The sequence below is a fragment of the Streptomyces sp. SLBN-118 genome, from assembly GCF_006715635.1.
GTDB lineage: Bacteria > Actinomycetota > Actinomycetes > Streptomycetales > Streptomycetaceae > Streptomyces.
Genome location: NZ_VFNP01000002.1, coordinates 2,101,239 through 2,157,845 on the forward strand (window position 1 = coordinate 2,101,239; position 56,607 = coordinate 2,157,845).

A 56,607-nucleotide genomic window follows, 5' to 3' on the forward strand; every position below is an offset into this window, starting at 1 on the left:
GACGGCCGAGCCCGAGGGCTCATACGCACCGCCGACCGCGGCCGGGGCCGAAGCTGCCACAGACGAGGTGGCCAGGGGGGTGACGATCGGCGGAACACGTCGGCCGGTCCCCGTGGTGCGCTGCGCTACCGGCAGCGTCGGGGCCGGAGGGTACGCCTCGCGCAGCGCCGTGTGATCCGGTTCCGCCGGCCGCAGCAGCCCATGGGCGAGGCCGGCGGGTGACTCCGCACTGACGAGGTGCCCCAGCGGAGCGAGGAAGGAGGGGTTTTGCCAGGACGACAAAGCGGACGGGAACTCCGCCGGGCCGCTGGTGAGTTCCACTCCGGTGACGATGCGCTGTATCGGCGGCAGATCACGCCAGGCCGCCCCCCGGCCCGGACCGGACACGCCGGGCGTCGGGGCACCGCGCCGGGCGCCGGCCCCCGTACCGGGCGGGGCCGAGCCACGGCCCCGCAACCTGTCCCACAGGCTCATTGAGGTTCACCCCCTTCCCACGGCTCGTGTGTTGATGCGCGCGATCTGCTGGACGTAGCGCAGCCGCTCGGTGTGCTCGAGGCCGAGGATGTCGTCCAGCGGCCAGTGGAAGTGGTAGGCGACGTACGCGACTTCCTCGTAGAGGCGGTCGACCGCGTACGTCACGATTCCCCCAGGCGGCTGCCCGCGAGCTCGACGGCGAACGTCTCCTGGCACGACGGGCAGGTGACCGAGGCCTTGGTGTGCCCTTCAGCATTGATCCGCCGATAGAAATCCTGGAGAAACGCCAGGTCGCAAGCGAACAGGTTCTCGACGATTCCGGCGTGAATGTCCTCGATCGTGCCAAGCCGGGTCACCACCCGGCCGAGCAGGACGACCGAGAGGTAGGCCGGATTCTCCCGGACCCGGTCGTCGCGAAGCGGCACCAGCTCGTCCCGGGCGGTGGCCAGCCGCATGACGCCGGACCGGTGGACCGTACCCGAGGCGTCGGCATAGCCGTGCGGCAACTCGAAGGCGAACTCGGTACGCAGGGCAACCCGCTCCTGGGCGTCCCCAGCCGTCGCCGGCGTATCGTCGTCAGCTGGGGCCTTGAGACGCCGCATTACTCGGCATCCATCGATTCGTAGGTGACGACGAGCTTCTCCGTGAGCACGCTGGTGTCACCGGCTTTGAGCGAGCCGATCTCCAGGCTCTTCGCCCAGGCGTTGGTGAGCTTGTAGCGCTTGATCGCCTGACCTTCGTAGTCGTAGACGATGATCGCGCCGCCCTTGCGCGCCTCCGTCATCTTGCCGAACCGGGACGCCTTCATCCACTTCTGGAAGCCGTCGTCACCGGTAAGGCCTCGGGTCAGTGTGACCTCCCCGGCCTTCGGACGGCCGGGCAGCTTCTTGATGACGTACTTTCCGTCCGGGGTGTTCTGCTTCAGCTCAATGACGTCCTGCTCCATCTTCAGACCTGAGACCTCATTGATGTGCTTAATCTGGACGCCGTCGACCTCGAGGCCGAAGGAGTGGCCGACCGAACTGTCGGACTCGGGAAGTGGCATGGCTGGCTACCGCCTTTCGATGAATGGGGATCACTCGCTGACGAGGCTGGTGCCGCTGGAGAGCTGCGCCAGCCGGAAGATGACGAACTCGGCCGGCTTGACCGGCGCGACGCCGACCTCGCAGACGACCTGCCCGGAGTCGATGCCCTCGGCTGGATTCGTCTCCCGGTCACACTTGACGTAGAAGGCCTCGTCCGGAGTCAGCCCGAACAGTGCGCCCTTACGCCACTCATTGACCAGGAACGCGGCGATGGTGCGGCGGACGCGCGCCCACAACGCGTCGTCGTTGGGCTCGAACACCACCCACTGGGTGCCACTGAGGATCGACTCCTCCAGGTAGTTGAAGAGCCGCCGCACGTTGAGGTACCGCCAGGCCGGGTCCGAAGAGAGCGTCCGCGCCCCCCAGACCCGGATCCCCCGCCCCGGAAAAGCGCGGATGCAGTTGATGCCCAGCGGGTTGAGCAGGTCGTGTTCGGCCTTGGTGAGCTGTGTGTCCAGGGAGACGGCACCGCGCACCACCTCGTTGGCCGGAGCCTTGTGTACCCCGCGCGCCTCATCGTTGCGTGCCCACATACCGGCTACGTGGCCGCTGGGCGGCACCGAGCGGGCCTTGCCGGCCACCGGGTCGAAGACCTTGACCCACGGGTAGTACAGGGCGGCGTACTTCGAGTCGTAGCCGGCCTCATCCACCCGCCATTCCTTGACCGCCTGCGGTGAGAGATTGGGAGGCGCGTCGAGGACCGCCACGCGATCACCCATCAGTTCGCAGTGGGCGATCATCGCGAGCTGGACCGCCTTGACACCCTCCATGTCGATCACGCCCTGCTGGTAGGCGCTCATCAGGTCCGGAACGGCGATCATGGTGACCTCGTCCACCGCCTCCAGCCCGGAGAAGCCGCTGCGGTCCGCGACGCTGCCCACGTAGTCATCCGGCGACATGTGCTCAGGAGTCACACCCGGCGGGTCTGAGGGAGCCAGCGCCACGGTCTGCTTCTCCGGCCGGACCAGCGCCCCGGTGGTGGCGGGCTCCTCGACGGTGATCAGCTTGGAGCGCTCTCGTACCACGGTGGCGACGTAGTTGCGCTGGCTCTTCTTCGCCGACACGTCGAAGCTCTCCTCGACCTTGCCAGCCTTGCGCACCACCAGCTTGAACGCCTGCTCGGGCGGGGAATCCCCCTCAGGGTCCGCCACTTCGACGGTGACCTCGCCGTCCTGGCTGCTGTCGAGCGCAGAGACCTTGAACCGCCCGAGCGCAATCGCCGGGCCTGCCTGCAACGTCTTGAGCGTCTTGCCGGCGATCCTCTTGCCCGCAATGCCGCTGCCGCTGGATCCGATCACCTTGCCGCCGGAGGCGTCGGTTGCGGGATCGGTCTCGACAACAGCACCGATCCGGACGACGTAGCAGCTGCCACCGCCGTTCATGAAGTATCCGTAGACGGCGTGCGCGAGATACGAGCCCTCGGTGAAGTCCCCGAAGATCTGCGTGAACTGGCTCCAATTCGTCACCAGCGTCGGGACGTTGACAGGCCCCTCGGCTGCCAGCCCGACGAATGCAGCCACGGCCGTGCCCACGCCTTCGATGGGGCGCGAACTCGCCTCCATTTCCTCGACGTAGACGCCTGGGGAAAGGTAAGTCGGCATCCTGTCTCCTCCTCTGAGCCCCGCTTGGTGACGCCAATGGTTCCGGCAATGGGCTGCCGTCGATATGGCCGAGCGGACGGCAGTGAGGGAGATGGAAACCGCCTGATAGTGCGGACACGACACCCAAGCCCCGGCGCGACTGCCCATGCACTGCACCGAGGTCCTGAGCTGAGGCCCATGCCTCGCCCCTCCCCGCTTCGCGAGCACCGGGGAGCGGGGGGACGCCAGGAGAGTCGACCGGTCCACGGAGAGACCTGCGTCTGGCCCGGGGCAGAAGTGGTCGACGTAGTTGGTCCACGGCCCACCGCAGGAAGTCTGCTGTCCGCAGAATGGGGGGCTTAGCGCTCCAAGGTTTGCGCGACGGCGCCGACCACACGCCAAGCCCAGGGCCACCTCGTCGGCTTCGACCCTCAGCCGCACAGCCGCACGCCACCTTGGCCGCGGTGAGACACGGTCAAAGAGGAAGGCGAAAAGAAGACGAATCCTTCGAGACATTGGAGGAAGCGCAACTGAAGCCATCAAGGACGGCCTCGGCGACGAGGCCGGACTGTACCTGGCGAGTTGCGCAGCACACCGTACTGTCACGTCCTCGCAATCACGGGAGCGAATAGCGGCGTGAGCTGACCTCGCATATTTGCGAATTTCCGAGGCAGATCAGATGAGTCAGCGGTAATATCAGTTACGGATGGCGCGCAGGCGAATGCATGTTTGCCTATCACACGGCCTATGGCGAAGGTGGGGACTGGTCGCGGATGACTGCTGAGCAGACAGAGCAAGGAGTATCAGGTGACCGTCTGGAGCCTCGACCAAGTCATAGACCTCAAACGCCTGCTGATGTCGATTTGATCGAGCAGGCTCGGGCCGGAGATGACGCCGCCGTTGCCGTACTCTATGAGCGCCACGTCGCCTCCGCCCGTCGATTTGCGAAGTACTGCGCCACCGCTCCGGCCGACGTGGACGACATCGTCTCAGAAGCGTTCACTCTGGTACTGAGCGCCATCCGCAATGGCGGCGGTCCGCGCCGCTGCTTCAGGGCGTACCTGCTCACGATTGTGCGCAGGACCGCTGACCGTGCGGCTGCCCAGGCCAAGCGGGCCGAGGCGACACCGGAGCTTGAGGACCTCACGGCCCCGATCCCGTTCGAGGACCCGGTCCTGGCAGGGCTCGAAACCTCGATGGCTGCCCGGGCGTTCGCCGCCCTGCCGGAACGCTGGCAGACCGTTCTGTGGCACACCGAAGTCGAAGGGGAGACGCCGGCACAGGTCGCACCTCTGCTCGGTTTGTCGGCCAATGGGGCAGCAGCGCTGGCCTACCGCGCCCGGGAGGGACTGCGTACCGCCTACGTGCAAGAGCACCTGTCAGCCGCGGAGGTCGAGCGCAACTGCCAGGCCTGCGCATCGAAGCTGGCTGCGTATCTCCGCGGTACCGTTACTCCGCGCGCCCGCAAACGCATCGAAAAGCACCTCGCCGAATGCGACCGTTGCCCTTTGCTGCTCGCGGAGCTCCGCGAGGTCTCCAGCAGTCTCCGCGGCTTGATCGGCCCGGTCGTGCTGGGACCGGTTGCAGCTATGTACGCGGGATCGCGGACCCACTCACCCGCCGGACCGGAGACAGGTACCGACGGCTCGCCTGCACCTACCCAGCCCAAGGGCCGTGTTGCTCGGATGAGGAGGAGCGCCCTTCACGGGGCAGGCCGGCCGATGGTCATCACCTCGCTGTGCGCAAGTGCGGCTGCGATCGCGCTCGTTGCATCCTTAGTTCTGCGGCAAGAACCGGCCAACCCCTCCGCCACTGATGCTGAACCGACGCCGACGGCACACTCTCCTTGGCCGTCCCACGTACACCCCACCTTTCAGTCCACGCCGCCCAGCCCCAGATCGCCCAGTGCCAAATCGCCCGCTCCGAGGACGCCCAAGTCGGCAAGCTCGACCGGCTCCTCGCACGGACCGGTTAAGGCCCCTCCCCTGATAACTGTGCCGAAGGCCTCCTCAAGCGCGACCGCCTCCCAGCGCCCGTCGGGCGGACCGACGCCCATTCCCAAGTCGGTCGTAAACAACGCGGGCTTCGAAACACCGTCAGCCGGTTCCACCTACACGACCTACCGCGTCGGCCAATCCGATCTTGCAGGGTGGAAGATCATCGAGAACTCCGTCGATGTGGTCAGCTCCAACCTCTGGCGAGCGGCGGAGGGGAGCCAGTCGCTGGACCTGAACGGCAGCCCCAGCGGCCCGACCGCCGGAGCCATCGCCCAGACATTCGACACCGTGCCCGGGCACCGGTACACGATCACTTTCTCATTTGCCGGCAATCCGGAGTGTGGGCCCCCGGTGAAGTCTCTTGCCGTCCGGGTCGATGATGCCACCCGGGATTTCACATTCGATACCAGCGGACATTCCGCGTCGGACATGGGCTGGCGGTCGGAGGCTGTACGGTTCACCGGCAAGCGCGACCGAACCACTCTTCAGTTCGCCAGCACCACCGATACAAGCAGCACGTGTGGCCCGGTCATCGACGGTATTCACCTCAAGGCCGGATAGGCATGGTGGCCGGGTCGAGGGCGTTCTGCCTCCGATTGGCGCTGATCGGCGTCCACGGGATTGGGGTTGTGCATCCGGGGTCCGGAGAGGCGGAGCCGCCGCTGCTTGTCCCCTGGGCGGGATCGATGCCAAGTGAAGTGAGTACCTCCGCGTAGCGGCGGCGGGCTCGCTCGGCCGCCGCCGGGGCGCCTGCCTGCTGGTATGCCGTGTGCAGCACGTGCCAGCAGGCATCGTGAAAGGGGTCGATGACAAGACACTCTTCGGCCACTGCAGCTGCCTCGGCGAACTTGCCGGCGTCGAGTTCATCCTTGGCCAGGGCCGCTGCAGCGTTGGCGGCTTGGCGCCGATACATCTCCCGGTCGTGTTGCAGCCATTCGGCAGGACCATCCTCTGGCAGCAGTTCTCCGCGATACTCCGCCAATGCCTCGTACAGCGCGGCCTTGGCGGCCACGGCATCATGAACGGCTCTGGCTTGTCGCCAACGGGCCAGCGCGGACTGGAAGGCGAGCAGGTCGAGGTGGGCGCCTGTCGGCAGGGCCAGGAGGTATGCCTCACCGGTCCGTACCACCATGCGCGACTCGCCGCGTTGCCGGCCGGGTTCCAGACACCTGCGCACACTCGAGACAGCGGCGTGCAGGTTGGCCATGGCAGCTTCGGGCGGCATGTTCGGCCAGAGTGCTTCGAGCAGCGTCTCGCGGTGCACCGGCCGGCCTGCGCACAAGGTGAGCAGTCGCATCGCAGTCCGGGCCCGGGGCCGTACTCGACTCCAGTCGACGATCATGTCGCCGATGGCCACCCAGAAGCCGCCGAAGCACCGAATGGATACAGACCGTTCGCGGTCAATGACGCGCGGCGAGGCCGGCTGGGCAGCGAGCCCCGGCCGAGCGGCGTCCTCACAGGGAAGGGCGGCGCCGACGGAGGGGTAACACACCTGCTGGGGCGTGTGGCACTGCTTCACTGTTCCGCACTGCGGAGGAGACGTGGTGGTCTTCATACCTGTGTAGTGCCGGTTGCCCTCGCACCATGACGGCAGAACCGCGCGGATTTCCATTCAGGGGCCGTGTCGCCTTCAACGTCCAACCAAGACCCCGCCCAGGTACATCGCCTCATGGCAGGCACTCGGCTTCTGGTTGACCGGGTTGCCCACACGTCGGCAAGTGATCGTGATTGACATGTCGCTCTCCCCGGGAACATGGATGGGCGTCACCCAGTGGTGGTCCTGATCACGGAAATTCTCCAAGGCGAGTTTGAGCAGCGGCTCGCCGCCGCGTGCGACAACGAGTGTCCCCGCGTCGCCCTGAGGATTCTCCAGAACCATGTCGGTGAGCTGGAGCGTCTTGCCTTTGGGCACGGTGTATCCCTCGGTGTCCGTGCCATCTGCTGCGGACGCCGACACAGGCAGGCGCAAGGAGAACGGCACACGCTTGACCGGCGACAGGGAGTCCTTCGATTGTCCCTGTCCACCCCCTTTACCCCCCTTGCCCCCTCCCTTGCCCATCGCCTGGCCCGCCTTGTCGTCGGCAGCGGCCGCCTGCTCCCGGGCAGCAGCCGCTTCCTCGCGAGCTGCCAGGACAACAGGGTCGGCCGCCACCGCCTCCCGGGCAGCCGCCTTTACCGTCGGCTTGAGAAGGCCGAACCAGATCGCCGCCAGCACCAGGAGGAGCGCAAGCAGGATAAGCAGCACCTTGAAGATCCACTTCGGGAGCAGCGGCTTCTGCAGGTACGTCCCGTCCACGACGACGGGCGCGGCGTCCTCCTGACTCAGCGCGAGCTGAAAGGGATGGACCAGCGGTTCACCGCGCCACAGCAAGCGGTTGGGCCGGACCGACGCAGAGACGAATGCCGCATGTCCCGGCTCCACTGCCACCGTGGCCGGACGGAACGCCAAGCGCAGCCGTTCGGCCGGATCCGCGCCGGTCAACGTCAGGATGACCGGCACGTTGCCGCGGTTGTCGACGGCCAGTTGGTGGCGTGCGGCCCAGCGGCCGTGGGATGTCTGCGGCAGGAGCTCGGCGGAGGTGTCGTGGAACGGCTCAATCCGCACGACACCTTCGGGGATCACGGCATTTTGGGGGAATTCGGCGGGTTGAACGCGAACGCCGAATGGCACTTCACCCGCGGGTACGTCCCATGACCGCGGTGGGTGCAGTTTCACCGTCGCGGTGGTCGAGTTGCCCGGGTAGAGGGAAACCGAAGCCGGTTCGACGTCCATCCAGTCCGCGGCTTCTCCCAGCACGTCGAACGAGTAGGCCTCCACGATGTCGCTGGTGTTGCGTACCTGCAGAAGGACGGTGACCTCACTGCCGGGCTCGATCGAAATATCAGTCATGTCCAGGCTGGCCGATGCAGTCATGCGGCCGACTGTACGAACGTGGGCATCCGTGGGCAGCGGCCGCGCGGGAGCACTTTCGTGCGGCAGTCGGCGCCCGAAGGACCGCCCGCGCCGGAGCTGTATCGCGCGGCGCTCACCAGCATCATCTGGACGGATGGCTTGGACAACTGGCCGGGCGGCCGGGGCTGCTGAAGGAGCGGGAATCGTGGGACGACGCAGACTGCCCGCAAAACTCGGCGTCGCCGTGGGGCTTTTGGTGATCACATGGGCCGCCATCGCCTGGCAGTCGGCCACGGAGGATCCGGCGGCAACGGCAGGTTGCCGGGTGGGGTCCCTTGCCGTCGGCCATGTGGAGGGCATTTCGCAAGCGTCGGCCCCTCTCGGCCGGCAGGATTCCATCACTGAGGTCTCACCGCAGGCCTTCGTACCGGACGCGGGATGGGTGAAGAGCCGGTCCGCCGCCCGGTCGCCGTGTTCGCCTGCCCTCGTGGCGACCGCCGCCGCTCCGACAACGACCCACGTCGGCAGCACAGCCGTCGTCACGTTCACCGTACGCAACCGGGGCGGGCAGCTGGCCAGGGGCGTACGTCTGACACTACGCGGCCCCCACTCTCTGCCCACAGCCGTCACCTCGTCCAACTGCTTGTTGAGCAAGAAAGGTTGTGAACTCGATCCGGGAGCGGCTCTGGCGGTACGAGTGGCCCTGACCCCCAAGACCGCCCAAACAGCAGAGCTGGTCGGTCTGGCCAGTACGACCAGTCGGGACGCCGACCTCTCCCATGCGTCCGCCAAGGTTCGGATCACGGTGAAGCGGCCACGGGCCAGTCTCAATTCGTACACCGGGCCACCTGGGTTCGTCGCCTCGGTCCACGGTGTCGACTTCCCTCCTGGTGCAAAGGTCGGTCTGACTTGGCTTCCCGGACTAACCGCGCAGCAGGAGCCGGTAACGGTAAGGGCTGACGGCACGTTCGACACTCACATGCTCGTCCTGCGCTCGGATCGGCCCGGCCCCCGGGACCTCGCAGTCTCTCCCGTCGCCGGACCGGCATTCTCGCGAGCGATAGCGGCATTCCTGGTCGTACCTCACGCACTCGAGGCGCCAAAGTTCCTCGACCGCTAGCGCCCCACGCACGTGATCCGACCACGGCACCACCGCGGGGCGGGGTCCTGCCATGCACGCTCAGACGTGGCCGTGGCCACGTACCGTCCCCGCGCAGGTGAAGGAGAGAAATCCATGATTCATGAGATCGACGAGGCGCTGCGCTCCCTGATCAGCGCCGAGATGCTCAGCGGGGCTGATGTCAGCATGGTCTTCGACGCCCCTACCCGCGACTGGGCGGCGCGGCGCAGCGGGCCGGTGATCGACCTCTACCTGTACGACATTCGGGAGGACCTCAAGCGGCGCGAGCGGGGTTTGGTCAACGAGTACGACGACCGCGGGATCGTCGTCGCGCGCCGCCTGCCGCCGCGCTACTTCGCGCTCTCGTATCTCGTCAGCGCCTGGACCCAGCGCCCGGAGGACGAGCATCGTCTCCTTTCGACACTGCTCACCGGTTTCCTACGGCACGAGTCCCTGCCGTCCGAGCTGTTGTCCGGATTGATTGCGGAGAGCCAACTGCCCGTGCCGATGAGCATCGCGCTGCCCCCGCCGGAAGACCGGGCGTTCTCCGATGTGTGGTCCGCCCTGGGCGGAGAACTCAAACCCTCGCTGGACCTTGTCGTCAGCGTGCCGCTCATCCCAGCCCGGGCATTCGAAGCCGGCCCGCCGAGCGAGTCCGGCCTGCGGGCCACGGTCGGTGACATGGCGGGAGAGTTCACGGATGCTCCCGTACAGACGAAGAGGGGCAACCGTGACTGATACGGCGGAGGAGACAACCGCTCTGCACACAGGTCACGGCACTGTCGGGCTGGTACACCTGATCGAACGGATACGACTGCTCGAAGGTCGGATTCGACGGACCATCGATGCCCGGCGGCAAGGCGACCCGGACCCGGGTGACCCGTTCCGCGGCACGTACCTGTCCGACGACGTGGTTCAACGGCTGCTTGACCATGCCGATCGCGCAGCCTTCCCTGACGCGGCCGAGGCCGCGGAGTTGTCTGCGATCGAGACTCGGGCCGCCGCAGCAGAGCGGGACGGCGCCGATGTGCGGCTGCGGCGGCTGCAACGGGATTTCGGTCTGGATCCGCTCGACGTGGAGGTGCTGCTGTTCGCACTCGCCCCCGATCTGGACAATCGGCTAGAGCATGCGTACGCCTACCTCAACGACGACGTGACCCGACGCCGAGCCTCCATCGCTGTGGCGCTGGAACTGTGCGGAGTGCCGGCGGCATCCGCCGCGGCACGGGCGCGACTGGGCCTGAACGCCCCCTTGATATCCGGTGGACTGCTCCGGATCGATGACGCCGAGCGGCCCTTTCTCAGCCGGACGCTGCGGGTGCCGGACCGGGTCACGGCTCACCTGCTGGGAGACGACGGACCGGATGCCCGCCTCGCCGACGTCATACAGCCGCTCGAGTCCGGCGTGGGGATCGTCGACCCCACTCGGCTTGCCGCCGCGCTCGCCTCCGGGATGCGCCTGGCCTACCTGCGTGAGTGCCCGGGCGGCGCGGCACGCTTGCTCGCCGCCTCGGCACTTGCCGCATGCGGCAGCCATGCACTCGGTCTCGATCTGGGGCGCGCCGTCCGTGACACCGATCCGGGCGAGCTGATGGCGATAGCGGCCCGCGAGGCGCGGCTCACCGACGCTGCCCTCGTCGCCGGCCCGGTGGAAGCGACCGCCGACCACCCGCAGGTAGTGCGGCGACTGGCGGGATCGCCGGTGCCTGTCCTGCTCGTGGGCTCGATGACCTGGGACCCCGCCTGGGCCGCAGCCCCCGCGCTCCTGATCGATGTCCCCCCGCTCGTGCCGGAAGAACGGATCACCTTGTGGCGAGCGGCCCTGGGCACGCCCGAGACCCTGGATCTCGACCTGGACCTGCCCCGCGTGACCGCTCCTTTCCTGCTGGCTCCTGACCAGGTGGCACGAGCGGCACAGTCGGCCCGTCAGCAGGCGGCGCTCGTCGGCGGCCCCGTCACCCAGGAGCATCTGCGTAACGGCGCACGCACGCAGAGCGCCGCCGGTCTGGAGAAGCTGGCACGCCGGATCGAACCAGCGGTGGGATGGGAAGACCTGGTGCTGCCGCCCACGGTGCTCGACCAACTGTCCGAGCTGGCGTCGCGAGCCCGGCACCGCGAACAGGTGCTCGGCAGTTGGGGCATGCGTCCGGGCGGGGGGCGGGGCCGCGGCGTAATGGCTCTGTTCGCCGGCGACTCCGGGACGGGCAAGACCATGTCCGCCGAAGTGATCGCAGCCCATCTCGGTCTCGACCTCTACACGGTCGATCTCGCCATGGTCGTGGACAAGTACGTGGGTGAGACCGAGAAGAATTTGGAACGCATCTTCACCGAGGCGGCCGGGGTCAACGGAGTACTCCTCTTTGATGAGGCAGACGCCATCTTCGGCAAGCGTTCGGAAGTCAAGGACGCCCACGACCGGTACGCCAACGTGGAGAGCGCCTATCTGCTGCAACGTATGGAGAGTTTCGACGGATTGGCCATCCTGGCGACCAACCTGCGAGCAAATCTGGACGAGGCGTTCACCCGCCGACTCGATCTGGTCGTCGACTTCCCGACGCCCGATCAATTCCAACGGCGAGCACTGTGGGACCGATGTCTGGGCACCGCGCTGCCACGGGAGCCCAACCTTGACCTCGATTTCTGCGCGAGTGCCTTCGAACTGGCGGGCGGCAACATCCGATCGATCGCCGTCACCGCCGCATACCTCGCCGCAGACGTGAACCGCCCGGTGTGCATGACCGACCTCGTGACAGCCGTTCAGCGCGAGTACCGCAAACTCGGCCGATTGTGCCTGGAGTCAGAGTTCGGCCCCTACTTTGAGCTGATTCGCTGACTCACGAGCTCGTGCATGGTTGGCGGTGGCGGGGTGAAGCCGTGATCGTTGATCATGCGCGAGCGGGCAGACCGGGATCATCGATGGCACCGAGATCCGGTTACGCCGCCCGGCCGCGGGACGCAAGGACCGGGACACGTTCATCTCCGGCAAGAACAAGCAGAACGCCGTCAATCAGCGCAAAGCCCACTCCTCTCGGCGCATCCGGGTCGAGCACGGCATTGCGCACCTGAAGAACTGGCGAGCCCTCGCGCGCCATCAGGGCCGCCGTGAGCACACGACCGCCACCATCCAGGTCGTCGCCGGACTGCTCTCACACCGGCACACCGCCACCGAGCCCAGCGATCCGCACTCGTGAACCCTGACGGCAAACCGCGGCACTCGACGGGCCACCGCCGACCATGCACGAGCTCGTTAGCCCCGCTTCAGGCCCAGAACCTCCGCCGCAGCGAACGTCTCGCCGCCCGGCCGTTCCGCGTAATACGCGCCCAGCACCCCCTCCAGCTCCTCGAAGCTGAACACCTCCTTCGAGGTGTCGAACTTCGCCGCCACCTTCGGGCGTTCCACGATCGCCACCATCCCGCCGTGCACGACGAGCAGTTGCCCGTTGACCCTTTCCGCCGCCGGGGAGGCGAGGTAGCCGACCAGCGGGGCGACATGCTCGGGTGCCAGCGCGTCGAGTTCGCCCGGGGCCGGTTCGGCGAAGCCCTCGAAGACGTCCTGCGTCATGCGCGTACGGGCCCTCGGGCAGATCACATTGGCCCTCACCCCGTACTTGGACAGCGCCAGGGCCGTCGACGTCGTCAGACCGACGATGCCGCCCTTGGCCGCCGCGTAGTTCGGCTGGCCCGCCGAGCCCGCGAGGAACGCCTCCGAGGACGTGTTGACGATCCGGCCGTAGACCGGGCCGCCCGCCGACTTGGAGCGCTCGCGCCAGTGGACGGATGCGAAGTGGGTAGTGTTGAAGTGGCCCTTGAGGTGGACGCGGATCACCGAGTCCCATTCGCTCTCGGTCATCGAGAAGATCATCCGGTCACGCAGGATGCCCGCGTTGTTGACCAGGATGTCGAGCTTGCCGTACGTCGTGACGGCCAGGTCGACGAGGGCGCGCGCGGACTCGAAGTCGGACACGTCGCCCAGGTGCGCGACGGCCCGGCCGCCCGCCGCGCGGATCTCTTCGGCGACGTTCTCCGCGGGGGCGGCGGACGCCTCGCCCGAGCCGTCGCGGCCCGGGCGGCCGTAGTCGTTGACGACGACCGCCGCGCCGAGCCGGGCGAGTTCCAGGGCTTCCGCCCGGCCCAGGCCCCGGCCCGCGCCGGTGACGATCGCGCTCAGGCCCTCAAGGGGGAGAGACATGAAGGTCCTTTCAGATCTCGATGCAGGTGCGCAGGGCCTCGCCCGTACGCATCTGGGCCAGCGCCTCGTTGATCTCCGCGAGCTTCACCCGGTGGGTGATGAGGCTTTCGAGGTCGATACGGCCCGCGCGCCACAGGGCGATGGTCCTCTCGTACGAGGTGAGCACGTCCCCGCCCCCGTACATGGACGGCAGGATCCGCTTCTCGTCGAAGAACAGCTCGAACATGTTGAGCTGGAGGTGGTCGTCCATGGCGCCCGCGCCGACGATGCACAGGGTGCCGCCGCGCCGGGTCGTCTCGTACGCGGTGCGCGCGGTGGCCGATTTGCCGACGACCTCGAAGACGTTGTCGAAGCCCTCGCCCGCGGTGACGCGCTGCTTGGCGTCGACGAGTTCGTCCGGCGAGACGGCTTCCGTGGCGCCGAACCTCAAGGCCGCCTCGCGCCGGGCGGCGACCGGGTCGACGGCGATGATCTGGGCCGCGCCCCTGAGCCGGGCGCCCTGGATCGCGGAGATACCGACGCCGCCGCAGCCGATGACGGCGACTGACGAACCGGCCGCCACGTCCGCGGTGTTGATGGCAGCGCCGAGACCCGTGGTCACTCCGCAGCCGATGAGCGCGGCGATGTCGAAGGGCACGTCGGCGGGGATGGGCACGGCGCAGCCCGCGGGGACGACGACTTCCTCGGTGAAGGTTCCGGTGCCCGCGAAGCCGAAGACGTCGCCGCCGGGGCGCTTGAAGTTGGGGGTGCCGGCGTTCATGAATCCGGCGAGGCACAGTTGGCTCTGGCCGCGCTTGCAGGAGGGACAGACACCGCACGCGGGCAGCCAGCACAGCAGCACCCGGTCGCCCTGCGAGAGGCCGTTCACGCCGTCGCCGACGTCGATGATCTCGCCGGCTCCCTCGTGTCCGGGCACGAAGGGCGCGGGCTGCGGCAGGACGCCGTTCATGGCCGAGAGGTCGGAGTGGCACAGTCCGGTGGCCCGGACGCGGATCTTGACCTTGCCGGGGCCGAAGCCCACCGCCTCGATGTCGTCGAGGACTTCGAGCTTGTCCTGCCCTGTCTCGTGCAGTACGGCTGCGCGCATGGCGCGGCTCCCTTCAGGACGTTTCCACGATGGTGTCGGCGAGGACCGGGGCGTCGTCCCGTTCCACTGCTGTCACCGACACCAGGACCTTGCTGTCTTGCTGCCACATCCGGATACGCAGGGTCTCGCCGGGGAAGACAACGCCCGCGAAGCGCGTGGTGTACGAGCGGACGCGGCCGACGTCCCCGCCGAGGAGGGTGTCGACGACCGCCTTGAGGGTCATTCCGTACGTGCAGAGCCCGTGCAGGATGGGCCGGTCGAAACCCGCGCGGGCGGCGAACTCGGGATCGGCGTGAAGGGGGTTGAAGTCGCCGGAGAGCCGGTAGAGCAGCGCCTGGTCCTCGCGGATCCTGCGTTCGACGGTCTTGTCGGGCTCGCGTTCCGGCTGCTCCGCGCGTACGGACGGTCCGCGCTCGCCGCCGAAACCGCCTTCTCCGCGTACGAAGATCTGGGAGTCGCTCGTCCACAGCGGCCCGTCGCCGTCGGCGGCCTCGGTGCGCAGGACGATGACGGCGGCCTTGCCCTTGTCGTAGACGGCGGCGACGCGTGAGGTCGAGACGACCTTCCCTTCGACCGGGAGGGGCCGGTGCAGCCGGATGGTCTGTCCGCCGTGGAGTACGGATGCGAGGTCGATGTCGAGCCAGGGGCCGCCGAGTCCGCCGACGACGCCGAGGCCCGCGCCCGCCACGGTGGCGAAGCTGGGCAGTACGTGCAGCTTCGATTCGAGGGTGTAGCGCAGTTCGCCGGGGTCGGTGGCGGGCAGGCCCGCGCCGAGGCCGAGGTGGTAGAGCAGGACGTCCTTGCGGTCCCAGCGGATTTCGGCGCTGCGGGGTTCGGCTGCGACGGCCTTGGCGGCATCAATGGGCATGGGGTTGCTGCTCCTTGACGAGGGGAAGACCCCGGCGCGGCCGTCCGCACCGTCGGCCGCACCGAGGTCGTACGGGACCGGCCCGGACGCCGGTTCTAGAACGCGTTCTAGGGTCGGTGGCCCCTATGTATAACGCAGCCCCCAGTACTTGTGAAGACCGCTGACTGCATGTCAGATCCCGTGTCGCACCCAGGACATTTGTCACCGCCGAGTCCGTACAAGCGCATCTGCCGGGACCCTCCGACCCCTCCGTAGCGTGATCCGTATGACGCAGACACACGACACCGCCGTGGCGGTGAGCTTCGCCGGGGCGGCCAAGGTCTTCGGCGAGGTGCGCGCCGTCGACGGCATCGACCTCGGCATCCGGCGCGGCGAGACGGTCGCCCTGCTCGGCCGCAACGGCGCGGGCAAGTCCACCGCCATCAGCCTGATGCTCGGCCTGAACGAGCCCGACGCCGGCCGGGTCGAGGTCTACGGCCGCGCCCCCGGGCACGCCGTCGCGGCGGGCCGGGTCGGCGCGATGCTCCAGGACGGCCGCCCGATCCCCCGCGTGACCGTGCGCGAGGTGGTCACCTTCGTGGCCCGCACCTACCCGCGCCCGCTGCCGGTCGCCGAGGCGCTGGAGCTGGCCGGGCTCACCGAACTCGCGGACCGCCGCGCCGACCGGCTCTCGGGCGGCCAGGTCCAGCGCGTCCGCTTCGCCGTCGCGCTGGCGGGCAATCCGGAGCTGATCGTCCTCGACGAGCCGACCGCGGCGCTCGATGTCGAGGCGCGGCACGCCTTCTGGACGTCCATGCGCGGCTTTGCCGCCCGCGGCAACACCGTGCTCTTCTCCACCCACTATCTGGAGGAGGCCGACGCCAATGCCGACCGCATCGTCGTCGTCGACCGCGGCCGGATCGTCGCCGACGGCAGCAGCGATCAGCTCAAGCGCGCGAACGGCGGCAATCTGGTCTCGTTCGACCTGGCGGGCCGGGGCACCGAAGGGCTCACCCGGCTCCCCGGCGTCGTCTCCGTGGAGGTCCGGGGCGACCGTGCCCGGCTGCGTACACAGGACTCCGACGCGACGGTCGCCGCACTCGCCCGGCTGGACGCGATCCGCGGCCTCGAAGTCGCCCCCGTCTCACTCGAAGACGCCTACCTGGCCCTCACCTCCGCCCCGGCCGCACTGGAGACAGCACGATGATCATCGCCTACGTGTCCCTGGAAGTCCGCCGCACGCTGCGCGACACCGGTTTCGTCGTCTTCGGCGTCGCGATGCCGGTGATGATGTACCTGCTCTTCACCAACCTCGGCGAGAACGACCCCCAGTGGAAGACCGCCTCCATGGTCGGCATGGCGGCGTACGGAGCGCTCGGCGCGGCCCTGTCCACCGGGACGGGGGTGGCCGAGGACAAGGCCCTCGGCTGGCTGCGGCAGTTGCGGATCACGCCGATGAGCCCGCGCCAGGTCGTCACCGGGCGCGCGGCCACCGGCTCGGTGACCGTACTGCCCGCGATCGTCGCCGTCCTGGCGGCCGGCGGTCTGGTCAACGGCGTACGGCTGGATGCCTGGCAGTGGGCCGCGCTCGCCCTGCTGCTCTGGCTCGGTGCCCTTCCCTTCACACTGCTCGGGCTCGGCAACGGCTACCGGCTCTCCGCGCAGACGACGGGGGTGGTGAACATGGCCTGCAATCTGGGGCTCTCGGTCGTCGGCGGACTGTGGTTCCCCTCTGCCCTGTTCCCCGGCTGGCTGCAATCGGTGTCGCGGTACACCCCGGCCAACCGCTTCGCGGATCTGGGCTGGTCCACGACGCACGGCAGCGCACCGGGGCCGATGACGGTGGCCGTGCTGGGTGTCTGGCTGCTGGTGTTCGGGTCGTACGCGGTGATCTCATACCGTCGGGCCGCGAGGACGGCGTGACGAGGCCAGCGGCACAGGGGGGAGCGATCATGCGCTGGAGGAACAGGCGGTACTCCGGGCAGCGGGGCGCCGAGGAGATGGGTCCGCCGGGCGGCTTCGCGATGCTGCCCTGGCTGCTGATGGGGATGGGCGCCTTCTCCAACCTCCTCCAGGGCAAGACTCCCAACCCCTGGATCGGCGGCATCGGCCTGCTGGTCTTCAACTCCCTCTATATCTCCGTGGTGTTCCGCGCCTTCAGGAAGGAGGCACGTGAAGCACCCGCCACCCGGTGGCTGCTCGTCGCGATGACCGCGGTCACCTGCGGCCTCGCCATCGGGTACGGCGGCAGCTGGCTGCTCTTCTTCCCCCTCCTCGGCCTGGCCGTCGGCTCGGTCGTACGGGGGCGGCGGCTCGGCCCCACCGTGCTGGGGCTCAGCGCCCTGGCCGGGGTGATCGCCGGGGTGCGGGACGGCTGGGGCGCGGTCAATGTCGCGTACGGGACGTTCATCTCCGGCATGGTGACCGCCGCGATCCTCGCGCTGTCCGAGACCGTGCGGGAACTGCGGGAGACCCGGCAGGAACTGGCACGCGCCGCGGTCGAGAAGGAACGGCTGCGCTTCTCGCGCGACCTGCACGACCTGCTCGGCCACACCCTCTCGGTGATCGTGGTCAAGTCGGAGGCCGCACGCCGCCTGGCTCCTCGCGACATGGACGCCGCGCTCGTCCAGATCAGCGACATCGAGTCGGTGGGCCGCCAGGCCCTCACCGAGATCCGTGAGGCAGTCACCGGCTACCGCGAGGGCAGCCTCGCGACGGAACTCGACCGGGCACGCTCGGCGCTCACGGCCGCCGGCATCGAACCGGTGGTCCGCCAGTCGGGCCCGCCGCCGGCGCCCCAGACGGCGGCGCTGCTGGGCTGGGTGGTGCGCGAGGCGGTGACCAACGCGGTACGCCACAGTAACGCTGCCCACTGCGAGATCACCCTGGAGGGCACCCCGGAGCGGGTGCGGCTCACCGTCGCCGACAACGGGCGGGGCGCCAAGGCGCCTGCCTCGCCCGGCGGCACCGGTCTGAAGGGGCTGAGCGAACGCCTCTCCGCCTCGGGCGGCTCCCTGGAGGCGGGCCCGTCTCCCAAGGGCGGCTTCCTGGTGCGGGCCCAACTCCCCGTGGATGCACTCCAGTCGGCGCCGAGCTGCTGATCGTCCCCGCCCCGCGACCGCTTTGACCTGCTACGCATGACCGCCGAAGTCCTTGATCCGCCCTACCCTTACGTCGTGGAAGAGATGCCTCAGGATCACCGGCCCGCCAAGTCCGTACGCGTACTCCTCGCCGAGGACCAGGGCATGATGCGCGGCGCACTCGCGCTGCTCCTCGGGCTCGAACCGGACATCGAGGTCGTCGCACAGGTCGCCCGGGGCGACGCCATCGTCGACACCGCGCTCACCACGCGCCCGGACGTGGCCCTCCTCGACATCGAACTACCCGGCCGCAGCGGCCTCGACGCGGCCGCCGACCTGCGGGACGAGGTCCCCGACTGCCGGGTACTGATCCTCACGACCTTCGGCCGCCCCGGCTATCTGCGCCGCGCGATGGAAGCCGGAGCCGCGGGCTTCCTGGTCAAGGACGGCCCCGTGGAGGAACTGGCCGCGGCGATCCGCAAGGTCCTGACCGGCGAGACGGTCATCGACCCGGCCCTGGCCGCGGCGGCCCTGAGCGCGGGCCCGAGCCCGCTCACGGCGCGCGAGCGGGACGTCCTGAACGCGTCGGTGGACGGGACGACGGTCTCCGACATCGCGGGGACGCTGCATCTGTCCGAGTCGACAGTACGGAACTATCTGTCGTCGGCGATCGGCAAGACGGGCACCCGCAACCGCATGGAGGCGGTTCGGGCCGCACGGCAGCAGGGCTGGCTGTAGGGCAGACTGCGCGGCTGGGCCGCACGCTCGGCCCGTCCGGCGTTCGAGGACATACCGCCGCTCCCCTACGGCGATCCGGGGGTTGCCCCCGGGTTCAGGGCCCGGGGCTTGCCCCCGGTTCAGGGCCCGGTTCAGGGCACGATCGTTCTCTCGTGCAGCCCGAGGGTGAACCAGGTCGTCTTGCCCTCGTCGGTGGGACGCACTCCCCAGCTGTCGGCAAGAGCACGGACGAGGATCAGTCCCCTGCCGGACTCCTCGTCCTCGGCCGCGACCCGGGGCTGGGGCAGATGGGGGCTGCGGTCGCTGACCTCGACGGTGAGATCGGCCGTCGTGCGGCGCAGGTGCAGGCCGATGGGTCCCTGGGCGTGCTGGACGGCATTGGTCAGGACCTCGGAGAGCAGGAGCCGTGCCTCGTCCTCGGCCTCGGTGCAGTCCCAGGAGGTGACGGCCTTGCTGAGGAAGGCGCGGCCCTCGGGCACGGACTCCGGGATGGCGGGCAGGTCGATGGTGACGGAGGCCAGGGGCGCCTCGGGCAGCCGGGTCAGCAGCAGGGTGACGTCGTCGTTGTGGCCCTCGGCGTCGGGCAGCAGGGCGGCCAGGACGTGATCGGCGGCGCCCTCCAGATCGGGGGTGGCGGCGAAGAGGTCGCTCAGGGTGGCGGTGAGCTGGGCGAGTTGGTCCTCGATGTCGCTGCCGGGGGTTTCGATCAGGCCGTCGGTGTAGAGGACGAGGGTGGCGCCGGGCGGGATGACGGCGCTGGACTGCTGGTAGAGGACGCCGCCGACGCCAAGGGGCGCGTTCACGGGTGCCGGGAGCGCCTGGGCGCCCTCGCCCGGAGTCGCTATCAGGGTGGGCAGATGGCCGGCCGAGCAGACCGTGACCTCGCCTGCGTCGGCGGCGATGACCAGATAGCAGCAGGTGACCAGTTGGTCGGGGACGTCCAGGTCGGCGACGCAGGTGTCCAGGGCCTGCATGAGCTGGCGGGGCTGCATGCCGGTCTTGGCCAGGGCGTGCGCGGCGGAGCGCAACTGGCCCATGACGGCGGCGGCTTCCAGGCCACGGCCCATCACGTCGCCGATCAGGACGCCTACCCGGCCGGCCCCGAGCGGGATGAGGTCGAACCAGTCGCCGCCGACCCCTGCGCCCTGGGTGGCGGGCCGGTAGCGGCTGGCGGTGGCCAGGCCCGGGATGGCGGGCGGGGTACCCATCAGGCTGCGCTGAAGGGTGAGGGCAATGTGTCGCTGCTGCTCGTAGAGGACGGTCAGTTCGGCCTCGGCCTGCTTGCGGTCGCTGATGTCGCGGACGATGGCGCATGCGCCGGTGACGGTGCCGTTGGCCGCGCGGGTGGGCCAGAGGGTGATGTCGACGTCCAGCAGGCTGCCGGAGCGGGTGAGGCGCAGGGTCTCGAAGTGCTCGACCCTCTCTCCGTTGCGCAGCTCCTCCATGAGTGCGGTGATCTCGTCCCGGCGTTCGGGCGGGGCGAGCAGGGACACGTGCTGGCCCAGGACCTCGGCCGGGGTGTAGCCGTACAGCCGCTGGGCTGCGGCGTTCCAGTAGGTGATGTGGCCGTCGAGGGTCGTGGCGAGGATCGCGTCCTGGGAGGACTCGACGAGCGCGGCGAGTTCGGCGATGCGTTCCTCGGCGGCTTTGCGGTCGCTGACGTCGCGGACGGCGGCGGACACAAGGAGTCCGTCCGTGGTCTCCAGCGGGCTGAGGCTGATCTCGACAGGGAACTCAGTACCGTCCTTGCGCAGCCCGTGCAGCTCCAACCCCGCACCCATGGGACGCACTTGACGATTGTTGGCATAGCCGTCCCGATGCTCCGCGTGATGCGCACGAAAACGCCCCGGGACAAGCAACTCCACAGGCTGACCCAGCAGCTCCTCACGCTGATACCCGAACAGAGCCTCGGTCTGCGCATTGACCAGCTTGATGACCCCGCTGTCGTCAACGATGACCATGGCGTCCGGCGCCGCCTCCAGCAGCCCGCGGAACCGATCCTCGGCGGCTTTGCGGTCGCTGACGTCACGGACGGCGGCGGACACAAGAAGCCCGCCGTTGGTCTCCAGCGGGCTGAGGCTGATCTCGACAGGGAACTCAGTACCGTCCTTGCGCAGCCCGTGCAGCTCCAACCCCGCACCCATGGGACGCACTTGACGGTTGTCGGCATAACTGTCCCGATGCTCCGCGTGATGCGCACGAAAACGCCCCGGGACAAGCAACTCCACAGGCTGACCCAGCAGCTCCTCACGCTGATACCCGAACAGAGCTTCAGTCTGCGCATTGACCAGCTTGATGACCCCGCTGTCGTCAACGATGACCATGGCGTCCGGCGCCGCCTCCAGCAGGCCCCGGAACCGATCCTCGGCACCTCCCGGCTCGCCCTCGTGAGCCTCGGCACGACACGGGCAAAGCTTCCGGGCCGCCGCGTCCCCGGACCGCGCCGATGCTGCTGCTCCAACAAAGTCACTCATGTCCGCCCCAGACGTGCCGACTACCGTGAATCGGCTCATCCCAGTACACCTGGACCGCGTCTGCTGCGACATGTCACTTAATGGCTTCACAACGGCCGAACCTGTCCGACAACAGCACCCCGGTGACCGTCCGCCGACCTGGTCACTCCACTGACGAGGTGCTCCAGCAGCGGGGCGGGCAGGGGCCGGCAGACCCTAGGGCCTGTCGTTTGGATCAGGCCGGATCAGTGAGCGGGGTCTGGCGCGTGCAGATGCAAGGCGGAGGATGGGGGTCCCCCCGCCGAAGGCAGGGGGAGAGCCCACGCGGAGCGTAGGCGACTGACGACAACGCAGCAGATGTGCGTGCCAGGGCACGCGAGCCCGGCAAGATCCGAACGACAGACCCTAGCTCTTCCGCAGCAGCGTCACCACCGCCGCCCCGCCCAGCCCGATGTTGTGCGCGAGCCCCACCCGCGCGTTCGCCACCTGCCGCGGGCCCGCCTCTCCTCTCACCTGCCGGACCACTTCGGCCGCCTGGGCCAGTCCGGTCGCGCCGAGCGGATGCCCCTTGGAGATCAGGCCGCCGGAGGGGTTGACCACCCACCGGCCGCCGTACGTCGTCGCCCCGCTCTCCACGAGCTTGCCGGACTCGCCGTCCGCGCACATGCCGAGCGCCTCGTACGTCAGCAGCTCGTTGATGGAGAAGCAGTCGTGCAGCTCGATGACGTCGACGTCCTCGATGCCGAGCCCGGATTTCTCGTACACGCTCCGCGCCGCCTGACGCGACATCGGCTTGCCCACGACGTCGATACAGGAGCCGGAGGCGAAGGACTCCTCGGTGTCGGTGGTCATGGCCTGGGCGACGATCTCCACGGCCTGGTCGTGCAGCCCGTGCCGGACGACGAAGCGCTCGGACACGACGACGGCCGCGGCAGCGCCGTCCGACGTGGGCGAGCACTGGAGTTTGGTCAGCGGCCGGTGGATCGTCTTCGCGGCGAGAATCTCGTCGACCGAGTACACGTCCTGGAACTGGGCGTCGGGGTTGTTCGCCGAGTGCCGGTGGTTCTTGGCGCCGACGGCGGCGAGCTGCGCCTCTGTGGTGCCGTACCGCTCCATGTGCTCACGGGCGGCGTTGCCGAAGATCTGCGCGGTGGGCGGAGACATCTCGAAGCCGTGGGCGGCAGCCATGACACCGTAGTGCCGGGCGACGGGCGAGGCGCTGAAGTCTCCCCCGCCGGAACCGGCGCCCAGCGCGCCGCGGGTCATCTTCTCGAAGCCGAGCGCCAGTACGCAGTCGCTGATACCGCCCTCGACGAACTGCCGCGCCATCATCAGCGCCGTCGAGCCGGTCGCGCAGTTGTTGTTGACGTTGTAGACGGGCACGCCGGTCAGGCCGAGTTCGTACACCGCCCGCTGGCCCGCCGTAGACGCCTGGAAGCAGTACCCGACGGGCACCTGCTCGACAAGCGCGTACGCAACCCCGGCGTCGGCGAGCGCCCGCGTCCCCGCCTCCTTCGCCATGTCCCAGTACTGCCAGTCCCTCGACTCGGGCTTCTCGAACTTCGTCGTCCCGACCCCGACGATGTACGCCTTCATGGCTTCCCTCTCAGTCCCTGGGCAGGCCGAGGATGCGCTCGGCGACGACATTGAGCTGTACCTGTGTGGTGCCGCCGGCGATGGTCAGGCAGCGCGACATGAGAAAGCCGTGCACGGCCCGCGCGCCCATGCCCTCACCCAACGCGCCCCCGGGACCCAGCAGTTCGAGTCCGAGCTCGGCGGTCTTCTGCTGGTGCACGGTCTGGACGAGCTTGCGTACGGACGCGCCCGCGCCCGGTTCGAGCCCGGACACCTGCCGCATCGTGGTCCGCAGCCCGATACAGGCGAGGGCGTGCGCCTCGGCGGCCAGCGCCCCGATCCGCACTCGCTCCGCGCCGCCCAGGCCGGGCGCCCGGGTGAGCAGTGCCTCAAGGCCCGTGTCGAAGGCCAGCTGGTCGGCCATGTGGACGCGTTCGTTGCCGAGGGTGTTGCGGGCGACCTTCCAGCCCTCGCCGATCTTCCCCACGACCGCGTCGTCAGGCAGCAGCGCACCGTCGAAGTACACCTCGTTGAAGAGGGAGTCCCCGGTGATCTCCCTCAGCGGCCGGATGTCGATTCCGTCCGTCCGCTTCATGTCGACGACGAAGTAGGTGAGCCCCTTGTGCTTGGGGGCCTCTGGGTCGGTACGGGCCAGCAGAATGCCGTAGTCGGCCTGCTGGGCGGAACTCGTCCACACCTTCTGGCCACTGACGAGCCAGCCGTCCGCGGTCTTCTCGGCCCTGGTGCGCAGACTCGCCAGGTCCGATCCGGCGCCCGGCTCGGAGAACAGCTGGCACCAGCGCAGTTCGCCGCGCAGTGTCGGCCGCAGATAGCGCTCCTGCTGCGCGGGCGTCCCGTACGCGAGGAGCGAAGGCACCACCCATGTCGCGATCCCGAGGTCGCTCACCTGCACCCCGGCGGCCAGTAACTCCTCCTGTACGACGAGTTGCTGGACGGCTCCCGCCCCTAGTCCGTACGGCTCCGGCAGATGCGGCGCGGCGTACCCGGTGGGTGCGAGCTCCCTGCGTACGGCGGCAGGGTCGAGCCCTCGTACGCTCTGTGCCGCCGCGCGGGCCGGTGGCCGGTATGCCGCGGCCTGTGCCGGCAGCTCCAGCCGCAGCTCCAGCCGCGCCCCGCCCGCCGCGAGCCGGACCGCCCGCAGCCGATGGCTGTCGCCCGGTCCCAGCAACTGGCGTACGACAAGGGCGCGGCGCAGATACAGATGCGCGTCGTGCTCCCAGGTGAAGCCGATCCCGCCGAGCACCTGAATGCAGTCCTTGGCGCAGGAGTACGCGGCGTCCAGCGCGACACTCGCCGCCAGTGCTGCCGCGAGCCCACGCACCTCTTCGGTCTCGTCCACCGCGCGTGCCGCGTCCCAGGCGAGCGCGCGGGCCTGCTCGACGCGCAGCAGCATGTCGGCGCACAGGTGCTTGACCGCCTGGAACTGCCCGATGGGCCGCCCGAACTGCTCGCGCACTTTCGCGTACTCGGCCGCGGTGTGCAGCGCCCAGGCGGCGGTTCCGCACGCCTCTGCCGCGTACAGCACGCAGGCGAGGTCCCGTACGAGTTCGGCGTCGATGTCCAGCACGCGGTCCGGGGGCACGGTCACGCCGTGCGCGGTGACCTCGGCGGTGGGCCGGGTCGGGTCGGCGCTCTCGTGCACGCGGACGGTGAGCTGATCCGCGTCCACCGCGAACCGGCCCGTGGGGGTTTCGAGTACGAACAGATCGGCCTGCCCGCCGCCGAGCACGGGCGGTGCGGTGCCGTCGAGCCGGTAGCCGTCCGGGGTTTTGGTGGCGGTGAGCGTCCCGGGATCGAGTGCTACGGCCCCGATGCGCTCGCCGCCCGCGAGTGCGCCCGCCAGATCGCCTCTGCCGGCGCGGGCCAGCACCGCCCCCGCGAGCACGCTGGGCAGATACGGCCCCGGCAGCGCGGCCCGGCCCGTCTCCTCCAGGACCACGGCGAGGTCGAGCACCGTCCCGCCACCGCCGCCGTGCTCCTCGGCGAGATGCAGGCCGAGGATGCCCTGCTCGGCGGCGGCGTCCCAGTACCTGGGCCGCCCGGTCCCGTCACCGGGAGCGTCGAGCAGCTTCCGCACGGCCTCGGGCGGTACGGCCCGCGCCAGCCAACCGCGTACCGACTCGGCCAGCGCACGCTGATCCTGCGTGATTCCGATGCCCATGCGGGCAGACTAGAACACGTTCCAATCTGACGGAAGGTCAGATGCGGATGCTCGCAACGAAGGCCGCGAAGGCGGCGGGCGTGACGGTGAAGGCGGGGCCGTCGGGGTTCTTGGAGTCGCGGACGGCGATACGACAGGGCTGGGCGGCGACCTCGATGCACTCGCCGCCGGTGTTTCCGCTGTACGTCGACTTATGCCAGGCGGCGGCGCCGAGGGGGGCGCACTCGACGCAGTCGCCGCCGGTATTTCCGCTGTAACTGGACCTACGCCACCGCGCGCCCGTCAGGTCCTGGCTGGTGCCCATAACGTTCCTCCATTACGCGGGTGATCAGTGCCGCTGAATCCTCTACGGAGAGGGCAGCGGCCTGCACGTGAGCGTAACGAAGCGCGGCTTCCTTGACGGTGTCGGGGTTGGCGGTCATGTGCCCCGAGATGAGGTCCTCCGTGTAGACGAGGTCCGGATCGTCGTCGAACCGCAAGGTATTGAACGAACCAATCAGGCTTGCGTGTTCGCCGGCCGCGAAGGGCAGCACCTGGATCCTCACCCAGCGTTTCTCGCGGAGACTCAACAAGTGGGCGAGTTGGTTCCGCATGACTTCTGGGCCGCCGATCGGCCGATACAGTGCTGCCTCATCCAGTACCACCCAGACCATCGGTGGATGCTCCCGGCCCAGGATCCGATGTCGCTCCATCCGAGCCGCCACCAACTCGTCCAGGCTTCCTGGCAGCCCCGTCGCAAGCACCGCCCGGGCGTAGTCCTTCGTCTGCAGCAAGCCGTACACCAACTGCGCCTGATACGTGGAGATGTACGCCGCTTTCGCCTCCATCTCGGCGTACGGCTGGAACCAGCTCGGCAACTGGCTGCGCAGCACCAGCCCCACCAGCCGCGAGAACACCCCGCCCGTCCCCAGCGCCGCGTCCACCCGTTCCGAGAAGTCCCGCGTCGGCACCTTTCTCGCCGTCTCGATCTGGCCGATCAGCGAGGCCGTACAGAAGACACTGACGCCCAGCTCGCCCTGCTTCAGCCCGGCATCCTCTCTCAGGCGCCGCAATTCGGAGCCGTAGTAGTCCAGCGGCGATGCGCTGGGATCGAGATCGCGGATGTTGACCACGCGGCGGTCACCCCCAAGCTCACGCCTCGCGGCGTTCGTTTCCAGTCGTAGCCGACAGTAACCGGGTCACCGCACCCTGGTGACATGAATCACGTAACTGACTGCCCACCAGCGGAAATCAGCGAGAGCTACCGCGCGGGCTTCACCCTCGGTGAGCACTCGGCGCGGCATCTGCGGCGCATCCTGCGGGCGTTCCTGACCCGCTGGGAGATGCCGGGCCTGAGCGACGCCGCCGAGCTGGCGCTGACCGAGCTGGTCGCCAATGTGGTGCGGCATGTGCCCGGCAGGCGGTGCACGCTGCTCATCCTGCGGCGGCCGGACGGGCTGCGGGTAGAGGTCGGGGACGAGCACCCGCGCTGTCCCCGCCCGGTGCGCCCCGGGTGCGGAGGCGACGAGCTCGACGAGGGCGGGCGCGGGCTGATGCTCGTCGAGGCGGTGACCGACCGCTGGGGTGTGATCCCGGTGCCGGGCGGCAAGACGATGTGGTTCGAGTGCGACGCGTGAGGCACGATGGGCGGCCGGACACCCGTACGACCAGGAGGAACCATGGCCGCCGCGCCCAAGCCGGAGACCCTCGCCGCCTTCGAGGCCGCCAAGGGCTTCATGCCGGTGGGGGAAGGGCTAGCCCTGTACGCCGCGGCCGCCGAGGCGGGCGGACTTGGCCTCCCGCTCCTTGAGGTGGGCACGTACTGCGGGCGCTCGACGATCCTGCTCGCCGACGCCGCGCGTGAGGCGGGCACGACGGCCGTCACGGTCGACCACCACCGGGGCAGCGAGGAACAGCAGCCTGGCTGGGACTACCACGACCCCGAGACCGTGGACCCGGAGGTCGGCCGTATGGACACGCTTCCCACCTTCCGCCGCACTCTGCACAGGGCCGGTCTTGAGGACCACGTCATCGCGGTCGTGGGCCGGTCGCCGCAGGTTGCGAAGGTGTGGGGTTCGCCACTTGGCCTGGTCTTCATCGACGGCGGGCACACCGACGAGCACGCGGCGGGGGACTACGAGGGCTGGGCGCCGCATGTCGCCGAGGGCGGCCTGCTGGTGATCCACGACGTGTTCCCCGACCCGGTCGACGAGTGGACCGGCCAGGCGCCGTACCGGGTGTACCTGCGGGCACTCGCGTCCGGGGCGTTCACGGAGGTCTCGGTGACGGACTCGCTGCGCGTCCTGCGTCGTACCGGGCCTGGGATCTGAGGCCCAGCTAGCATCGCGAGCGTGTCGTACGACGAGAACCAGCCTTCTGCCCGGCCGCGCCGTAGCGGCCGGGGCAATCTCATCATCGCGATCGCCGCGCTGGTGCCGACCGCCCTGGCGGGGTGGCTGGTGTGGCAGACGATGAGCGGCCCGGAGGAGAACGAGCCACCGAAGGCGCTGCCGCTGCCGAGCACGCCGACGACCGCGGGCAAGCCGGGCGGCCCGACGGCCACCGCGCCCTCCCCCGGCACCTCGCCGTCGACGTCGCCCTCGAAGCCTTCGGGCGGGAAGAACGGCGCGACGGGGCCGCTGTCCGGAAAGGTCGTGGTCGTCGACCCGGGGCACAATCCCGGCAATTTCCAGCACACGAGCGAGATCAACAAGCTCGTGGACATCGGAACCAATCGCAAGGAATGCGACACGACGGGCACGGCTACCGTTGACGGCTACACCGAGGCCGAATTCACCCGCGATGTTTCACAGCGTCTTCGCAGGCTGCTGGAAAAGCAGGGCGCAACGGTTCAATTCACCCATGACAACGACCGGGCGTTCGGACCCTGCGTCGACGAGCGCGCCCGGATCGGCAACAAGGCCAAGGCCGACGCCGTCGTCTCCGTCCACGCGGACGGCGCGTCCGTCGGCGACCGCGGCTTCCATGTCATCCTTCCCGCCCTGGTCAAGGCGGGTGCCGCGGACACAACGAACATCGTGGGCCCTTCGCGTGAACTGGGGACAAGGATCGCCGGACGGTTCGTACGGGCGACCGGCAGCGCACCCTCCAACTACATCGGCGACGGTACCGGGTTGGATGTGCGCAAGGATCTCGGCGGCCTCAATCTGTCCACCGTGCCCAAGGTGTTCATCGAATGCGGCAATATGCGCGACCCGAAGGATGCCGCCCTGCTGAAAGACTCGGAGTGGCGCCAACTGGCTGCTCAGGGAATGGCGGACGGCATCGCCGGCTACCTCCAGGGGTAACTGCGATACCCGGCAGACGGCCGCATCGGGCAGACGATACATTCACCTTTACGATGGGGAGCCACCCCCGCGCTCCGCGCCGTGCACACCGCCGTACCGGCGGCAGCGACGACCGCCCCGATGAGACGACCGACGAAGGACTTTTACGTGAACATCCGCTCCCTCACTCGAGGCGATGGCGTGGTGATCGGAGCAGCGGTGTTGCTGTTCATCGCCTCGTTCCTCGACACGTTCGACTGCTCCGGTTCCAACTGCGACGACGTGCCGACCGCCTGGGACAACGGGTCCCTGCTCCTGGGTGTCTACTTGGCGGGCATCATCGGCGCGGCACTGATCGTCGTTTCGCGCGGGCTGCCGCAGCCGCCGAAGGTCATCGGTCTCGACCTCGGCCAGCTCGGTGTCGCCATGGCGCTCTTCACGGCATGGAGCTCGCTCGGCGCGATCTTCGACCCGGCGGGCTCACTCGACGTCGGCAGCAGCATCGACGCGGGCACCGGCCTCATCCTCGGCTTCATCGCGGCGCTCGCGCTCGCGGCCGGCGCGGTCTGCTCGCTGCTCGTCCCGGCGTTCAAGGCGCCGCTCATGGGCGCCCCGAAGCCTCCGGCGACTCCGTACGGCGCGCAGCAGGGCGTTCCCGGAGCCGGCTACGGCTACCCGGGCGCCCAGCAGCAGCCCTACGGCGCTCAGCCGGGTCACCCCCAGCCCTACAGCGGCCAGCCGCAGCCGGGTCAGCAGCAGCCGGCTCCGGCCGCGCCGCAGCAGGCGGGCGCTCCGTCCGACTTCACGCCGTTCTGGTTCGCGGTGCCGGTGGCCCGTCCACTGTTCGGCGAGGACGGTTCGCCGAGCCCGATCGCCGAACTGGCGCCCGGCACGTGGTACCTCGCGGTCGAGCAGCGCGGTCCGGGCCTGGTGGCCCAGACGCAGGACGGCCGCCGGGGTGTCCTTCAGGACACGAGCGGCATCCAGCGCGGCTGATCTCGCGCGCCGGTCGAGCACGGCCCCTCGCCCTTCCGGGCGAGGGGCCGTTGTCGTACAGTCCGGCGTGACCTGACATACCGTCAGAAGGGATCGCCATGCGACTCGGCCTCGCACTCGGCTACTGGGGCCGCGGCCCCGACCCCGCGCATCTGGAACTCGCCCGCGAGGCCGAACGCCTCGGCTACGACTCCGTGTGGACGGCGGAGGCCTGGGGCTCCGACGCCTTCACCCCGCTCACCTGGATCGCCGCGCACACCTCCCGGATCCGCCTCGGCACTGCGGTCGCGCAGATGGCCGCCCGCACGCCGACGGCCACCGCCATGCACGCGCTCACCCTCGACCATCTCTCCGGCGGCCGGATGATGCTCGGGCTCGGTCTGTCGGGACCGCAGGTCGTGGAGGGCTGGTACGGGCGTCCATTCCCCAAGAGCCCACTGACGGCGACCCGCGAGTACGTCGACGTCATCCGCCAAGTGCTGCGGCGCGAGGCGCCCGTTGAGCTTGCGGGCCGCTACAACTCCCATCCGTACCGCGGCGACGACGCCACCGGCATCGGCAAGCCCCTCAAGCCGATCACGCATCCCCTGCGCGCCTCACTGCCGCTGCTGCTCGGCGCCGAGGGCCCGAAGAACATCGCCCAGACGACGCGCATCGCCGACGGCTGGCTCCCGCTGTACTGGTCCCCGCTGCGGACGGACGTGTACGAAGCCTCGCTCACCGACCTTCCGGAAGGCTTCCTGATCGCCCCCATGGCCCGCGCCAAGGTCTGCGACGACGTCGCCGAAGGACTGCTGCCCGTCAAGGCGATGCTCGGCTTCTACATCGGCGGCATGGGCCATGCGGCCCGTAACTTCCACGCCGACCTGATGGCGCGCATGGGATACGAGTCGCAGGCCCGGCACATCCAGCAACTGTTCGCCGAAGGCCGCCGGGAAGAGGCCGTGCTGGCGGTGCCCGACGCCTTCGCCGACGAGATCTCCCTCGTCGGACCGCGCGGCCGGATCGCTGAGCGGCTGGAACTGTGGCGCAAGGGCCCGGTCACGGACTTGCTGGTGACCGCGCCGGACCCTCAGACGCTGCGAGTGCTGGCCGAGCTCAACTCGTAGCTGAACACCAGTCGGTGACTGTCCAGGTTTCACACACTCACAAGCGGCAACCCGATGTGTATGAGCCTTAGTCGTCGAAACGGAACGCTGCAGGCTGCGAAGGTCATCACCATCGTGGCCGATGTCATGGCCGTCATACTCGGCCTCTGGATCCTGATGTACCTACTGGACGCCAACCGCGCCAACGACCTGGTGAGCTTCATCCAGGACACCGCCCGCTGGCTGGCCGGCTGGTCCTACGACCTGTTCACGTTCGACGAGGCGTGGGCGCGGGTCGTCGCCGGGTACGGGCTGGCGGCGGTGGTGTACCTGTTCGTGGGCCACGCGGTGGCGGGTCGCCTGCGGAGGTAGTGGGGAGCGGGGGGGTGCCGCTGCGCGGGGCCTATTCTGGGGCTCCGCCCCAGACCCCGCGCCTCAATCGCCGGCGGGGCTGATGTGTGCGGCAAGGCCGCACACATCAGCCCCGCCGGCGATTGAGGACACGCGCGAAGCGCGGCCACCAGTTCGGGGTTAGCAGCACCCCGGCGCAAGCCCCTTCGGCAGTCGCTCGCCGCCGAACACCGCAACCGTCGCCTCGTCTCCCCCGAGCGCCGCCACCGCCAGCAGCAGCGCACCGGCCGTCCACGTCGTGACCTCCTCCGGCCACACCGCCCGGTTGCCCTCGAAGACGTAACCCGTCCAGTACATCCCGCCCTCGGTCCGCAGGTGCTGCACGGACTGAAGGATCTCCAGCGCCCGGTCGGACTCCCCCATCACCCACAGCGCCAGGGCCAGTTCACAGCTCTCGCCGCCGGTCACCCACGGGTTGGGCAGCACACACCGCACGCCGAGGCCCGGCACCACGAAGTCGTCCCAGGACTCCTCGATACGGGACTTCGCCTCGGCGCCGGACAGCGCGCCGCCGAGGACCGGGTAGTACCAGTCCATGGAGTAGTGGCTCTTGTCGAGGAAGCGCTCGGGGTGCCTGCGGATCGCATGCGCGAGCGCGCCCGCCGCGAGCTCCCAGTCCGGCTGCGGCTCCTCGCGTTCCTCGGCGATCGCCAGCGCGCACCGCAGCGCCTGGTGGACGGACGAACTGCCCGTCAGCAACGCGTCGTTGACCGGCGTGCCGTCCGCCTCGCGCTTCCAGCCGATCTGGCCGCCCGGCTGCTGGAGCTCCAGCACGAACTCGATCGCCGCGAACACGGCGGGCCACATCCGGTCGAGGAACGCCTCGTCCCCGGTGGCCAGATAGTGGTGCCAGACGCCGACGGCGATGTACGCGCAGAAGTTGCTCTCGCGGCCGCGGTCGGTGGGGCGGCCGGCCTCGCCGTCGTGGTAGGCCGCGTACCAGGACCCGTCCGGGTTCTGATGCCGCAGCAGCCACTCGTACGCGCGGGCCGCGGCCTCGTGCTCACCGGCCGCGTCCAGCGCCATGGCCGCCTCGGTGTGGTCCCAGGGGTCGAGGTGGTGCCCCCTGAACCACGGGATCGCACCGTCCTCGCGCTGCATCGCGCGTATGCCCGCGACCGTTTCGGCGGCCTGCTCGGCGGTGAGCACTCCGGGCAGGACGAGGTGTTCCGTACGCCCGACAGACGTCACTTGGCAGCCACCGCGGGCAGGTGCGGCTTGGTCGCGTACGCCACAAAGCTCTTGCCGACGACCGGGTTGAGCGCCTGTTCCGCGAGCCGCGTGACCAGCGGCTTCTTCATGATGTCCCAGACGAGCAGCTTGTGGTACGCGCGGACCGGCAGCGCCTTGTCGTTGTCGACGCCGAACGCGCACTTGAGCCACCAGTACGGCGAGTGGAGCGCGTGCGCGTGGTGCGTGCCGTACGGCCTCAGACCGGCTTCCTTCATCCTGCCGAGCAGCTCGTCCGCCTTGTAGATGCGGATGTGGCCGCCCTCCACCTCGTGGTACGCGTCGCTGAGCGCCCAGCAGATCTTCTCGGGCCCGTAGCGGGGCACGGTGACGGCGATCCGTCCGCCGGGCTTCAGCACCCGGACCATCTCGGCGAGGACGCCCTTGTCGTCGGGGATGTGCTCCATGACCTCGGAGATGATCACGACGTCGAAGGACTCGTCGGGGAAGGGGAGGTTGAGTGCGTCGCCCTCCATGGCGGTGGCGGTGGCGCCCTCGGGAGCCTCACCGGCTTCCTTCATCGCGGCGAACCACTTGGCGACCTCGCGGATCTCCTCGCCGTTCTGGTCGAGGGCCACGACCTGGGCGCCGCGCCGGTAGCACTCGAACGCGTGCCGCCCGGCGCCACAGCCGAGGTCGAGCACGCGGTCGCCTGCGGCGAGCGGGAAGCGGGAGAAGTCGACGGTCAGCACGTGGACCTGCTTTCGCGGTCGGGGGTGGTTCGAGTTGCCGGGGCGGTGGCCCGGCGGGCGGTGGCCGGGCAGGCCCGGACCGTGGGCCGGCGGCCCGCGTCTGTGGCCGCGGAGCGGCCCGGAAGCCCGACCGCGGAGCGGGGAGGAGCAGCGGGGCGCCGGATCACCGTCACCGCGCGACCTCCCGAGCCGCGAGGTCCCGCGCCGCGAAACCACGTGCCCCGATCGCCTCGCGGTACAGCTCCGCCGTTCCCTGTGCCGCCCTCGCCCAGGTGAAGCGCGCCAGCACCCGTTCCCGGCCGGCTCTTCCCAGCCGGGACCGCAGTTCGGGGTCCTCCAGCAGCCGGCCCAGCGCCGCGGCGAGCGCGCCCGCGTCGCCCGGCGGGACGGCCAGGCAGGTCTCCCCGTCCGGCCCGGAGACCTCCGGGATCGCGCCCCCGGTCGTGGCGACGAGCGGCGTCCCCGTCGCCATGGCCTCGGCCGCGGGCAGCGAGAAGCCCTCGTACAGCGACGGCACACACGCGATCTGCGCGCTGCGTACGAGGTCGACGAGCTCCGCGTCGGTGACGCCCTTGACGAACCGGACCGCGTCCTTGAGCCCGTACCGCTCGATGAGCTGCGCGACCGGCCCGTCCTCGGCCCGCTTGCCGACGACGACGAGGTGCGCGGCCGGGTTCTCCGTACGGAGCTTCGCGAGTGCTTCGACCAGGTGCACGAGGCCCTTGAGCGGAACGTCCGCGCTGGAGGTGGTGACGATCCGCCCCGGCACCTCGGCCACCGCCGGGTGGGGCGACCAGAGATCCGTGTCGGCGCCGATGTGGACGACCCGGACGCGCTCAGGACGCACACCGAGGTGGTCGACGATCTCCTGCTGCGAGGAACCGGAGACGGTCAGTACGGACGGCAGCCGTCGGGCGACCCGCTTCTGCATCCGTGTGAAGCCGTACCAACGGCGTACGGAGGCCCGCCGCTTCCAGCCCTCCGCGGCGTCGAGCTCCAGCTGCCGGTCGACGGTGATGGGGTGGTGGATCGTGGTGACCAGAGGCGCGCCGAGGTCGCCGAGCAGCCCGTAGCCCAGAGTCTGGTTGTCGTGGACGACGTCGAACTCGCCGCGCCGCGCGACCAGATGACGCCGCGCGCGCAGCGAGAAGGTCAGCGGCTCGGGAAAACCCCCGGTCCACATCGTCGCGACTTCGAGCGCGTCGATCCAGTCGCGGTACTCGCCGCGCTTGGGGGTGCGGAAGGGGTCGGGGCTGCGGTACAGGTCGAGGCTGGCCAGCTCGGTGAGCGGCACGCCCTCGTCGAGTACGGGATAGGGCTGTGCGCCGATCACTTCGACGCTGTGCCCGAGGCGGGCGAGTTCGCGCGAGAGGTGGCGTACGTAGACGCCCTGGCCGCCGCAGAAGGGGTTGCCCTTGTAGGTGAGGAGCGCGATGCGCAGCGGCTCGTCACCGCCACCGGACCGACCCGTACGAGGGCCGGCCTCTATGGCCTCAGCGGTCACCCACGGCCCCCTTCTCACTGCGTTTCGCCGGAGCGTAACCGCTCACGCTAATCTAGAACAAGTTTCAGACTTGATCGCTCAAGGAGCTTCGAATCTACCGGCAGGTAGCGCAGCTGTAAGGGCCGGATCAGGTGATTCGCGCCACGACAGACACACTGGCATGCTGTGCGATCCGGACTCGTGCATGGAACGGGACATATGACAGCGGAAGCCAAGTCGGCGGGGCCTGCGTCGCCGCCCCTGACAGAACGCCAGGAGGCGCGCCGCCGTCGCATCCTGCACGCCAGCGCGCAGCTGGCCAGCCGCGGCGGTTTCGACGCGGTGCAGATGCGCGAGGTCGCCGAGGCCGCCGGGGTCGCGCTCGGCACGCTCTACCGTTATTTCCCGTCCAAGATCCATCTGCTGGTCGCCACGATGCAGGACCAGCTCCAGCAGATGCACACGACGCTGCGCAAACGCCCCCCGGCCGGCGACAGCGCGGCGGAGCGTGTCTCCGAGACGCTGATGCGGGCCTTCCGCGCGCTGCAGCGCGAGCCGCATCTCGCGGACGCGATGGTGCGGGCGCTGACCTTCGCGGACCGCAGCGTGAGCCCCGAAGTGGACACGGTCTCCCGGCAGACGACAGCGATCATCCTGGACGCGATGGGCCTGGAGAACCCGACGCCGGAGCAGCTGTCCGCGGTCCGCGTGATCGAGCACACCTGGCACTCCGCGCTGATCACCTGGCTGTCGGGGCGTGCGTCGATCGCCCAGGTGAAGATCGACATCGAGACGGTCTGCCGGCTGATCGACCTGACGACTCCGTCGTCGCCGTCGCGGCCGTCTGCGCCGGGGCGCACCCGATAGGCACTGTTCGATCAGGCCGGATCAGTGAGCGGCCCGCCCGCGGAGCGGCTGAGTCACCGCGGTGCGTGCAGGTGCAGGCCGCAGGATGGGGGTCCCCCCGCCGAAGGCAGGGGGAGAGCCCACGCGGAGCGTAGGCGACTGACGACAACGCAGCGTGGGGGCACCTCCCGTGCCCGAAGGGCTACGGGGGAGTGCGTGTGCTTCGCTCCTCCCGTCGGGGATACGGCGCCCGGCCGCCGCGCCCCCTCGGCGGTGCGTACGGCGCAGCACGACCGTGAGCCGCGCGCCTGATGTCCCGAGGCCCTGCATCAGCGACTGCAGGGCGGGCAGCAGGGACTGGCTCAGACAGGGCGAGGGCGCCGACCAGCGCGCCCGCGCTCACGCCGCGCGTGAGCAGCCAGGGCGCGGTGACCAGCAGCACTCGCCGGAGAGCGAGGGCAGCGGGACGCCGTCGATGAGGACGGCGCCCGCGTCGGGGTCCGCCAGCCGTCCGGCGACGGCGGCCAGCGCGGCCCGCTCGCGCTCCAGCCGCGTGACGCCGTCCGCCCCGTCGGCGGCGAGTCCGGCATGGGGCCGCGCCTCCTTGAGCACCACCGGCTCGCCGCTGCTGGGCTACTCCTCGGGCGGGAAGACCGGCTCCCCGCTCTCCAACAGCGTGATCGCGATCGCCTCGACCGGGCAGTTCTCCGCGGCCGCGAGGATCCGCTCATTGGCGTCGGTCTCCTCGGCCCGCGGATGCGACTGCCGCCCCGAGTCGAGCTTGAAGCCGTCCGGAGCGTGCCCCACGCACATGCCGGAGCCGATGCACACGCTCCGGTCGACGTCGACGTGCCAGCGGTCCCCCATCAGTTCTCTCCATGTCCGGCGGGCAGATGGATCATCTTGTGCTCCAGGTACTCGCCGTACCCCTCGGGCCCGAACTCCCGCCCCAGGCCCGAGTTCTTGTAGCCGCCGAACGGACCGAGCATGTCGAGACTGAACGTATTGATGTTGTACGTCCCGGTCCTGACCTGCCGCGCGAAGTCGATGCCGCGCTCGACGTCGGCCGTCCAGACGCTGCCGCTGAGCCCGTAGTCGGAGTCGTTCGCGATCTTCGCGGCCTCGCTCTCGTCGCCGTAGGGCAGCAGACAGATGACCGGCCCGAAGATCTCCTCGCGGGCGATGCGCATGGAGTTGTCGACCCCCCCGAAGAGGGTCGGCTCGACGTACCAGCCCTGTTCGAGACCGGCCGGCCGGCCGCCGCCGGTGAGGATCCTGGCGCCCTCCTCCTGGCCGATCCGGATGAAGTCGAGCGAGCGCTGCTGCTGACGGCGGGCCACGAGCGGCCCGACCTGGGTCGCCGGGTCGAGCGGGTCCCCCACCACCAGCGCGGAGGCGGCGGCAGCGAACGCCTCGGCGATCTCGTCGTAGCGACTGCGCGGCGCGAGGATACGGGTCTGGGCCACACACGCCTGCCCGTTGTTCATCCAGGCCGCGGGCACGATCCCGGCGACCGCCGACTCAAGATCCGCGTCCGGCAGGATCACGGCGGCCGACTTTCCGCCGAGTTCCAGGGTGACGCGGGTCAGATGGCGGGAGGCGACCTCCATGACCCGCTTGCCCGCGGTGACGGACCCGGTGAAGGACACCTTGTCGATCCCGGGGTGCCCGACCAGATACTCGCTCACCTCGCGGTCCGCGGGCAGGATCGACAGAACACCGTCCGGCAGTCCGGCCTCCTTGGCGATCTCCCCGAGGATGTACGAGTCGAGGGGCGACTCGGGCGACGGCTTGAGCACGACCGCACAACCGGCGAGCAGCGCGGGCCCGAGCTTGGCGGCGGCGGTGAACTGCGGCACGTTCCACGGCACGACGGCCGCGACGACCCCAACGGGCTCCCGCCGCACCAGAATCGGCCCGAGCACCCCGGCCCGCCGCTCCTCGTGCTCGTAACCGCGCGCGACGGTGATGGCCGCGTCCCAGACCATCATCGCGCCGAGCGCCTGCGCGAGCACGCTCCAGGAGTACGGGGAGCCGTTCTGCGAGCTGATGGACCGGGCGATCTCCTCGTGCCGTACGGCGATGGCGTCCTTGATCCGCGACACGACGCCGATCCGCTCCTCCAGGGCCATGCGCGGCCACGGCCCGTGATCAAACGCCTCCCGCGCGACGGCCACGGCACGGTCGACATCCGCCCGGGAGGCGTGGGGCACACGCCCGATGACCTGCTCGGTGTGCGGCGAGACGACCTCGATGGCGTCGCCGCCGATGGGATCGGTCAACTCCCCGCCGATGAACAGCTTTCCGTGTTCGACAAGCTCGGTCATGGCTGCTGCCTCCCGGGGGGCCGACGCTTCTGACGCAGTTTCAGAACTGATACCAGTTCTAGTTATAGTGAGCAATGGCCCTGCCGCCGACGAGAGATGAGAGCCTCATGACTCCGGTGATCGACCACGGCGGTGGCGTCTGGTCCATCGAGGTGCCCATCCCCGACAACCCCCTCGGCCACACCCTCGTCCACCTCCTCGACACCGACCGCGGACCCGTCCTCATCGACACCGGCTGGGACGACCCCGCCTCCTGGGACACCCTCGTCGCCGGGCTCGGCTCCCTCGGGGTCGGCGTCGGTGATGTTCACGGCGTCGTCATCACCCATCACCATCCCGACCACCACGGACTGTCCGGGCAGGTGCGTGAGGCGTCCGGGGCCTGGGTCGCGATGCATGCCGCCGACAGTGCCGTCGTGCGGCGGATCCGCGAGGCCGAACCCGAGGTCTGGCTCGACTACTTGACCGACAAGCTCACCAGAGCCGGTGCGCCCGACGAGCACACCCGCCCGCTGCGCGAGGCCCGCGCGTCGGGGCGGATGCGTACGCTGCCCGGACTGCGGGCCGCCCTGCCCGACCGGGAGATCGTGCCCGGTGAGCTGCTCGATCTGGCGGGGCGACGGCTACGCGCGATCTGGACGCCGGGGCACACGCCCGGACACGTCTGCCTGCACCTGGAGGAGGACCATCCCGCGAACCGGCCCGGGAACGGCAGGCTGTTCTCCGGCGACCATCTGCTGCCCGAGATCACCCCGCACATCGGCCTGTACGAGGACCCGGACGACGCCACCGTCGCCGACCCGCTCGGTGACTATCTCGACTCGCTGGAACGCATCGGGCGCCTCGCCCCTGCCGAAGTGCTCCCGGCGCACCAGTACGCCTTCCCCGACGCGGCCTCCCGCGTACGGGAATTGCTCGCCCACCACGAGGAGCGTCTGGCCGGGTTGCTCGCGCTGCTCGCCGAGCCGCTCACCCCGTGGCAGGTCGCCGAGCGCATGGAGTGGAATCGGCCCTGGGACCGGATTCCGTACGGGTCGCGGAACATCGCGGTCTCGGAGGCGGAGGCGCATCTGCGCAGGCTGGTGAAGCTGGGACGGGCCGAGGTGCGGACGGCCGGTGCCCCCACCTCGTACGTGGCGGTCTGACCGGGGTCGTCGCACCAGGCAGCCGCGCGCCGCGGACCTTTCCGCGCGGCCGTGCGCCGGGGGATGCGCCCCGTCGGGTGCTGGTGACCGCCGGGTACAGTGAGCGCGTCGTCATCACACCCGTACGGGGGAAAGCCGGTGCAAATCCGGCACTGACCCGCAACCGTGAGCCGCCGTCGCAGGCGGTGAGTCGGAATGCCCCGTACACACGTGTGACCGGCTCGCGCCACCGGCAGCCCGCCGGTGGCCGGCACCGTCGAGGAATACGGAGCCGGAGCCCCGGTGCCCGAGCGCGCCTGTGCCCGGCTCCCCAGTGGAGAGGCACCGCCCGCCATGACCGTTCGCCGCAGCGCAGCCGCGCTCGCCGCATCCGCCGTACTCTGCGTGGCCGCTGCCCCCGCTGCCGTCGCGGCGCCGACGCCGACGCCCCCGGTCCCCTCGGGTCTGTACGGCACCGGCGACCCGACCTATGACGGCGTCTGGCGGCAGTCGCTCGCCCTGCTCGCGCAGGACACCGTGGGCGTGCGGCCCGCGGCGAAGGCGGTCGACTGGCTGACCGGACAGCAGTGCGACGGCGGGGCCTTCCCCTCGTACCGCGCGGACACGGCCAAGCCGTGCGACGCCAAGCTGCCGCTGGACTCCAACGCCACCGCGGCCGCGGTGCAGGCTCTCGCGGCGCTCGGCGGGCAGGACGCCGCCGTGAAGAAGTCGGTGGGCTGGCTGAAGTCCGTACAGAACGCGGACGGCGGCTGGAGCTACAACCCCGGCGGGGCCAGCGACGCGAACTCCACGTCGATCGTGATCGGCGCACTGGCGGCGGCGGGCGAGAAGCCGGAAGGGGTGAAGTCGAAGGGTGGCAAGACCCCGTACGACGCGCTGCTGACGTTCGCGCAGCCGTGCGGCGGGAAGAACGGCGGCGCGTTCGTCTACCAGCCGAAGCAGCCGGGAATCGTCGCGGACTCGACCGCGGCGGCGGTCCTCGGGGCGCACGGCATGACGTTCGTCGCCACCGCAGGCGCGAGGGACGCGAAGGGGACGGTCTGCGAGACGTCGTCGACGACGGTCGAGGGTGCCGCGCACAACGGCGCGGCCTACCTGGCGAACGCGCTCGCCAAGACCGGCCACCTCAACACTCCCCCGATGCCGGGCTCCGAGGACCCTGCCGAGAAGCCGGACTTCGGGAACACGGCGGACGCGGTCGTGGCGCTCAGCGCGCAGGGCCTGGGCGACCAGGCGAAGCAGCCGCTTCAGTGGCTGGAAAAGAACTCCGCGGCGTGGGCGAAGGGCGCGGGTCCGGCGGCGTACGCACAGCTGATCTTCGCGGCTCACGCGGCCGGTGGGGACCCGAAGACCTTCGGGGGTACGGACCTGGTGGCGGGCCTGAACGCGACGGGCCCCGCGCCTCAGAAGGCCGCGGTGGCCGAGACGAAGGCCCCCGCCGCCGACTCCGACTCCGACATGTCTGCCTGGTGGATCGTCGGCGTCTTCTTCGTCGCGAGCATAGGCGTCGGCATCCTGATCAGCGGCCGCCGGAAGAACCAGCAGCGCTGATGCGTACGCGACTTCTCTCCCTGGTCCTCGCGCTCGGCGCCGCGCTGACAGTGCTGGGCGCGGGGCCGGCGCAGGCGGCCGGGTACCGCTACTGGTCGTTCTGGCAGAGCAGTGGCGACACCTGGACCTACGCCACCGAGGGCCCGGCCACGGCTCGGCCCGAGGACGGCGCGGTGAACGGCTTCCGCTTCTCGGTGAGCGAGGACGGCGCGGACTCGGCACGGCCGCGCAGGGCGCCCGACTTCGCGGCGATCTGCGCCGGTACGCCCGCGAAGGCGGACGCCAAGCGGATCGCCCTCGTCATCGACTCCGGCACCCCGGCGGACGCCCCGTCGGGTGAGACGCCGCACACGCTGAGGGTGGCGTGCGCGCAGGTGCCGAAGGACGCGACGAGCGCGGAAGCGCTGGCGTCGGTGGCGAAGCCGCTGCGCTACAACAGCGAGGCGCTGCTGTGCGCGATCTCGGGCTACCCGAAGACGGGCTGCGGCGAACAGGTCGCACCGTCCGAGCCGAAGTCGTCCGCATCACCGAAGCCTTCGGCGGGCGGCAAGGACGATGGCGGCCCGTCGGTCGGCGTCGTCGCGGGCATCGCGGCGGTGGCAGCGCTGGGAGCGGCGGCGGTGTGGCAGTCCCGTCGCCGAAGGCGATGACGACGACCCCCGGCCTGCGGCCGGGCTCGCACCCGGGTTCGTGGTGGACGTCTGCCAGGGGGCGTTGGTGGTTGCTGCCGGTAGTGGGTCTCGCGGGCGAACCCCCGCGCACGCAGCCCCACGGCAGGGGAAGGGGCCGTGAAGGGTCGTCCCCGCAGGCGATTGGCGGCCAAGACCGGGTACTCAACGCGGACGCCTCATTGCCGCCGACGCCGAGGAGTCGAGCCCGTAAGGGGCCCGGATCCCGCACCCTACGGTCGGCCCGCACCGCGGACGCCGAACCCCGCCACCCCCGCCGGCCGAGGCTCCGCGCGCCCGAGGCCGACCGCAGCAACGCCCTGCATGCCGGGGCATGGTGGCTCTGGGCCCTCGGGCTGGCCGTCGCCGCGTCGCGGACCACCAATCCGCTGCTCCTCGGGCTCATCGTCGGTGTCGCCGGATACGTCGTCGCCGCGCGCCGTACCGACGCGCCCTGGGCCCGCTCCTACGGCGCCTTCGTCAAGCTCGGCCTTGTCGTCATCGCCGTCCGCGTCCTGTTCTCCGTCGTCCTCGGATCGCCGATCCCCGGTACGCACACCCTCCTCACCCTGCCCGAAGTCCCCCTCCCCGACTGGGCGAAGGGCATCCGCGTCGGCGGCCGGGTCTCGGCGGAGCAGCTGGTCTTCGCGCTGTACGACGGCGCGAAGCTCGCCACCCTCCTCATCTGCGTCGGCGCGGCCAACGCCCTCGCCAACCCCGCGCGCCTCCTCAAGTCCCTTCCGGGCGCGCTGTACGAGGCCGGTGTCGCCGTCGTCGTCGCCATGACCTTCGCGCCGAACATGGTCGCCGACATCGTGCGCCTGCGCACCGCCCGCCGACTGCGCGGACGCCCCACCGGCGGCATCAAGGCACTCGTTCAGATCGGGCTGCCCGTCCTGGAGGGCGCGCTGGAGCGCTCCGTCGCCGTCGCCGCGTCGATGGACGCGCGCGGATACGGGCGCAGTGCCCAGGTTCCGCCCGCCGTCCGGCACACCACCACCGCCCTCACCCTCGGCGGACTCCTCGGCGTCTGTGCCGGTTCGTACGGCTTGCTCGACCCGACGAGCCTCGCCTACGGGGTGCCCCTGCTGGTCGCAGGGCTCGCGGCGGCGGCGGGTGGCCTCTGGCTCGGCGGCCGCCGTTCCGTACGCACCCGCTACCGCCCCGACCGCTGGGGGCTGCGGGCCTGGCTGGTCGCCGGTTCCGGCGCGGCGGTCGCGTTGCTGATGATCCGGGCGAACGCGTACGACCCCGAGGCACTGCACCCCGGCGTCGTACCGCTGACCGCGCCCACGCTCCCCCTGTGGCCCGCGATGGGCATCATGATCGGCCTGCTGCCCGCCTTCGTCGCTCCCGCCCCCGCGCAACCCTCGCAGCTCTCGCAGGAGAAACCGTGATCCGCTTCGAAGATGTGTCGGTGACCTACGGCGACGCGGACGCGCCGGCAGTCCGGGGCGTCGATCTGACCGTCCCCGAGGGCGAGTTGGTGCTGCTCGTCGGCCCGTCCGGCGTCGGCAAGTCGACCCTTCTGGGCGCCGTGTCCGGGCTCGTCCCGCACTTCACCGGCGGCACACTGCGCGGGCGCGTCACCGTCGGCGGCCGCGACACCCGCACCCACAAGCCCCGCGAACTCGCCGACCTCGTCGGCACGGTGGGCCAGGACCCGCTCGCCCACTTCGTCACCGACACGGTCGAGGACGAGCTGGCCTACGGGATGGAGTCGCTCGGTCTCGCGCCGGAGGTGATGCGCCGACGTGTCGAGGAGACGCTGGACCTTCTCGGACTGGCCGAACTGCGCAGCCGGCCGATCGCGACGCTGTCCGGCGGCCAGCAGCAGCGGGTCGCCATCGGCTCGGTGCTGACCCCGCATCCCAGTGTGCTGGTCCTCGACGAGCCGACGTCGGCGCTGGACCCGGCGGCGGCGGAGGAGGTGCTGGCGGTGCTGCAGCGGCTCGTCCACGACCTCGGTACGACTGTGCTGATGGCCGAGCACCGGCTGGAGCGGGTGGTGCAGTACGCGGACCAGCTCATCCTGCTGCCCGCGGCGGGCGAGGCACCGGTCGTGGGGACACCGGCCGGCATCATGGCCGTCTCCCCCGTCCACCCCCCGGTGGTGGGCCTGGGCCGCCTGGCGGGGTGGGATCCGCTGCCGTTGTCGGTACGGGATGCGAGGCGGCGGGCGGCGGGCCTGCGGGAGCGCCTGGAGGGTTCATTCCCTCGCCCCGCCCCTCCCCGTAGCCGTGGCTCCGCCCCAGACCCGGCCGGGGCTCGGCCCCGAATCCCGCTTCTCAAGCGCCCAAGGGCCTGGATTTCCCGGCCGGCCCCTGAGGGCACCCGGGGCGGCCCGCTCGCGCACGCCACCGCCCTCACCGTCCGCCGTGACCGAGTCGAAGCTCTGCGTGATGTCGGTCTCACCGTCGGCTCAGGCGAGGCCGTCGCGCTCATGGGACGCAACGGCGCAGGGAAGTCCACTCTCCTCGCCGCCCTCGTCGGCATGATCGAGCCCACCTCCGGCACCGTCCTGGTCGGCGGGCACACGCCCCACCGCACCCACCCGCGCGAGATGGTCCGCCGCGTCGGTCTCGTACCGCAGGAGCCGCGCGATCTGCTGTACGCGGACACCGTGGGCGCCGAGTGTGCGGCCGCAGACGCGGACGCGGGCGCGGCGCCCGGCACCTGCCGTGACCTGGTGGGTGAGTTGCTTCCCGGTGTGGCGGACGCCGCCCACCCCCGCGACCTGTCCGAGGGGCAGCGCCTCGCGCTCGCGCTGGCCGTCGTCCTGACCGGCAGGCCCCCACTGCTGTTGCTCGACGAGCCGACCCGTGGCCTGGACTACGCGGCGAAGGCTCGTCTGGTCGCCGTGCTGAAGGGCCTCGCCGCCGAGGGCCACGCCATCGTCCTGGCCACCCATGACGTGGAGCTGGCCGCCGAGCTCGCGCACCGCGTGGTGATCCTGGCCGACGGCGAGGTCGTGGCGGACGGCCCGACCGCCGATGTCGTCGTGTCCTCGCCCGCCTTCGCGCCGCAGGTCGCCAAGATTCTGGCTCCTCAGCCGTGGCTGACCGTCACCCAGGTCGAGGAGGCCCTGTGAGCGCCCCCGCGATCAGGCTCGGCCCGCGTTCCGTCGCCGCCCTCGCCCTGATCGGCGGTATCGGTGTGATCGCCTTCGGCTGGCCGCTGCTCGCCGACGCCGATTCCGGGCTGGCCCACTCCGCCGACGCCCCGTGGCTCTTCGCCGCGCTGCTGCCGCTGCTCGTGGCGGTCGTCGTGGCGACCATCGCCGACACCGGTATGGACGCCAAGGCGGTGGCGATGCTGGGCGTGCTGGCGGCGGTCGGCGCCGCGCTGCGGCCCCTGGGCGCGGGCACGGCGGGCCTGGAGCCCATGTTCTTCCTGATGGTGCTGAGCGGCCGGGTCCTCGGCCCGGGCTTCGGATTCGTCCTCGGCTCGGTGACGATGTTCGCGTCCGCCCTGCTCACGGGCGGTGTGGGCCCCTGGATGCCGTTCCAGATGCTGTCGATGGGCTGGTTCACGATGGGCGCCGGGCTCCTGCCGGGCCCGGACCGTCTGCGCGGCCGGGCCGAGCTGGCGATGCTCGGGCTCTACGGGGCACTCGCCGCGTTCGCCTATGGCACGGTGATGAACCTGCAGGGCTGGACGTACATCGGCGGCCTGTCCTCCGGGGTCTCCTTCCACCCCGGCGATCCCGTCCACGAGAACCTGGTCCGCTTCCTCACCTACTGCGCCGCGACCTCCTTCGGCTGGGACCTGGGGCGCGCGGCTCTCACCGTCGTACTCACCCTCACCATCGGCTCCACCGTCCTCAAGGCACTGCGCCGTGCCACGCGACGCGCCAATTTCGAGGCGCAGGTCACATTCGAGGCCCCCGGAAGGGTCCCTCCGGGGTGAGCCGCCCCACACGGCCCAGGTCCCGTACTAGGCGGATCAGGAGTCTCCCGACACCCCGGACAAACCCTCCCTTTGCGTCCGTGGCCTGTGCGAACGCTCCCCGTCAAGCCCCCCTGCCGTTTCGGCACGGGTGCGACCTCCACTAGTAACAACGCTCGTTGCCAGGAGCTGAACCCGTCGCTAGAACTGTTCAGGTCGCAAGGCGCCGACGGGCTCCACAGAGCCGGATCGCGCCACCGGGCGGCCGGAATCCCCTCGCAGACACGAGAGTCCGGCATGCCCGCGCGACCGCCCTGTTCCCGACGTCAGGAGTCTTTGTGTCCCGCTCGATCATCCGCCGCATCGCCGACCGTCCGAAGACCGCCCTGGTCGGCTCCGCGCTCGTGGTGAGCTCCGCCGCCATGGTGCTGGGCGCCAACCCGGCCTCGGCCGCCGCCGCTCCCGCGCAGACGGGGTCCGCGCGGGCGATCGCGCAGCAGATGATCAAGGACGACGGCCAGTTCCAGTGCTTCAGCAACATCGTGTCGCACGAGAGCGGCTGGGACGCCAACGCCTCCAACCCGTCCTCCGGCGCGTACGGCCTGGTCCAGGCACTGCCGGGCAGCAAGATGGCCTCCGCAGGCACGGACTGGAAGACCAACCCCGCGACGCAGATCAAGTGGGGCCTGGACTACATGAACGACCGCTACGGCAGCCCGTGCGGCGCCTGGTCCGCATGGCAGTCCCAGGGCTGGTACTGAGCCCTGTCCGCCGGGCGGAGCCAGGCGCGGACAGCTACAGGCGCTGAATGATCGTGCCGGTCGCCAGCGCACCTCCCGCGCACATCGTGACCAGAGCGAACTCCTTGTCCCTGCGCTCCAGTTCATGCAGGACCGTCGTGATCAGCCGCGCCCCCGTCGCCCCCACCGGGTGCCCGAGGGCGATCCCGCCGCCGTTGACATTGACCTTCTCCAGGTCCTGCTCGAAGACCTGAGCCCAGCTCAGCACGACTGACGCGAAGGCCTCGTTGACCTCCACCAGGTCGATGTCCCTGAGCGACATCCCCGCCTTGCCGAGCACCGCCCGCGTCGCGTCGACGGGGCCGTCCAGGTGGTAGTGCGGGTCCGCGCCGACCAGTGCCTGCGCGACGATCCGCGCGCGCGGCTTGAGCTTCAGCGCGCGGGCCATCCGCTTCGACGCCCACATGATCGCCGCCGCGCCGTCCGAGATCTGTGAGGAGTTGCCCGCCGTGTGCACGGCGGTCGGCATGACGGGCTTCAGTCCGGCCAGTGCCTCCATGCTGGTGTCCCGCAGCCCCTCGTCGCGGTCGACGAGGCGCCACATGCCCTGCCCTGCGGCCTGTTCCTCCTCGGTCGTCGGCACCTGCACGGCGAACGTCTCGCGTTTGAAGCGCTCCTCGGCCCAGGCGACGGCCGCCCGCTCCTGGGACAACAGCCCCAGGGAGTCCACCCGTTCGCGGGTGAGTCCGCGACGGCGCGCGATGCGTTCGGCGGCCTCGAACTGGTTGGGCAGGTCGACGTTCCACTCGTCGGGGAAGGGCTTTCCGGGCCCGTGCTTGGACCCGCTCCCCAGCGGCACCCGCGACATCGCCTCGACGCCGCAGCTGATGCCGATGTCGATGACGCCGGCCGAGATCATGTTGGCGACCATGTGGCTGGCCTGCTGCGAGGATCCGCACTGGCAGTCCACGGTCGTCGCCGCGGTCTCGTACGGAAGCCCCATCGCCAGCCAGGCGTTGCGGGCGGGGTTCATGGACTGTTCGCCGGCGTGGGTGACGGTGCCGCCCACCACCTGCTCGACGCAGTCGGCGTGGATGCCGGTGCGGCCGAGGAGTTCGCGGTAGGTCTCGCCCAGGAGGTAGGCGGGATGGAGGTTGGCGAGCGCGCCCTGGCGCTTGCCGATCGGAGTGCGTACTGCTTCGACGATGACGGGTTCCGCGGCCATGAGCTCGTCCTCTCCTCACACAGCCGCCGGGCGTCCCGGCGCCCCACGGCTGGAACTAGTACGCGTTCTAGTTCCCCGTGCAGTCTGATGAGAGTTACCCCCGGTACGCAAGACTCTTGCACGCCACTGCTGCGAGTACCGGCGGCAACAGTTCCCGCCACGACCCTTGCCACTTGTAGAACTCGTTACTACCTTTCGGTCAACTTCTGATGGGTCGTCAGAGAAATCCGTGTTCGCTGACACCGCCGCCAGACCTGGAGTTGACCTTGAAGCTGCCGAAGGACTGCCCCCATCTGCCCGAAGGGTTCGACTTCACCGATCCCGATCTGCTCCAAGCCCGCATTCCCCACCCGGAGTTCGCCGAGATGCGGCAGACCGCCCCGGTCTGGTGGTGCACGCAGCCGGCCGGCATCTCCGGCTTCCAGGACGAGGGCTACTGGGTCGTTACCCGGCACGCCGACGTCAAGCACGTCTCCACACATCCCGAACTGTTCTCCTCCAACACCAACACGGCCGTCATCCGCTTCAACGAGTCCATCAGCCGCGACCAGATCGAGGTCCAGAAGCTGATCATGCTCAATATGGACCCGCCGGAGCACACCCGCGTACGCCAGATCGTCCAGCGCGGCTTCACCCCGCGGGCGGTCCGCTCCCTGGAACAGGCCCTGCGCAGTCGCGCCCGCACCATCGTCGAGACCGCGCCGGCAGGCGCGAAGGACGACGGCAGCTTCGACTTCGTCACCAATATCGCCGCCGAACTCCCGCTCCAGGCGATCGCCGAGCTCATCGGCGTACCGCAGGAGGACCGCGCCAAGATCTTCGACTGGTCCAACAAGATGGCGGCCTACGACGATCCCGAGTACGCGATCACCGAGGAGATCGGCGCCGAGGCGGCGATGGAGATCGTCTCGTACTCGATGAACCTCGCCGCGGCCCGCAAGGAGTGTCCGGCCAAGGACATCGTCAGCCAGTTGGTCGCCGCGGAGGACGAAGGCAACCTCTCCAACGACGAGTTCGGCTTCTTTGTGATCCTGCTGGCGGTGGCCGGCAATGAGACGACGCGCAATGCCATCAGCCACGGCATGCACGCCTTCCTCACCCACCCCGAGCAGTGGGAGCTCTACAAGCGCGAACGCCCCGAGACCGCCGCCGAGGAGATCGTGCGCTGGGCGACACCCGTCGTCTCCTTCCAGCGCACCGCCACCCAGGATCTCGAACTGGGCGGAGCGCAGATCAAGAAGGGCGACCGGGTCGGGCTCTTCTACTCGTCGGCCAACAACGACCCCGAAGTCTTCGACGTTCCCGGGCAGTTCGACATCACCCGCGACCCGAACCCGCACCTCGGCTTCGGCGGCGGAGGCCCGCACTTCTGCCTCGGCAAGTCCCTCGCCGTCATGGAGATCAACCTGATCTTCAACGCCATAGCGGACGTTCTGCCCGGACTGCGCCTGGCGGGCGACCCCCGCCGGCTGCGCTCGGCCTGGCTCAACGGCATCAAGGAGCTCCAGGTCAGCCACGGCTGACGCGCCTGGGGCGCGCCCCAGGCGCGGGAGGCAGGGGCTCCGATCCCACGCCCCGCCCCTGCCTCCCGCCACAACGCCCTGGCGCAGCCGCTCCGTCCCCGAGTGGCGAAACCGGCGCCGTGGGCGGATCCTGGCAAGAACGCGACGATCCACCCCAAGGGGTACGGGACTTCCCGTGCTCCCTGGGGCCACGCGTCTTCGCGTACTACTTCGGTGCGGCCGCGACCGGCTCTTCCGGCTGCGCGGCGGCGTCGGCCCTCGCGCGCGGCAGTGCGCCTCCCGGAAGCCTCAGCTGCCGGCGTCCGGCCAGCAGATACGTCAGGCCGAAGCCCGCGCCGACGACCGCGGCGCCGCCCGCCGCGTCCAGAACCCAGTGGTTCGCCGTGGCGACGATCGCACAGACGGTGAACAGCGGGTGGAGCAGGCCGAGCAGCTTCATCCACAGCTTGGGCGCGAGGACGACGATGACGAGCCCGCACCACAGCGACCAGCCGAAGTGCAGCGAGGGCATCGCCGCGTACTGGTTGGTGACCGCGGTCATCGCCCCGTAGTCCGGGTTGGCCAGGTCCTGCGGGCCGTGGACCGTGTCGACGAAGTCCATGCCGGGCATCAGGCGCGGCGGGGCCAGCGGGTAGAGCCAGAAGCCGAGCAGCGCGAGAAGCGTGGCGAAGGCGAGGGAGGCGCGCGCCCAGCGGTAGTCGGCGGGGCGGCGGGCGTACAGGACACCGAGGATGGTCAGCGGCACCACGAAGTGGAAGGACGTGTAGTAGAAGTTGAAGAAGGTCTCGGCCCACTTCGTGTCCAGCACCGCGTGGTTGATCCAGTGCTCGATGTCGATGTGGAGCGCCCGCTCGATGCCGGCGATCTGGCGGCCGTGCTCCTCGGCCGATGCGACGCCGCCCGTCGCGGCGGCGCGGATGTGCGAGTACGCGGAGTAGCCAACCCGGATCACCAGGAGTTCGAGCAGCAGGTTGGGGCGGCTGATCACCCGCCGCCAGTAGGGCAGCAGAGGCACCCGGCTCCAGTGGGCGGGCGCCGGGATCGCGTACTGGGTCGGGACGGGCCTGCGGAAGTGCGGCGAGGTGCGCGGCAGGAACGGCACGGCGCATGCCGCGGCGAGCGCCGCTGCCAGCAGGACGTTGTCGCGTACGGGTTGGAGCACCGGCATGTTGGGCAGCAGCATCGTCCCGGGAAGGGTCATCGCCATGATGATCAGGACCGGCCACAGCATGCGGTCGGACGCGCGCTTGCCGACGCGGCCGACGACGGCGAGCAGCACCCACAGGAGCTGGTGCTGCCAGGCGGTGGGCGAGACGGCGACGGCCACGCAGCCCGTCAGGGCGACGGCGAGAAGCAACTGGCCGTCCTGGGCGTAGCGGACGGCGCGGCGCAGGCCTACGAAGGAGACGGCGGCGGCGAGCGCGACCCAGACGGCGATTTCGAGGGGGCCCTCCAGGCCGAAGCGGAGGAGGGCTCCGTGGAGGGACTGGTTGGCGAGGCTGTCCGGGCGGGCGCCGAGCCCGGCGCCCGCGACATGGTGGACCCAGTACGTCCACGAGTCGCTGGGCAGCATGGCCCAGGCGAGCCCCGAGCACAGCACGAAGGTTCCGGCCGAGGTGACGGCGGTGCGTCTGCGTCCGGTGAACCACAGCAGGGGCGCGAAGAGCAGGACGGTGGGCTGCAGGGCGGCGCCGACACCGATCAGTACGCCGGAGGTTCTCTCGTCGCGGGCGGCGAAGCAGCCGAGCAGCACCAGCAGGACCGGGATGATGCTGGTCTGCCCCAGATAGAAGCTGTTGCGTACGGGCAGCGACAGCATCAGCAGGCTGATGGCGACAGGAGCGGCGAGCACCGTGCTTCGGCGCGACACGGGGCCCGGCAGCGCGCGGGCCACGACCAGGCCGATGCCGACGACCAGCAGAAGCGTGCCGAAGGTCCATGCGACGCCGAGGCTCTGCTCGGCGGAGCGTGCGAGGGGTTTGAGCACCAGCCCGGCGAAGGGCGTGCCGGTGAACTTGTCGGTGTCGTAGAGCGAGCCCTTCAGATGCAGGACACCGTTCTCGCCGATCCAGGTCTCCAGGTCGGTGAGCCGCTCACCCGGCGGTTGCCTGAGCACTGCTGCCGTCTGCCGTATCGCGAGTACGGCGGCTACGAGCCACAGGGCGGCCCTGGCCGCGCCCATCTTCGAGTCCGTGGTCGTACTCCCGTGCACACTGTGCTCCGCGTTCGCCACGTCGCGCCGAGCCTCCCCTGTGTTGTGTCGTCCGTCCAGGATCAGTCCGTCCCGGATTTGCGATCCATAGAGGGTCGCACTGCCCCATGAAGGAGACTCAGGCAACCCCCTCTTCGCCTGAGTGTCACTCCGTTTTGACTGATTATCTCGCTGAACGGCACCGGAACCGAGTGGTCCGCGACGTCGTCACAGCAGGCATGCGGGGGAAGATACAAGACTTCGGGCCTGGCCACATACCAGGTCGTAAGCGGCAGAAAGCGCTGTTCGTGGTGTTCGCGCTGCTCGTGCTGCAGCTCGGATCGCTGATCAGCCCGGCGTACGCCTGCGGCTGCGGTGCGATGGTTCCGGACAGCGGATCTCATATGGCGGTCGACCGGGAGACCTCGGTGATCGGCTGGGACGGGCGTACGGAGCAGATCGTCATGCGCTTCACGGTTGACGGGGACGCCCCGAAGGCCGCGTGGATCATGCCGGTGCCCAGCCGGGCGACGGTCGAACTCGGTGACGCGGCCCTCTTCGAGGCGCTGGAGACGGCCACGGCGCCCGAACACCGCAAGCGGTACTACTTCTGGCCACGGGGCAGGGACTGGCCCTTCACGGGCAGTGACACGGACGGCGCGGCCGCTGAGGCGCCGAGGGCCGGAGCCCCGGTGGGCGTGGTGGGGCGCGAGCGCCTCGGCGACTTCGATGTCGCACGGCTGACGGCGGCCGATCCGGGCGCGCTGCGAAGCTGGCTGGAGAACAACGGCTTCGAGCTGCCGGACGGGCTGGCGCGCGAGCTGAAGCCGTACGTCGAGCAGAAATGGGAGTACGTCGCCGTACGGCTGGCGCCCGAGGCCGAGGGCGCGGTGCTGCGCGGCACACTCGACCCGCTGCGGCTGCGCTTCGCCAGCGAGAAGCTGATCTATCCGATGCGCCTGTCGCGGCTCGCGAAGACCGCGCAGTCGCTGGGCCTGTACGTGCTCGCACCACACCGGATGGAGCCGCGGAGCTCGATCGGCGGGATGCGCCCGGAGGTCACGTACGCGGGGAAGATCGAGCCGAACGGGCCGCTCGCCGGGTTCACCGGCGGCCGGGAGACCTTCCTGACGGCACTGGATCAGAGCTTCCCCGAGCCGGGGCGGATCGACGATGACCATGAACTGCGCGCGGCGGGGGCGGACACCCCGTTCCGGCGGGTGGTGTACGAGGACGAGCTGCTGGTGGCGGGCGGTGTGCCGGTGTGGCTGCTGACGGTGGGCGGGGGCCTGGTGGTGCTGGTGGCCGCGTGGGTGTGGCGGGCGACGGCACGGCGGAGGAGGCCGGTGGTGGTGCCGCCGCCCGTGTACGTACCGCCGCCGTTGCCCTGAAAACGCCCGCCGCCCTGAAATAGGTTGGGCCCATGAACCAGGAGCAGTGGAACGCAGTCGACCGCTATGTCACCGATCTCCTCGTACCCGCCGACGAAGCCCTGACCGCCGCACTCGCGGCGAGCGACGCGGCCGGAATGCCCGCGATCAATGTCGCGCCGAACCAGGGCAAGCTGCTGCATCTGCTCGCCAGGATGCAGGGGGCGCGGACGGTGCTGGAAATCGGCACGCTCGGCGGCTACAGCACGATCTGGCTGGCCAGGGCGCTGCCGGAGGACGGCAGGCTGATCTCGCTTGAGTACAGCCCCGGCCACGCGGAGGTCGCCGTTGCGAACCTCGCTCACGCGGGCCTCGACAAGATCGCCGAGGTCCGGGTGGGGCCGGCGCTGGAGATCCTGCCGAAGCTCGTGAAGGAGCCCGGGGCGGGGCCGTTCGACCTGGTCTTCATCGACGCGGACAAGCAGAACAACGCGCACTACGTGGAGTGGGCGCTGAAGCTCACGCAGCCCGGCAGCGTGATCATCGTCGACAACGCGATCCGCGGCGGGGCGGTGGTCGACGCGGGCAGCGCGGACCCGGCGATTGCGGGGACGCGGGCGATGTATGAGCTGGTGGGGCGGGAGGACAGGCTGGAGGCGACGGCGGTGCAGACGGTGGGGACGAAGGGCTGGGACGGGTTCCTGCTGGCGCGGGTGGTTGCCTGAGGCGGGCGCCCGCGGCGGGACACGCGGCACAGCCGCGCATCGACACAGCTCCTGACGGCCTTCGGCCGCATGTCCTCGAACGCCGGACGGGCTGAAATTCAGCCCCTCCGGCGTGAGTGACCCGGCCCGGGGACGGGGGCGGCCCCGGGCCGGGAGTTCAGGTGGTGCGGTTCGCGTCCGCCACGGCCTGCTCGTCGATGCGGCGCTTCGCGTCCTTCCAGGAGATCGGCAGCTCCTCCACCGGCACCTCCCAGAAGGTGAACGTCGAACCGCTCATCGTGGACCGCAGGCCCGTCATCACGCTCTTGTGGGGCTCGGTGCGCGCGTACTTGTACAGCGCGTCCCTGTCCTCCCACGCCGAGAGGGTGAAGAAGACGCCCTTGAGCAGCTGGGCCTCCAGGGACGCCCCGAGCGCTCCGGGCGCGGACCGCACCTGGCCCCAGGCGGACAGGGACTTCAGGAAGAAGCGCGGTACGTCCTTCTTGGACTTCACCTCAAGACGCGAGGCCATGACGAAGGCGCGGGTGTTGGGTCGGGCAGGGTTCGGCGTCGTCCACGGAAGAGTCGGCACGGTATCCTCGCATCCACAGTTGGTGAGTGGCAGTATCTATATTAGACAGTAGAGCTGCCCAATTGCCAGTGGGAAGCGGGACCAGGTGAGAATTTCCGAGTTGAGCCGCCGCAGCGGAGTGGCCACTGCGACGATCAAGTACTACCTGCGCGAAGGGCTGCTGCCCCCCGGCCGCGCCACCGCCGCGACCCAGGCGGAGTACGGGGAGTCGCATGTGCAGCGCCTCCGGCTGATCCGCGCCCTGATCGGGGTGCGGGGTCTGACCGTCAGTGCCGCCAAGGATGTTCTCGACGCCCTCTCCGAGGTCGAGACGGACACCCATGAACTGCTTGGGCTCGTCTTCGGGGTCTGGCCCGCATCCGGCGCCAGGGACTCCGCCGCCAAGGATGCCGCCCAGGAGGAGGACTCCGACACCGACACGTCCGAAGTGAGCGCGCTGCTCGCCGAGATGGGCTGGAAAGTCTCGGAGCACAACCCCGCCCGGCACGTCATAACCCAGACACTGCACACCCTCAGATCACTCGGTATGGACTACGACTGGCAGTCCCTTGTTCCCTACGCCCAGCTCGCCGAAAAGACGGCTGCCCTGGATCTCGATCAGCTCCAGGAACCGGCCGAGCCGATCGAAAAGGCCGAGCGTGCCGTCCTGTTGACGTTCCTCCTCGAACCGGCGCTGCTGGCCCTGCGCCGGCTCGCGCAGGAAGCCGAGTCAACCGTCAGATACCGCGGCTGTTAGCGCTTCCGGCGCCTCGCCTACTTCACCACGCCGCGCCCGCCCCTACGTGAGTGATCAGTACTCACATGGCTGGAAAGTCACGTGCCCCCCGGGGCCCGGCTCACCCGGCCCGCGGCGGGCGAAGGTGAGTACCCACGACTCAGGCCCGGCGTGCCGCCGGGTGGTCTGCTCGTGAGCTGAACGCAGAGCACGGCGAACGCCGTGGACGGCGCACGGGGAGGCAAGAGCATGCAGTTCCGGATTCTGGGCTCGCCCGAGTTGTACGACGAGAAGCGGCACCGGCGCGTCCCGCTGACCAGCCCCAAGCAGCGGCGGCTCCTCGGCATTCTGCTCGCCCGTCCCAACTCCCCCGTCCCGAGGGAGCGGTTGATCCGGGAACTGTGGGGCGCACTGCCCCCGCTGAAGGCGCGCAACACCCTCAACGCCCATGTCTCCGGGCTGCGCAAGGTCCTCCTCGAGGTGGAGCCCGAGCGGGCCAACACCCCGCGCATCGTCGCCCGCGCGGCGGGATATCTGCTGGAGGCCCACCCGGCGGAGACCGACAGCGCACGGTTCTGCCTGGCGGTTACACAGGCCCGGCGCATGGCGCCGGACGATCCGCGCGGCGCGTACGACTCGCTGCGCAGGGCGCTCGGGCTCTGGCGCGGCAGCGCCCTGGAGGGCGGCTCCCACGGTCCCGTCTGCGCCGCGCTGGTCGCCCAGCTGGAGGAGGAGCGGCAGCAGGCTCTGGAGATCCTCTTCGACTGCGCCCTGCGCACCGGCGAGCACCGTCGCATCATCCCGGAGCTGGAGGAGCTGACCGCCGCGCACCCGCTGCGCGAGCGCTTCTTCGACCAGTTGATGCTGGCCCTGTGCCGCTGCGGGCGCGGGGCAGACGCGATCCGCGTCTATACGCGGGCCCGCCGGCGGCTGACCGCGGCGCACGGCGGTACCCCGCTGCTGACCGCTCGTCTTGAGCAGATCAGCGTGCAGGCCCCCGCGTTGTTCGCGCACGAGGCGGAACGCCCGGAGGCCAGGAGGCGCGCCCGGGTGACGGCCCCCGGCGCCGGCGTGCGCGAACTCGACCGGCTGCGCCACGAGATGAACCAGATCGAGGCAGAACAGCAGACGGCCCGGTCGGCCGTCGGCTATCTGACGAACATCCTCAGCGGGCAGGCTCTGCGCACCGGCGGCGTGTGATCCGGCACACCGGACACCACCGGACAACACGATCGCCCCTGCGTACCGGATGCGGTACGCAGGGGCGACTGTTGTGCGCGGGGTTCAGAGTTCGCGGATGAGCTGGGCCGCGATCTCCATTCCGGAGGAGTAGCCGGCTTCGTGCGAACCGATCTGGTCCACGCCGTGCCGCTTGGCGTGGAAGTAGGAGCCGCACAGCTTCACGCGGGTTCCCTCGTTGACGTTGTAGATGTCGTTCTGCATTTCGCGCACATCGACATTGATGATCGGGTGCGTGTACGGGAATTCCGCGATCACCGTCGCCGGGTCGACCTCTCCCGGATAGTCGAGGGTGACGAAGTAGTCCTTCTCGGCGGTGAATCCGTGCAGCTTGTTCATGTAGTACGCGACATACGTCTTGGGCTGACCGCCGACCTCGACCTTGCCGTAGTTCCAGGCCTCCCAGCGGCTCTTGTCCTCGGGGACCACCGAGGGGTCGGTGTGCAGAATGACCTTGGACGAGTTGTACTCCACCTTGGAGAGCACCTCGTGCTGGCGCTCGGTGGGGTTGTCGAGCATCGCGAGCGCCTCGTCCGCGTGGGCGCCGACGACCACGTAGTCGAAGGTCTCGCTGCCCTTGTCCGTGGTCACCGTGACCCCGTCGGCCTCCTGGTGGATGCTACGGACGGCCTCACCCAGGCGGACCTCCGGGCCGATCGCGGCGATCGCCTTGCGTACGTAGGAGATCGAACCGCCGCCGACGGTCCGCCAGTCGACGTGCTGGCCGCCCAGACCACCCTCGTCGTGGCCCATGAAGAAGGCGATCGCGGTGCTCGCGGGCATCTCCCAGATCAGCTCGGCGGGAATCGACCAGACCGCGGAGCAGAGCAGGATCACATACGAGTGGCGGAAGGCCTGGCTGTATCCGCCGCGGTCGAGGTACTCACCGAGGGGAATGTCGGCCCGCTTGCGGACGAAGTCCTTGCGGCCCTCGGTGTGGAAGCGCCTGGCCTCCCGCCAGATGGTCAGGAACTCCTCGGAGTAGCGCCCGGCCACCTCCTCCTCGCTGAGGCCGAGCTCCTTCGTGCCGTACTCGAGACCGGAGTCGAGGTCGAAGAAGTTGAAGGCGCCACGGTGCTCGACAGCGTCCACGCCCAGCTCGTCGAAGAACTCGCAGAGGTTGGTGTAGGCGGGACGGTTGAAGACGACGAACGCCGTGTCGATGCCGAGGATCCTCCCGTTCTCCTCGACCTCGACGGTGTTGGCGTGCCCGCCGAGGCGGTCCTCCCGCTCGAAGACGGTGATCCGGGCGCGGTCGCGCAGGTGATAAGCGGCGGAAATGCCGGCGACGCCGGCACCGACGACGGCGACTCGTGGGGTGGTGGGCTGCGGCATGAGCTTGTCCTTCATGGTCGGTCTCATACGTACGAGAGGTCGGAGAGCGAGAGGTCGGAGAGGTCGGTGCGGCGCAGGGCTC

Annotated in this window: 51 protein-coding genes, 1 pseudogene and 1 riboswitch (1 of these 53 cut by a window edge); of the genes and pseudogenes, 26 read left to right on the forward strand and 26 right to left on the reverse strand. The window is 69.9% G+C overall.

Annotated elements, in window-relative coordinates; all coding sequences use genetic code 11:
- Nucleotides 1-480: 480 nt before the first annotated feature.
- Genes FBY35_RS28225 through FBY35_RS28240 form a run of 4 tightly spaced genes read right to left on the reverse strand, consistent with a single transcriptional unit; the run spans nt 481 to nt 3,160 of the window.
- A complete protein-coding gene (locus FBY35_RS28225; RefSeq protein WP_142216784.1) occupies nt 481-639 on the reverse strand; it encodes a DUF6760 family protein in 159 nt (52 codons plus the stop codon).
- Entirely contained in the window at nt 636-1,076 is a 441-nt protein-coding gene (locus tag FBY35_RS28230; protein WP_142216785.1) for a hypothetical protein, read from the reverse strand. The genes FBY35_RS28225 and FBY35_RS28230 overlap by 4 nt, the downstream gene beginning before the upstream one ends.
- Nucleotides 1,076-1,519, reverse strand: coding sequence for a phage tail protein (locus FBY35_RS28235; protein WP_142216786.1), 444 nt, complete (start codon nt 1,517-1,519; stop codon nt 1,076-1,078). The genes FBY35_RS28230 and FBY35_RS28235 overlap by 1 nt, the downstream gene beginning before the upstream one ends.
- 30 nt (nt 1,520-1,549) lie before the next feature.
- Nucleotides 1,550-3,160, reverse strand: a complete 1,611-nt coding sequence (locus FBY35_RS28240; protein ID WP_142216787.1) for a phage tail sheath subtilisin-like domain-containing protein — start codon at nt 3,158-3,160, stop codon at nt 1,550-1,552.
- 842 nt (nt 3,161-4,002) lie between these two features.
- Here FBY35_RS28240 and FBY35_RS28245 point away from each other — a divergent pair.
- Nucleotides 4,003-5,697, forward strand: coding sequence for a choice-of-anchor C family protein (locus FBY35_RS28245; RefSeq protein ID WP_160159329.1), 1,695 nt, complete (start codon nt 4,003-4,005; stop codon nt 5,695-5,697).
- Here the strand turns inward: FBY35_RS28245 and FBY35_RS28250 are convergent.
- Nucleotides 5,684-6,691, reverse strand: a complete 1,008-nt coding sequence (locus FBY35_RS28250; protein WP_160159330.1) for a BTAD domain-containing putative transcriptional regulator — start codon at nt 6,689-6,691, stop codon at nt 5,684-5,686. The genes FBY35_RS28245 and FBY35_RS28250 overlap by 14 nt on opposite strands.
- A 75-nt stretch (nt 6,692-6,766) precedes the next feature.
- Nucleotides 6,767-8,050, reverse strand: a complete 1,284-nt coding sequence (locus tag FBY35_RS28255; RefSeq protein WP_142216790.1) for a hypothetical protein — start codon at nt 8,048-8,050, stop codon at nt 6,767-6,769.
- Nucleotides 8,051-9,263: 1,213 nt separating this feature from the next.
- On the opposite strand from FBY35_RS28255, the gene FBY35_RS28260 reads away from it, so the two are divergent.
- Nucleotides 9,264-9,887 carry a DUF4255 domain-containing protein gene (locus tag FBY35_RS28260; protein ID WP_142216791.1) on the forward strand — a complete coding sequence of 208 codons (624 nt, stop codon included), beginning with the start codon at nt 9,264-9,266 and terminating at the stop codon, nt 9,885-9,887.
- Nucleotides 9,850-11,982, forward strand: coding sequence for an ATP-binding protein (locus FBY35_RS28265; RefSeq protein ID WP_142216792.1), 2,133 nt, complete (start codon nt 9,850-9,852; stop codon nt 11,980-11,982). Before FBY35_RS28260 ends, FBY35_RS28265 begins: the two co-directional genes overlap by 38 nt.
- A gap of 414 nt (nt 11,983-12,396) precedes the next feature.
- Here FBY35_RS28265 and FBY35_RS28275 read toward each other — a convergent pair whose 3' ends face one another.
- From FBY35_RS28275 to FBY35_RS28285, 3 genes are read right to left on the reverse strand one after another with little or no spacing between them, the layout of a single operon-like run.
- Nucleotides 12,397-13,338, reverse strand: a complete 942-nt coding sequence (locus FBY35_RS28275; protein ID WP_142216793.1) for a 3-oxoacyl-ACP reductase — start codon at nt 13,336-13,338, stop codon at nt 12,397-12,399.
- A gap of 10 nt (nt 13,339-13,348) precedes the next feature.
- Nucleotides 13,349-14,425 (reverse strand): Zn-dependent alcohol dehydrogenase, encoded by a 1,077-nt coding sequence (locus FBY35_RS28280; RefSeq protein WP_142216794.1) that lies wholly within the window; start codon nt 14,423-14,425, stop codon nt 13,349-13,351.
- 13 nt (nt 14,426-14,438) lie between these two features.
- Nucleotides 14,439-15,293, reverse strand: coding sequence for a MaoC/PaaZ C-terminal domain-containing protein (locus FBY35_RS28285; protein WP_142216795.1), 855 nt, complete (start codon nt 15,291-15,293; stop codon nt 14,439-14,441).
- A gap of 265 nt (nt 15,294-15,558) precedes the next feature.
- Here FBY35_RS28285 and FBY35_RS28290 point away from each other — a divergent pair, with 265 nt between their 5' ends.
- From FBY35_RS28290 to FBY35_RS28305, 4 genes are all read left to right on the forward strand, one after another.
- Nucleotides 15,559-16,479 carry an ABC transporter ATP-binding protein gene (locus FBY35_RS28290; protein WP_186357085.1) on the forward strand — a complete coding sequence of 307 codons (921 nt, stop codon included), beginning with the start codon at nt 15,559-15,561 and terminating at the stop codon, nt 16,477-16,479.
- Nucleotides 16,476-17,195 (forward strand): ABC transporter permease, encoded by a 720-nt coding sequence (locus tag FBY35_RS28295; protein ID WP_399209009.1) that lies wholly within the window; start codon nt 16,476-16,478, stop codon nt 17,193-17,195. Before FBY35_RS28290 ends, FBY35_RS28295 begins: the two co-directional genes overlap by 4 nt.
- Before the next feature lie 29 nt (nt 17,196-17,224).
- The gene (locus FBY35_RS28300) at nt 17,225-18,373 is read left to right on the forward strand and encodes a sensor histidine kinase (protein ID WP_142216796.1); all 1,149 of its coding nucleotides are present in this window, start codon (nt 17,225-17,227) and stop codon (nt 18,371-18,373) included.
- Between the two features lie 84 nt (nt 18,374-18,457).
- Nucleotides 18,458-19,090 (forward strand): response regulator transcription factor, encoded by a 633-nt coding sequence (locus FBY35_RS28305; RefSeq protein WP_142218213.1) that lies wholly within the window; start codon nt 18,458-18,460, stop codon nt 19,088-19,090.
- Nucleotides 19,091-19,221: 131 nt separating this feature from the next.
- Here the strand turns inward: FBY35_RS28305 and FBY35_RS28310 are convergent, their stop codons facing one another.
- The 6 genes and pseudogenes from FBY35_RS28310 to FBY35_RS28330 all read right to left on the reverse strand — a co-directional run bounded on the left by FBY35_RS28310 (nt 19,222) and on the right by FBY35_RS28330 (nt 26,412).
- Entirely contained in the window at nt 19,222-21,075 is a 1,854-nt protein-coding gene (locus tag FBY35_RS28310; protein ID WP_399209503.1) for a PAS domain S-box protein, read from the reverse strand.
- A gap of 24 nt (nt 21,076-21,099) precedes the next feature.
- Nucleotides 21,100-21,636: pseudogene (locus FBY35_RS38140) on the reverse strand (PAS domain S-box protein); the annotation flags it as partial.
- Between the two features lie 312 nt (nt 21,637-21,948).
- The gene (locus tag FBY35_RS28315) at nt 21,949-23,139 is read right to left on the reverse strand and encodes a lipid-transfer protein (RefSeq protein WP_142216798.1); all 1,191 of its coding nucleotides are present in this window, start codon (nt 23,137-23,139) and stop codon (nt 21,949-21,951) included.
- A gap of 10 nt (nt 23,140-23,149) precedes the next feature.
- Nucleotides 23,150-25,300 (reverse strand): acyl-CoA dehydrogenase, encoded by a 2,151-nt coding sequence (locus FBY35_RS28320; RefSeq protein ID WP_142216799.1) that lies wholly within the window; start codon nt 25,298-25,300, stop codon nt 23,150-23,152.
- Nucleotides 25,301-25,337: 37 nt separating this feature from the next.
- Nucleotides 25,338-25,604 (reverse strand): DUF397 domain-containing protein, encoded by a 267-nt coding sequence (locus FBY35_RS28325; protein ID WP_142216800.1) that lies wholly within the window; start codon nt 25,602-25,604, stop codon nt 25,338-25,340.
- Nucleotides 25,564-26,412 carry a helix-turn-helix transcriptional regulator gene (locus FBY35_RS28330; RefSeq protein ID WP_142216801.1) on the reverse strand — a complete coding sequence of 283 codons (849 nt, stop codon included), beginning with the start codon at nt 26,410-26,412 and terminating at the stop codon, nt 25,564-25,566. The genes FBY35_RS28325 and FBY35_RS28330 overlap by 41 nt, the downstream gene beginning before the upstream one ends.
- A gap of 84 nt (nt 26,413-26,496) precedes the next feature.
- On the opposite strand from FBY35_RS28330, the gene FBY35_RS28335 reads away from it, so the two are divergent.
- From FBY35_RS28335 to FBY35_RS28360, 6 genes are all read left to right on the forward strand, one after another.
- Nucleotides 26,497-26,916 carry an ATP-binding protein gene (locus FBY35_RS28335; protein WP_142216802.1) on the forward strand — a complete coding sequence of 140 codons (420 nt, stop codon included), beginning with the start codon at nt 26,497-26,499 and terminating at the stop codon, nt 26,914-26,916.
- A gap of 42 nt (nt 26,917-26,958) precedes the next feature.
- Complete coding sequence (locus tag FBY35_RS28340) at nt 26,959-27,609, forward strand: class I SAM-dependent methyltransferase (RefSeq protein ID WP_142216803.1); 651 nt, start codon at nt 26,959-26,961, stop codon at nt 27,607-27,609.
- 21 nt (nt 27,610-27,630) lie between these two features.
- Entirely contained in the window at nt 27,631-28,587 is a 957-nt protein-coding gene (locus FBY35_RS28345) for an N-acetylmuramoyl-L-alanine amidase (RefSeq protein WP_260848840.1), read from the forward strand.
- A 147-nt stretch (nt 28,588-28,734) separates the two neighbouring features.
- Nucleotides 28,735-29,562 carry a hypothetical protein gene (locus FBY35_RS28350; RefSeq protein ID WP_142216804.1) on the forward strand — a complete coding sequence of 276 codons (828 nt, stop codon included), beginning with the start codon at nt 28,735-28,737 and terminating at the stop codon, nt 29,560-29,562.
- A 98-nt stretch (nt 29,563-29,660) separates the two neighbouring features.
- The gene (locus FBY35_RS28355) at nt 29,661-30,671 is read left to right on the forward strand and encodes an LLM class F420-dependent oxidoreductase (RefSeq protein WP_142216805.1); all 1,011 of its coding nucleotides are present in this window, start codon (nt 29,661-29,663) and stop codon (nt 30,669-30,671) included.
- Between the two features lie 60 nt (nt 30,672-30,731).
- The gene (locus FBY35_RS28360) at nt 30,732-31,022 is read left to right on the forward strand and encodes a hypothetical protein (RefSeq protein ID WP_142216806.1); all 291 of its coding nucleotides are present in this window, start codon (nt 30,732-30,734) and stop codon (nt 31,020-31,022) included.
- Nucleotides 31,023-31,181: 159 nt separating this feature from the next.
- On the opposite strand, the gene FBY35_RS28365 is transcribed toward FBY35_RS28360, so the two are convergent.
- From FBY35_RS28365 to FBY35_RS28375, 3 genes are all read right to left on the reverse strand, one after another.
- Entirely contained in the window at nt 31,182-32,252 is a 1,071-nt protein-coding gene (locus tag FBY35_RS28365) for a prenyltransferase/squalene oxidase repeat-containing protein (RefSeq protein WP_142216807.1), read from the reverse strand.
- Entirely contained in the window at nt 32,249-32,983 is a 735-nt protein-coding gene (locus FBY35_RS28370; protein ID WP_142216808.1) for a class I SAM-dependent methyltransferase, read from the reverse strand. The genes FBY35_RS28365 and FBY35_RS28370 overlap by 4 nt, the downstream gene beginning before the upstream one ends.
- A gap of 169 nt (nt 32,984-33,152) precedes the next feature.
- Nucleotides 33,153-34,487, reverse strand: coding sequence for a glycosyltransferase family 4 protein (locus FBY35_RS28375; RefSeq protein WP_142216809.1), 1,335 nt, complete (start codon nt 34,485-34,487; stop codon nt 33,153-33,155).
- A gap of 198 nt (nt 34,488-34,685) precedes the next feature.
- Between FBY35_RS28375 and FBY35_RS28380 the strand changes: the two genes are divergently transcribed.
- A complete protein-coding gene (locus FBY35_RS28380; RefSeq protein WP_142216810.1) occupies nt 34,686-35,333 on the forward strand; it encodes a TetR family transcriptional regulator in 648 nt (215 codons plus the stop codon).
- A 378-nt stretch (nt 35,334-35,711) separates the two neighbouring features.
- Here FBY35_RS28380 and FBY35_RS28385 read toward each other — a convergent pair whose 3' ends face one another.
- The 3 genes from FBY35_RS28385 to FBY35_RS28395 are packed head-to-tail and all read right to left on the reverse strand — an operon-like array spanning nt 35,712 to nt 37,639.
- Entirely contained in the window at nt 35,712-35,927 is a 216-nt protein-coding gene (locus FBY35_RS28385; RefSeq protein WP_142216811.1) for a hypothetical protein, read from the reverse strand.
- An 18-nt stretch (nt 35,928-35,945) separates the two neighbouring features.
- Nucleotides 35,946-36,179 carry a ferredoxin gene (locus FBY35_RS28390; protein WP_142216812.1) on the reverse strand — a complete coding sequence of 78 codons (234 nt, stop codon included), beginning with the start codon at nt 36,177-36,179 and terminating at the stop codon, nt 35,946-35,948.
- Nucleotides 36,179-37,639, reverse strand: coding sequence for an aldehyde dehydrogenase (locus FBY35_RS28395; protein WP_142216813.1), 1,461 nt, complete (start codon nt 37,637-37,639; stop codon nt 36,179-36,181). Before FBY35_RS28395 ends, FBY35_RS28390 begins: the two co-directional genes overlap by 1 nt.
- A 107-nt stretch (nt 37,640-37,746) precedes the next feature.
- Between FBY35_RS28395 and FBY35_RS28400 the strand changes: the two genes are divergently transcribed.
- From FBY35_RS28400 to FBY35_RS28430, 7 genes are all read left to right on the forward strand, one after another.
- Entirely contained in the window at nt 37,747-38,784 is a 1,038-nt protein-coding gene (locus FBY35_RS28400) for an MBL fold metallo-hydrolase (RefSeq protein ID WP_142216814.1), read from the forward strand.
- A gap of 87 nt (nt 38,785-38,871) precedes the next feature.
- A riboswitch (cobalamin riboswitch) is annotated at nt 38,872-39,006 on the forward strand.
- Nucleotides 39,007-39,117: 111 nt separating this feature from the next.
- On the forward strand, nt 39,118-40,335 hold the full coding sequence (locus FBY35_RS28405; RefSeq protein WP_142216815.1) for a prenyltransferase/squalene oxidase repeat-containing protein: 1,218 nt from the start codon (nt 39,118-39,120) through the stop codon (nt 40,333-40,335).
- A complete protein-coding gene (locus FBY35_RS28410) occupies nt 40,335-40,985 on the forward strand; it encodes an SCO2322 family protein (protein ID WP_142216816.1) in 651 nt (216 codons plus the stop codon). The genes FBY35_RS28405 and FBY35_RS28410 overlap by 1 nt, the downstream gene beginning before the upstream one ends.
- 200 nt (nt 40,986-41,185) lie before the next feature.
- Nucleotides 41,186-42,400: an energy-coupling factor transporter transmembrane component T gene (locus FBY35_RS28415; protein WP_399209018.1), complete on the forward strand. Its 1,215-nt coding sequence runs from the start codon at nt 41,186-41,188 to the stop codon at nt 42,398-42,400.
- Nucleotides 42,397-44,094, forward strand: a complete 1,698-nt coding sequence (locus tag FBY35_RS28420; protein ID WP_142216817.1) for an ABC transporter ATP-binding protein — start codon at nt 42,397-42,399, stop codon at nt 44,092-44,094. The genes FBY35_RS28415 and FBY35_RS28420 overlap by 4 nt, the downstream gene beginning before the upstream one ends.
- Nucleotides 44,058-44,912, forward strand: a complete 855-nt coding sequence (locus FBY35_RS28425; RefSeq protein ID WP_142216818.1) for an ECF transporter S component — start codon at nt 44,058-44,060, stop codon at nt 44,910-44,912. Before FBY35_RS28420 ends, FBY35_RS28425 begins: the two co-directional genes overlap by 37 nt.
- A gap of 317 nt (nt 44,913-45,229) precedes the next feature.
- Entirely contained in the window at nt 45,230-45,652 is a 423-nt protein-coding gene (locus FBY35_RS28430) for a lytic transglycosylase domain-containing protein (protein WP_260848841.1), read from the forward strand.
- 34 nt (nt 45,653-45,686) lie between these two features.
- Here FBY35_RS28430 and FBY35_RS28435 read toward each other — a convergent pair whose 3' ends face one another.
- A complete protein-coding gene (locus tag FBY35_RS28435; RefSeq protein ID WP_142216819.1) occupies nt 45,687-46,856 on the reverse strand; it encodes a steroid 3-ketoacyl-CoA thiolase in 1,170 nt (389 codons plus the stop codon).
- Between the two features lie 266 nt (nt 46,857-47,122).
- On the opposite strand from FBY35_RS28435, the gene FBY35_RS28440 reads away from it, so the two are divergent.
- Nucleotides 47,123-48,379, forward strand: coding sequence for a cytochrome P450 (locus FBY35_RS28440; protein ID WP_313904713.1), 1,257 nt, complete (start codon nt 47,123-47,125; stop codon nt 48,377-48,379).
- A 205-nt stretch (nt 48,380-48,584) separates the two neighbouring features.
- On the opposite strand, the gene FBY35_RS28445 is transcribed toward FBY35_RS28440, so the two are convergent.
- A complete protein-coding gene (locus tag FBY35_RS28445) occupies nt 48,585-50,612 on the reverse strand; it encodes a bifunctional glycosyltransferase 87/phosphatase PAP2 family protein (RefSeq protein WP_186357087.1) in 2,028 nt (675 codons plus the stop codon).
- Nucleotides 50,613-50,878: 266 nt separating this feature from the next.
- Between FBY35_RS28445 and FBY35_RS28450 the strand changes: the two genes are divergently transcribed.
- Both FBY35_RS28450 and FBY35_RS28455 read left to right on the forward strand, forming a co-directional pair.
- The gene (locus FBY35_RS28450) at nt 50,879-51,961 is read left to right on the forward strand and encodes a DUF2330 domain-containing protein (protein WP_260848842.1); all 1,083 of its coding nucleotides are present in this window, start codon (nt 50,879-50,881) and stop codon (nt 51,959-51,961) included.
- Nucleotides 51,962-51,993: 32 nt separating this feature from the next.
- Nucleotides 51,994-52,665, forward strand: a complete 672-nt coding sequence (locus FBY35_RS28455) for an O-methyltransferase (RefSeq protein WP_142216821.1) — start codon at nt 51,994-51,996, stop codon at nt 52,663-52,665.
- Between the two features lie 157 nt (nt 52,666-52,822).
- Here the strand turns inward: FBY35_RS28455 and FBY35_RS28460 are convergent, their stop codons facing one another.
- Entirely contained in the window at nt 52,823-53,236 is a 414-nt protein-coding gene (locus FBY35_RS28460; protein WP_142216822.1) for a DUF3291 domain-containing protein, read from the reverse strand.
- An 85-nt stretch (nt 53,237-53,321) separates the two neighbouring features.
- Here FBY35_RS28460 and FBY35_RS28465 point away from each other — a divergent pair, with 85 nt between their 5' ends.
- Together FBY35_RS28465 and FBY35_RS28470 are read left to right on the forward strand one after the other, a co-directional pair.
- Nucleotides 53,322-53,972 carry a MerR family transcriptional regulator gene (locus FBY35_RS28465; RefSeq protein WP_142216823.1) on the forward strand — a complete coding sequence of 217 codons (651 nt, stop codon included), beginning with the start codon at nt 53,322-53,324 and terminating at the stop codon, nt 53,970-53,972.
- Between the two features lie 228 nt (nt 53,973-54,200).
- The gene (locus FBY35_RS28470; RefSeq protein ID WP_142216824.1) at nt 54,201-55,151 is read left to right on the forward strand and encodes an AfsR/SARP family transcriptional regulator; all 951 of its coding nucleotides are present in this window, start codon (nt 54,201-54,203) and stop codon (nt 55,149-55,151) included.
- A gap of 84 nt (nt 55,152-55,235) precedes the next feature.
- Here the strand turns inward: FBY35_RS28470 and FBY35_RS28475 are convergent, their stop codons facing one another.
- Nucleotides 55,236-56,540 carry an NAD(P)/FAD-dependent oxidoreductase gene (locus FBY35_RS28475; protein WP_142216825.1) on the reverse strand — a complete coding sequence of 435 codons (1,305 nt, stop codon included), beginning with the start codon at nt 56,538-56,540 and terminating at the stop codon, nt 55,236-55,238.
- Nucleotides 56,541-56,548: 8 nt separating this feature from the next.
- On the reverse strand, nt 56,549-56,607 hold the final stretch of the coding sequence (locus tag FBY35_RS28480; RefSeq protein ID WP_142216826.1) for a 4'-phosphopantetheinyl transferase superfamily protein. Its footprint extends 673 nt past the window's final position; 59 of the gene's 732 nt are visible here — the last part of the coding sequence; the start codon falls outside the window, past its right edge — the gene reads right to left on this strand; it ends in the stop codon at nt 56,549-56,551.

Coding starts and splice junctions, on each gene's coding strand:
- FBY35_RS28230 (WP_142216785.1), bottom strand. CDS start 1,076: ATGCGGCGTCTCAAGGCCCCAGCTGACGACGATACGCCGGCGACGGCT.
- FBY35_RS28235 (WP_142216786.1), bottom strand. CDS start 1,519: ATGCCACTTCCCGAGTCCGACAGTTCGGTCGGCCACTCCTTCGGCCTC.
- FBY35_RS28240 (WP_142216787.1), bottom strand. CDS start 3,160: ATGCCGACTTACCTTTCCCCAGGCGTCTACGTCGAGGAAATGGAGGCG.
- FBY35_RS28250 (WP_160159330.1), bottom strand. CDS start 6,691: ATGAAGACCACCACGTCTCCTCCGCAGTGCGGAACAGTGAAGCAGTGC.
- FBY35_RS28255 (WP_142216790.1), bottom strand. CDS start 8,050: ATGACTGCATCGGCCAGCCTGGACATGACTGATATTTCGATCGAGCCC.
- FBY35_RS28260 (WP_142216791.1), top strand. CDS start 9,264: ATGATTCATGAGATCGACGAGGCGCTGCGCTCCCTGATCAGCGCCGAG.
- FBY35_RS28265 (WP_142216792.1), top strand. CDS start 9,850: ATGCTCCCGTACAGACGAAGAGGGGCAACCGTGACTGATACGGCGGAG.
- FBY35_RS28275 (WP_142216793.1), bottom strand. CDS start 13,338: ATGTCTCTCCCCCTTGAGGGCCTGAGCGCGATCGTCACCGGCGCGGGC.
- FBY35_RS28280 (WP_142216794.1), bottom strand. CDS start 14,425: ATGCGCGCAGCCGTACTGCACGAGACAGGGCAGGACAAGCTCGAAGTC.
- FBY35_RS28285 (WP_142216795.1), bottom strand. CDS start 15,293: ATGCCCATTGATGCCGCCAAGGCCGTCGCAGCCGAACCCCGCAGCGCC.
- FBY35_RS28290 (WP_186357085.1), top strand. CDS start 15,559: ATGACGCAGACACACGACACCGCCGTGGCGGTGAGCTTCGCCGGGGCG.
- FBY35_RS28295 (WP_399209009.1), top strand. CDS start 16,476: ATGATCATCGCCTACGTGTCCCTGGAAGTCCGCCGCACGCTGCGCGAC.
- FBY35_RS28300 (WP_142216796.1), top strand. CDS start 17,225: ATGCGCTGGAGGAACAGGCGGTACTCCGGGCAGCGGGGCGCCGAGGAG.
- FBY35_RS28305 (WP_142218213.1), top strand. CDS start 18,458: ATGCCTCAGGATCACCGGCCCGCCAAGTCCGTACGCGTACTCCTCGCC.
- FBY35_RS28315 (WP_142216798.1), bottom strand. CDS start 23,139: ATGAAGGCGTACATCGTCGGGGTCGGGACGACGAAGTTCGAGAAGCCC.
- FBY35_RS28320 (WP_142216799.1), bottom strand. CDS start 25,300: ATGGGCATCGGAATCACGCAGGATCAGCGTGCGCTGGCCGAGTCGGTA.
- FBY35_RS28325 (WP_142216800.1), bottom strand. CDS start 25,604: ATGGGCACCAGCCAGGACCTGACGGGCGCGCGGTGGCGTAGGTCCAGT.
- FBY35_RS28335 (WP_142216802.1), top strand. CDS start 26,497: ATGAATCACGTAACTGACTGCCCACCAGCGGAAATCAGCGAGAGCTAC.
- FBY35_RS28340 (WP_142216803.1), top strand. CDS start 26,959: ATGGCCGCCGCGCCCAAGCCGGAGACCCTCGCCGCCTTCGAGGCCGCC.
- FBY35_RS28355 (WP_142216805.1), top strand. CDS start 29,661: ATGCGACTCGGCCTCGCACTCGGCTACTGGGGCCGCGGCCCCGACCCC.
- FBY35_RS28360 (WP_142216806.1), top strand. CDS start 30,732: ATGAGCCTTAGTCGTCGAAACGGAACGCTGCAGGCTGCGAAGGTCATC.
- FBY35_RS28380 (WP_142216810.1), top strand. CDS start 34,686: ATGACAGCGGAAGCCAAGTCGGCGGGGCCTGCGTCGCCGCCCCTGACA.
- FBY35_RS28390 (WP_142216812.1), bottom strand. CDS start 36,179: ATGGGGGACCGCTGGCACGTCGACGTCGACCGGAGCGTGTGCATCGGC.
- FBY35_RS28395 (WP_142216813.1), bottom strand. CDS start 37,639: ATGACCGAGCTTGTCGAACACGGAAAGCTGTTCATCGGCGGGGAGTTG.
- FBY35_RS28400 (WP_142216814.1), top strand. CDS start 37,747: ATGACTCCGGTGATCGACCACGGCGGTGGCGTCTGGTCCATCGAGGTG.
- FBY35_RS28405 (WP_142216815.1), top strand. CDS start 39,118: ATGACCGTTCGCCGCAGCGCAGCCGCGCTCGCCGCATCCGCCGTACTC.
- FBY35_RS28410 (WP_142216816.1), top strand. CDS start 40,335: ATGCGTACGCGACTTCTCTCCCTGGTCCTCGCGCTCGGCGCCGCGCTG.
- FBY35_RS28435 (WP_142216819.1), bottom strand. CDS start 46,856: ATGGCCGCGGAACCCGTCATCGTCGAAGCAGTACGCACTCCGATCGGC.
- FBY35_RS28455 (WP_142216821.1), top strand. CDS start 51,994: ATGAACCAGGAGCAGTGGAACGCAGTCGACCGCTATGTCACCGATCTC.
- FBY35_RS28470 (WP_142216824.1), top strand. CDS start 54,201: ATGCAGTTCCGGATTCTGGGCTCGCCCGAGTTGTACGACGAGAAGCGG.
- FBY35_RS28475 (WP_142216825.1), bottom strand. CDS start 56,540: ATGAAGGACAAGCTCATGCCGCAGCCCACCACCCCACGAGTCGCCGTC.